Genomic DNA, 55,583 nt, shown 5'->3' with positions numbered 1-55,583 from the left:
TCGGGGATCACGTCCGCCGTGCCTTCGCGCGTGACCATGATCGCCCCGGCGATCATCGCCTGACCGATGGCCTGTTCCATCGGCAGGCCCCGGTCCAGCCCGGCAAGGACATAGCCGGTAAAGGTGTCCCCTGCCCCGGTCGTGTCCACCGGCGTGACCGGCACCGCCGGGAATTCGCGCGTTTCCCCGGTGTCGGTGTTGTGCCAGCACGCGCCGTCCCCGCCCAATGTCACGATGACGTCGCGCACCGGCAACGCCTCGGGCGCCAGGCCGGTCGCCTCTTGCAACTGCCGCGCCTCGACCGCGTTCAGGAACAGAAGGTCCAGAAGCGGCAGAACCGCCTGCACCGCCTTGGCGTCAAAGGGCGCGGCCGCATAGGCCACCCGCATCCCCTTGGCAGAGGCCAGCTCCGCCGCCGCGCGCTGGGCGTTGGTCTCGTTCTGGGTCAGGAAGATGTCAGAGGCCCCTGCCCCGTCCAGTGCCTCTGCCAGGTGATCGGTCGAAATGGCATGGTTGGCGCCGGGATACAGGATGATCGTGTTCTCTCCGGCGTCATCGACGGCGATCAGGGCGTTTCCCGTGTCCTCGGATACAGTCGAAATAAACTGTGTATACACCCCATATTCCATCAGCCGGTCAACTGCCCAGGCGCCATCCGCCCCCACCGCGCCGATGTGTACGCAGCGCGCCGCCGCGCGGGCGGCGGCCACCGACATGTTGGCGCCCTTGCCGCCCAGCCCCCGGGTAAAGGACCGCGCGGCCAGGGTTTCGCCCGGAGCGGGCAGGTGCGGGACGTGATAGAACAGGTCCGCGTTGATAGAGCCGAGATTGAAGATCGTCATCAGGCACCTCCCATGCCGGTCTCTTGCCGGGCGACCGCCCCCTGCCCTGTCTAGCTGATCTTGGCGGCGGCGAGCACCGCCATGTTCAGGATGTCATTCGCGGTCATCGAGGTCGAACAGATCTGGATCGACTTGTCGACACCGGCCAGGATCGGCCCGATCACCGTCGCCCCCGCCATCTCCTGCATCAGCTTGACCGAGATCGAGGCCGAGTGCCGCGCCGGCACCACCAGGATGTTGGCCGGGCCGGTCAGGCGCTGGAACGGGTAATGCTCCTGCGCCTTGACGTTCAGCGCCACGTCCACGGTCATCTCGCCTTCGTATTCGAAACTGACCCCGCGCCGGTCCAGCACGCGCGGCGCCAGGTGCATCTTTTCGGCCCGTTCCGACACCGGGTAACCGAAGGTCGAAAAGCTGACAAAGGCCACACGCGGTTCCAGCCCCAGGTGCCGCGCCACGCCCGCCGCGCGTTCGGCGATGGTGGCCAGGTCTTCCTCGTTGGGCCATTCATGCACCAGGGTATCGGCAATCATCACGATCCGCCCCTTGTGCAAGAGAGCGGTGACACCCGCTGCCCCATGCGCCGCATCGGCGTCGAACACATGGTTGATCAGCTGCATCACATGCGCCGATTTCCGCGTTGCCCCGGTGACCAGCCCATCGCCATGCCCGTGCGCCAGCATCAACGAGGCAAAGACATGCCGGTCGCGCGCCGCAAGCCGGTGGATGTCCTGCCGGTCCATGCCGCGCCGCTGCAGGCGCTCGTAAAGAAAGGTCTTGTAGGTCTCCAGGTGGCGCGTGTTGGCGGCGTTCACCACCTCCAGCTCGCGCACCGCGTCGTGCAGGCCCGCCTCTTCGAGTTTCTGTTTCACGTCCGCGTCGCGCCCGACAACCAGCGCCTTGCCCAGGCCGGACCGCTGGTACATCACCGCCGCGCGCAGCACGCGCGGATCGTCGCCCTCGGCAAAGATCATCCGCGCCTGCGCCGACCGCGCCCGCGCGTTGATCGACCGCAGGATCGAGGCGGTCGGGTCCATGCGCGTCTGCAGCATGTGCTCATAGGCTTCCATGTCGACGATGGGCCGCCGCGCCGCGCCCGTGTCCATGCCCGCCTTGGCCACGGCAGGCGGAATCCGGTGGATCAGGCGGGGGTCGAAGGGCGTGGGAATGATGTAGTCGCGGCCAAAGGTCAGCGTCTTGCCATAGGCCAGCGCCACCTCGTCGGGCACGTCCTCGCGCGCCAGTTCGGCCAGGGCCTGCGCGCAGGCGATCTTCATCTCGTCGTTGATGGCGCGGGCGTGGATGTCCAGCGCGCCCCGGAAGAGATAGGGAAAGCCCAGCACGTTGTTGACCTGGTTGGGGTAGTCGCTGCGCCCGGTGGCAACGATGGCATCCACCCGCACCTCATGCGCGTCCTCCGGCGTGATTTCGGGGTCGGGGTTCGCCATGGCAAAGATCACCGGGTTGTCGGCCATGCTGGCGACCATGTCCTGAGTGACCGCCCCCTTGGCCGACACGCCCAGGAAGACATCGGCGCCTTTCATGGCATCCTCCAGCGAGCGCGCCTCGGTCACGACAGCATGCGCGGATTTCCACTGGTTCATGCCCTCGGTGCGGCCCTGGTAGATCACGCCCTTGGTGTCGCACATGATGCAGTTTTCGTGCCGCGCGCCCATCGACTTGATCAACTCGAGGCAGGCAATCCCCGCCGCCCCGGCACCGTTCAGGACAATTCGGCAATCCTCGATCTTTTTCCCCGACAGGTGCAGAGCATTGATCAGACCCGCCGCGCAGATCACCGCCGTGCCGTGCTGGTCGTCGTGAAAGACGGGAATGTCCATCTCTTCCTTGAGCCGCTGCTCGATGATGAAACATTCCGGCGCCTTGATGTCCTCAAGGTTGATGCCGCCGAACGTCGGCCCCATCAGCTTGACCGCCTTGCAGAATTCGTCCGGATCCTCGGTGTCCAGCTCGATGTCGATGCTGTTCACGTCGGCAAAGCGCTTGAACAGCACCGATTTGCCTTCCATCACCGGCTTCGACCCCAGGGCGCCAAGGTTTCCCAGACCCAGGACCGCCGTCCCGTTCGAGATCACGGCGACGAGGTTGCCCTTGTTGGTATAGTCGTAGGCCAGTTCCGGGTTCGCGGCGATATCCTCGCAAGGCACGGCCACACCGGGCGAATAGGCCAGGCTGAGATCACGCTGCGTGGTCATCGGGACGGTGGCCTGCACCTCCCATTTGCCGGGCGTCGGTTCGAGGTGAAAGGCAAGGGCCTCTTCGCGGGTGAATCTGGCTTTGGACATGTCCCCTCCATCCGGCAGAATTTGCGGTTTTCCCCGCTCTTTACCCGTCTTAATGTCACGCGAAATCGCCGGGGGGAAGCTACGTGAGCGCTAACAACGCGGGAAAGAGTACACCACGGGATACCGCTGTCACGCCGATGATGGCGCAGTACCTCGAGATCAAGGCAAACCATCCCGATGCGCTGCTGTTCTACCGCATGGGGGATTTCTACGAACTGTTCTTCGACGACGCGGTGGCGGCCAGCGCGGCGCTGGACATCGCGCTGACCAAACGCGGCAAACACGCCGGGGACGACATCCCGATGTGCGGCGTTCCGGTGCATGCCGCCGAAGGCTATCTGCTGACCCTGATCCGCAAGGGATTCCGCGTCGCCGTGGGCGAACAGATGGAAACCCCCGAAGAGGCCAAGAAACGCGGCTCGAAATCCGTGGTCAAACGCGACGTGGTGCGGCTGGTCACGCCGGGCACGTTGATCGAAGATTCGCTGCTGGAGGCACGGCGGCACAATTTCCTGGCCGCTCTTGGCCACGTGCGCGGGGAATGGGCGCTGGCCTGGGCGGATATCTCGACCGGCGCGTTTCACGTGATGCCCCTGGGCCGGGCGCGCATCGGCGCCGAACTGGCCCGGCTGGCCCCCTCGGAACTGCTGTGTTCCGACGCGACAGGGGACACCCTGCGCGAGGTGCTGGGCGACCTCGGGATCGACCCCACGGTGCTGGGCGCCGCAAGCTTCGAATCCGGCGCCGCCGAAGGGCGGCTGTGCAAGCTGTTCAAGGTGCAGACGCTGACCGGCTTCGGCAGCTTCGACCGGGCCGAACTGTCCGCGATGGGCGCGCTTGTCGATTACCTGGACATCACCCAGAAAGGCCGCCTGCCGCTGCTGCGACCGCCCCGGCAGGAGCAGGTCAGCCGCATCCTGCAGATCGACGCGGCCACCCGGCGCAACCTGGAACTGACCGAAAGCCTGCAGGGCGGGCGCAAGGGCTCTCTCCTGTCGGTGATCGACATGACCGTGACCTCCGCCGGTGCGCGCCTTCTGGAACGGCGCGTCGCCTCGCCCTCACGCGATCTGGCAGTCATCCACGAGCGGCTGGAGGCGGTGCGCTGGGGCGTCGAGGGACCGATGGCCGACATGCTGCGCGGCGCCTTGAAAGAGGTGCCTGACGTCGACCGGGCGCTGTCGCGGCTGGGGCTGGACCGGGGCGGCCCGCGTGACCTGGCAGCGGTGCGCACCGCGCTGGCGCAAGCCGGGCAGATCGCGGACCGGCTGTCGGGTGTCGACTTGCCGGACCTGGTGGCCCGGTCCAGCGCTGCGCTGACCGGGCAGGAGGCGCTTCTGGACAGGCTGGACGAGGCGCTGGTGGCAGAACCGGGCCTGCGCGTCAGCGACGGCGGCTTTGTCGCGCCGGGGTTCGACGCCGCGCTGGACGAGGCGCGCACGCTGCGCGACGAGGGCAGGGGCGTCATTGCCCGGATGCAGGGGGAATACGCGCAGGAAACCGGCGTCACCTCGCTCAAGATCAAGCACAACAACGTGCTGGGGTATTTCATCGAGACGACGGCGGTACATGCGGACAAGATGTTCGCCCTGTCAGAGCGTTTCATCCACCGCCAGACCACGGCGAACCAGGTCCGGTTCACCACCGTCGAACTGTCGGAACTCGAACGCCGCATCCTGAACGCCGGCAACGAGGCGCTGGAGATCGAGCGCCGCATCTACGAGGACCTGCGGGCCGAGATCATGGACCAGGCGCCCGCGCTGTCCGACCTGGCGCTGGCCCTGGCCGAGATCGACCTGGCGCTGGCCCTGGCGGAGCTGGCCCGGCAGCGGGACTGGTGCCTGCCAAGGGTCGATGACAGCCGCGCCTTTGCCATCGAAGGCGGACGGCACCCGGTGGTCGAGGCAGCGCTGGCCGTGGCCGGCGAACCCTTCATCGCCAATGACTGCAATCTCAGCGCGGACGGGCAGGGGGCGGCCGTCACCCTGCTGACCGGGCCGAACATGGCCGGTAAATCGACCTACCTGCGGCAGAACGCATTGATCGCCCTCCTGGCCCAGATCGGCTCTTACGTCCCGGCGCAATCGGCGCACGTCGGGCTGGTCAGCCAGATCTTCAGCCGCGTTGGCGCCAGCGACGACCTGGCGCGCGGACGATCAACCTTCATGGTCGAAATGGTCGAAACGGCCACGATCCTGAATCAGGCCGATGACTGCGCGCTGGTGATCCTCGACGAGATCGGTCGTGGCACCGCCACCTACGACGGCTTGTCGATCGCCTGGGCGACGCTGGAACACCTGCAGGCGGTCAACCGCGTCCGTGGCCTGTTTGCCACGCATTATCATGAACTTACCGCACTGGCGGGAAAGCTGGACGGGGTCCGGAACGCCACCGTGGCGGTCAAGGAATGGGACGGCGAGGTGATCTTCCTGCACGAGGTCCATGAAGGCGCTGCCGACCGCTCTTACGGCGTGCAGGTCGCTCAACTGGCCGGCCTGCCTGCCGCGGTCATCACCCGCGCCCGCGACGTTCTCGAGGCGCTGGAAAAGGGCGAACGGGAACGCGCCTCGCCCAAGGCGCTGATCGACGACCTGCCGCTCTTCTCTGCCGCCGCCCGCGCATCGGAACCGCCGGTGTCACGGCAAACGTCAAAGATCGAGGAACAGCTGCGCGACATGACGCTGGACGACCTGAGCCCACGCCAGGCCCTGGATGCGCTTTATGATCTCAAGGCACTGCTGGACAAAGGCTGACACCCTGTCCGGCGGCTGCGCTTCTTCTTGGTCGAAATAGCCCCGGGGGGTCTGGGGGGCTGGCCCCCCAGCGCGTGCCACCGGCGCCACGCGGTCTTGATGCGCAGGGCGGGAAAACCCGCCATTCACCGGTTCAGGACGCGGGCATCGAGCTGACGCCGACCTGTGCGGGCCGCAACAGCCGGTCGTACAGCATGAACCCCTCGGCAGAGACCTGGATAATCTCGCCCGCCTTGGTGCCCGGCACCGGGGCCTCGAACATGGCCTCGTGCTGTTGCGGGTCGAAGCGCTCGCCGACCTCGGGGGTGATCCGGGTCACGCCATGACGCTCGAACACCTTCAGCAGCTCTTTCAGCGTCAGTTCGACGCCTTCTACCAGCGCGGTCGAGGCGCCTTCGGATTCCTGCGCCGCGGTCAGCGCCCGGTTGAGGTTGTCATAGACCGGCAGCAGGTCGCGCGCGATGCGAGTGCCGCCATAGGCCTGCGCCTCGCGACGGTCCTTGTCGGCGCGCTTGCGGGCGTTTTCGGCATCCGCCAGCGCCCGCATGAACTTGTCCTTGTAGTCGTCCCGCTCGGCGCGCAGTGCGTCAATTTCCATCGCGATATCGTCGATTTCCTCGTTCAACCCGGCCTGCTCCTCGGCTTCGGCCGCGTCGATATCGTCGAGAAAATCATCCTTTTTCGGGTCTGCCATGCCTTCCACCTCTAACTCCGGTCGGCGATCATCCGCCCGACCAGCTGCGCCGTGTAATCCACGATCGGAACGATCCGGCCATAGTTCAGCCGGGTCGGGCCGATCACGCCCACCGCGCCAATGATCTTTCGGTCCGCGTTCATATATGGAGAGACCACCAGAGAGGAACCCGAAAGTGAGAAAAGTTTGTTCTCGGAGCCGATAAAAATGCGCACCCCTTCGCCTTCGTCGGTCAGTTCGAGGAACTCGGCGATGTCGCGCTTGCGTTCGAGGTCGTCGAACAGGCTGCGGATGCGTTCCAGTTCCTCCTGGGCCGAATCCTCTTCGAGCAGATTCGCCCGTCCGCGCACGATCAGCCGTTCGCTGCTGTCGCCGCTGCCATCCCAGACGGCGATGCCCGCATCGATCAGCGCGGCGGCCAGGCCGTCGATCTCCTGACGGCGCTTGGAAATCTCGGCCTGCATCGCCTTGCGCAACTCGGTCAGGGTGCGGCCCTCGGCCAGGGCGTTGGTGAAATTCGCCGCCTCGCGCATCGCGCTGGGGGTCAGACCCGGCGGCGGGGTGAAAACCCGGTTCTCGACGTGACCATCGGCAAAGACGATCACCACCAGCGCACGGTCCTGCGCCAGGCTGACGAACTCGATATGTTTCAGCGGCGCCTCGTGCTTGGGTGTCAGTACCAGCGAGGCCCCATGCGTCACCCCCGACAGGGCCGATCCCACCGCATCCAGCAGCCCCGAGACATCGCCAGCGTTGCGCCCCAGAGTCGCATCCAGCTTCTCGCGGTCCTGATCGTCGAGGTCGCGCACCTCCAGCAAGCCGTCGACGAACATCCGCAATCCCTGCTGCGTCGGGATTCGTCCGGCAGACACATGTGGGCTGTCCAGCAGGCCCAGGTATTCCAGGTCCTGCATCACGTTGCGGATCGTCGCCGCCGAGACCTTTTCCGACAGGGTACGGGTCAGCGTGCGGGACCCGACGGGTTCGCCGCTGGCCAGGTATCCCTCGACCACGCGCCGGAATACCTCGCGCGAGCGGTCGTTCATCTGGGACAGGAGTTCGCGTGCCTCATTCATCTTCTTGCCCTCTGCGGCGCCATTAAAGAGCCTCTGGCCGGAACGTCAATCGGGGTTGCATCCGTGGGCTGCCGCTGTCTATCCCCTGCGTGACCATCAGGAAGGGATGACAATGCGACCGTCGGGACGAGATTTAAGCGAAATGCGCGCCGTTTCAATCGAAACGGGTGTAACCAAACATGCCGAAGGATCGTGCCTGATCCGCATGGGCGACACCCATGTGCTCTGCACCGCCTCGCTGGAGGAGCGTGTGCCTCCCTTTATCAAGGGCTCGGGGCAGGGCTGGGTGACAGCGGAATACGGCATGCTGCCGCGCTCGACCTCGAGCCGGATGCGGCGCGAGGCACAGGCCGGCAAACAGGGCGGCCGCACCGTGGAAATCCAGCGGCTGATCGGACGCGCGCTGCGTGCGGGTGTTGACCGCAACGCCCTGGGCGAACGCCAGATCACCGTGGACTGCGACGTGATCCAGGCCGATGGTGGCACGCGCTGTGCCTCGATCACCGGCGGTTGGGTGGCCCTGCGGCTGGCAGTCAACAAGCTGATGAAGGCCGGGGACGTGATCACCGATCCGCTGGTGTCCGAAGTGGCCGCCATCAGCTGCGGGATCTACGCCGGGCAGCCGGTGCTGGACCTGGATTACCCCGAAGACAGCGAGGCCGGCACCGACGGCAATTTCATCCTGCGCGGTGACGGGCGCCTGATCGAGGTGCAGATGAGCGCCGAGGGATCGACCTTTTCCCGCGACGAGATGGGCCGCCTGATGGACCTGGCGGAAAAGGGCGTCTCGGAACTGGTGGCAGCCCAGCGGGCCGCCGTGGCATGACCCGACGGTTCGAGGGCGACAAGCTGCTGGTGGCCACGCACAACCAGGGCAAGCTGGACGAGATCGCGCATCTGCTGGACCCCTATGGCGTGACCTGCGTGGGGGCCGCCGAGATGGGCCTGCCGGAGCCCGATGAGACCGGGACGACATTTGTCGAGAACGCACGGATCAAGGCCCACGCCGCAGCCAAGGCCACCGGCCTGCCGGCCCTGGCCGATGACAGCGGTATCGAGATCGACGCCCTGGACAAGGCGCCCGGTGTCTATACCGCCGATTGGGCCGAAACCCCGCATGGCGGCCGCGATTTCATCATGGCGATGGGAAAAACCCATGACCGGCTGCAGGAGAGCGGTATACCGCAACCCTGGACCGCGCGGTTCTGCTGTACGCTGGTGCTGGCCTGGCCGGATGGCGAAGACCTGGTCTTTCCCGGCGTGATGGAGGGCAGGGTGGTCTGGCCCATGCGCGGATCGCAGGGGCATGGCTATGACCCGATCTTTCAGCCGCAAGGCTATGACGTGACCTTTGGCGAGATGGACCGCTGGGAAAAGAACAAGATTTCCCACCGGGCGGATGCTTTCCGCAAATTCGTGGCGGGATGTTTTGACGCGTAAAGCCCCGGAAAACTGGCAGATCGGCGGGTTCGGGCTTTATGTCCACTGGCCGTTCTGCGAGGCGAAATGCCCCTATTGTGACTTCAACAGCCATGTCGTGAAGGGCATCGACCAGGCCCGTTGGGCCAGGGCATTGGCGGAGGAGATCCGCCGGGCGGGAGCCGAGACCCAGGGTCGGGTGCTCAGTTCGATCTTTTTCGGTGGCGGAACGCCTTCGCTGATGGCGCCGGAAACGGTGGCCGCCGTGATTGAGGCGGCGCGCGACTGGTGGACCTTTGCCAATGACATCGAGATCACGCTGGAGGCCAATCCGCGGTCCGTCGAGGCGGGGCGCTTTGAAGGCTACGCCCGCGCCGGGGTGAACCGCGTGTCGCTGGGCGTGCAGTCCCTGCGGGCCGAGGATTTGAAGCGGTTGGGACGTTTGCACGACGTCGACGAAGCGCGCGCGGCCTTTGGCGTCGCGCGGTCGGTCTTTGACCGGGTCAGTTTCGACCTGATCTATGCCCGCCAGAACCAGACGCTTGAGGACTGGCGCGCGGAACTGTCAGAGGCGCTGGAAATGGCCGTCGATCATATGTCGCTGTACCAGTTGACGGTCGAGGAAGGCACCGCCTTCTGGGACCGGGCGCGGGCCGGGGGCCTGCGTGGACTGCCGGAAGAGGACCTGGCGGCGGACATGTTCGAACTGACCCAGGAGCTGTGCCAGGCCGCCGGATACGAGGCCTACGAGGTGTCCAACCATGCCCGGCCCGGGGCGCAGTCGCGGCACAACCTGGTGTATTGGCACTACGGCGACTGGGTGGGTGTCGGGCCCGGCGCACATGGGCGAATCGGCAGCGGTGCCACGCGGCAATCCACTGTGGCCTGGTCCGCGCCGGGCAAATGGCTGGAGCAGGCCGAGGCCGGGAGCGGGCTGGAAAGCCGGGATCTCCTGTCCCTGGAAGATCAGGCTGGAGAATACCTCATGATGGGGTTGCGCCTGACTGAAGGACTAGATGTTGAGAGATTGCGGGCCCTGGACTATGGGATCGCGCCTGATGCCGCGATCCGAGACCTGCAGGGACTGGGTCTTGTCGAGCAGAACGGCCCGATGCTGCGGGCAACGGGGCAGGGGCGGCTTGTGCTCAACTCGGTGATTGCCGCCCTCCTGCCCTGACGCCTAGCGCGAGGTGCTGAGCAAGCCGCAGAGCGCGTCCAGCTGTTCCAGTGTATCGTAGGAGATCGTCAGGCGCCCCGCGTCATCGCCGGGCTTGTGGTCGATCCGCACCTTCATGCCAAGCGCAGCGCTAAGATCCCCCTCGAGGGCGCGCGTGTCGGCATCCTTGTCCACCTGGAACGCCCCCTCGGGCGCCTTCTTGCGCGGCTTGGCCTCCGGGTTCATCTGCTTGGCCAGCTTCTCGGTCTCGCGCACCGACAGGCCCTTGGCCAAGACCGTCTTTGCCAATGCGTCGGGATCGGTCGCCGTGATCAGCGCCCGGGCGTGACCTGCGCTCAGCTGGCCCTCGGAAACCATCTCCTGCACGCCTTCGGGCAGGTTCAAAAGGCGCATCAGGTTGGCGATGTGGCTGCGGCTCTTGCCCAGGGCCTCGGCCAGTTTTTCCTGAGTGTGACCGAACTTGAACATCAGCTGACGATAGCCCGCGGCCTCTTCGATGGCGTTCAGGTCTGCCCGCTGGATGTTCTCGATGATGGCAACTTCGAGCACTTCGGTATCGTCGAAATCCCGCACGAGAACCGGGATTTCATGCCGCTGCGCCATTTGCGAAGCGCGCCAGCGACGTTCACCCGCGACGATTTCGAACTTGCCGTCTTCATGCGGAGAGGGACGCACGATCAGCGGTTGCAACACGCCCTTGGTCCGGATCGAGGCGGCGAGTTCATCCAGCTGGGCCTGGGTAAAGCTGCGCCGGGGCTGGTCCGGGTTGGGGATCAGCGATTCGATCGGCACCATGCGGTCTGCCCGGCGGGGGCTTTCCGCCTGAGTGGTTTCCTGCGCCGGACCCACGTCTGCCATGAGTGCCGAAAGGCCGCGGCCCAGGCCGCGGCGGGTGTCTTTCTTGGGTTTCTCTGCCATGCCCGTCCTCTTTGACCGCCGTTCAGGCCGCCCGTTTGTCGTTTTTCTTCAGCAGTTCCTCGGCCAGGGCGCGATAGGCCTGCGCCCCTTTCGAAGACGTGTCGTAGGCCAGCACCGGCAACGCGTAGGAGGGCGCCTCGGAAACGCGCACATTGCGGGGGATCACTGTCGAGAACACGAGGTCCCCGAGGTTGGCCCGCGCATCCGCCTCGACATGTTGGGAGAGGTTGTTGCGGGCGTCGTACATCGTCAGGACGATGCCCTCGATCCGCAGCGATGGATTGGCGCTTTGGCGGACTTCACGGATCGTCAGCATGAGTTGCGACAGGCCTTCGAGCGCAAAGAACTCACTTTGCAGGGGGACCAGGACGGAATGCGCGGCGACCATCGCATTGACCGTCAGCAGGTTCAGCGAGGGCGGACAATCCACCAGGATCACGTCGAATCCAAAGTCATCCAGTGCGGGTTGACGCAGCGCGTCATGCAGCAGAAAGCTGCGTTTTTCGTTGGAATACAGCTCGATATCTGCCGAGCTGAGGTCCACCGTGGCGGGGATGAGGGAAAGGTTATCGGTCGAGGTCTTGAGGATCACGTCCGCCGGGGAAACATCGCCCAGAAGCAGATCGTAGGTCGTCAACTCTCGGTCTTCGGGCTCGATCCCCAGTCCGGTCGAGGCGTTCCCCTGTGGATCGAGATCCACCACGAGAACCTTGTGCCCTTGTTCGCACAGCGCGGCCCCGAGGTTGATCGTCGTCGTGGTCTTGCCCACGCCGCCTTTCTGGTTGGCGATGGCGATGATTTTCGGACCCGGGGGGCGAGTCGGATCAGACATGGACGAGGTCTCCGATTTCCAGGACAACTGCGTTGGGGTTGGTTCTACTTGTATGCGGGGTGCAGGAGAATTGCCATTGGCTGCGTGCGTCTTCGAGCTCTTTTCCCCAGCTTTCGCCCTTCATGAACAATGCAATCCCCCCCGGGGCAAGGTGGCGTGCCGCAAATTCCATCAGCTTCGGCAAAGGGGCGAGGGCACGTGCCGAAAGGACTGTCGCCTCTTGGGGTGCACAGGCCTCTATCCTCTGCGCGTGGACTTTGGCCGAAAGACCGGTTTCACGGATGACACTGCGCAGGAAGGTCGCCTTGCGGGTGTCCGATTCGATCAGGCTGACGGACATATCCGGCGCGCGTTCCGCCAGCAGGGTTGCAACAACAAGCCCGGGAAAACCACCGCCGCTGCCGATATCGACCCAATGGCCCAAAGGCCGGGGGAGGACCATCACCAATTGGGCGGAATCCGCGAAATGCCGGTCGACAGCCTCTGCCAGCGTGGCCCGCGCGACCAGGTTGATGCGCGGATTCCACTTGTTCAGTAGTGCCAAGTAGTGATTCAGGCGCTCCAGTGTTTCACGTGAAACATCGAAGCCAAGCGTTTCAGACGTGATCATACCGCGTCTTTACGCAAATGCTGACGCAACTTGGCAAGAATCAAGGTCAAGGCCGCCGGTGTCATCCCGTCGATTCGACCCGCCTGGGCAATCGTTTCAGGCCGTGTCCGCGTCAGCTTCATCTTCAACTCGTTGGACAGACCCTGCAGGGATTCAAAATCGAATCCCAGGGGGATTTCAACAGCTTCATCCTTCTTGAGAACTTCCACGTCCCGCGCCTGGCGTTCCAGGTAATTCGCGTACAACGCCTCCCGCTCCAGCTGCGCGGCTGTTTCCGAATCCAGAACCCCCAGACCCTCGTCCAGCTGCACAAGGGTCTGCAGGGAAACATCCTTAAACGACAGCATCTGGAACCCGCTTCTGCCCACGCCATCTTGGTTGACGTTGATCCCGATGGATCTCAACTGGTTAGGGCTGAACGACAGCGCATCCAGTTTCTCCCGACCCGCCGCAAGACGCTCCATCTTATCATCATAGGCACTCCGCCGCCCGGCGGCCACGGTGCCAAGTGCAATTGCCTTGGGCGTCAGGCGCTGATCCGCGTTATCCGCACGCAAGGATAAACGGAATTCCGCCCGGCTGGTGAACATGCGGTAGGGTTCGCTGACGCCCCGCGTGGTCAGGTCATCCAGCATCACCCCGATATAGCTTTCCGTCCGCGAGAACTTGATCGCCTCTCGGCCTTGCGCTTGAGCCGCCGCGTTCAGACCGGCGACAAGACCCTGGGCGGCTGCTTCCTCATAACCCGTTGTTCCGTTGATCTGCCCGGCCAGGTACAGCCCCTCGACGTCACGCAAGCGCAATGTCGCCGCCAGCGCGCGGGGATCGACATAGTCATATTCGATGGCATAGCCGGGCTGCATGATCTCGACCCGTTCAAGACCGGGAATGCTCCGGACATAGGCCTCCTGGATATCCTGGGGCAGGGAGGTCGAAATCCCGTTCGGATAGATCGTCGGAACATCCAGACCTTCCGGCTCCAGGAAAACCTGGTGAGAGGTCTTGTCCGCGAACCGCACCACCTTGTCCTCGATCGAGGGGCAATAGCGCGGGCCAACCCCTTCGATATGCCCGCCGTACATTGCAGAGCGGGACAGGTTGTCCCGGATGATTTCATGAGTGCGTTCCGTGGTATGCGTGATGCCACAGGAAATCTGCCGCGCCTGCGGGGCAGGGGAGAGGAAGGAGAACATCACCGGGTCATCGTCGCCCGGCTGCATGTCGAGGCCGCTCCAGTCAATGGTGCGCCCGTCGAGACGCGGGGGCGTCCCCGTCTTCAACCGGCCAATCGGCAGGTCCATCTCTTTGATACGATCGGCAAGACGGACCGACGGGCGATCACCCATCCGGCCACCCGGCTTCTGAACATCGCCGATATGAATGATTCCGCGCAGAAAGGTGCCACTTGTCAGCACCGTCGACACCGCCCGGATCTCAGAGCCATCCGCCAGCGCTACGCCCTCGACGCGGCCACCGGACATCAGGAAGTCGACGACTTCACCCTCGATGACCTGCAGGTTTTCCGTACCCGCGATCTCGGCCTGCATTGCCTCGGCATATAACCGGCGATCCGCCTGGGCACGGGGGCCTTGCACCGCCGGCCCCTTGCGTCGGTTCAACAGGCGAAACTGGATTCCCGCTGCATCGGCAATCCGCCCCATGATCCCGTCCATCGCGTCGATTTCGCGGACAAGATGCCCCTTGCCCAAACCACCAATCGCCGGGTTGCAGGACATGACCCCAAGATCTTGGAGGCGCAGGGTCACAAGCGCCGTGCGTGCACCCATCCGGGCCGAGGCCGCGGAAGCCTCGGTTCCAGCATGGCCGCCACCGACGACGACAACATCAAAGGCCTCATGTTTCACGTGAAACACTCCTCACTTGCCAATGCAGAAGCTGGAAAAGATCTGGTCAAGAACCTGTTCGACATCCACGTGACCCACCAGCTGTTCCAAAGCCCGCAAGGCGATACGGACTTCCTCGCTGGTCACATCGTACACGTCGAGACCATCATTCAAAAGCACCTGCGCCTGTTCCAGATGGGTCAGACCCTCGGCCAGCGCAACCCTGTGCCGTTCGCGCGAGGCCAGCCCGGCGCCTTGCACCTTTTCGACCAGACGCGCTTCGATCCGCGACAAAAGCTCGGGTACGCCAAGACCCGTCAGTCCGGACACACCCTGGCCAGCCTTGTCCCCCTTTGCGGTGACGACGATGTCGCCCTCGGCAACCGCCAGCATGGGGGTGTCCCCCTCGGGCACAAGGTGAACCCTCAGGTCGGCCGCACCGGCCCGTTCCCGGGCCCGCGCCACGCCAATCTGTTCGACACTGTCATCCGAGTCGCGCAGACCGGCCGTGTCCAGCAGGGTCACGGCCAGGCCTCCAATATCCATACGCACCTCGATCACGTCCCGCGTGGTGCCCGCGACGTCAGAGGTGATCGCCGCATCACGACCGGCGAGGTAATTCAACAGCGTCGACTTGCCCGCATTCGGCGGACCAACAATCGCCACCTCGAACCCCAGCCGCACCCGCTCTGCCGATTCCAATCCGCGCAGCTCACGCCGGATATCTTCGCTGACAAATTGCAGGAGATCCCGAACTTCGTCCGAGACATCCACCGGCACCTCTTCATCGACAAAGTCGATCGTCACTTCCAACAAAGACACGGCGCGCAGGATCTTCTCGCGCCATTCTCCCACGCGGGTCCCCAGCGCCCCGGTCAGCATCCTCAAGGCCTGCCGTCTCTGCTGCTCGGTCTCCGAGTCGATCAGGTCCGCCAATGCCTCGACCTGACTCAGGTCCAGACGCTCGTTTTCCAAGGCTCGCCGGGTGAATTCCCCCGGTTCCGCCCCGCGCAGACCCGGCATTTCGCCTAGCTCCCGCAACAGCGCCTGAACCACGGCCACACTGCCATGCACTTGGAACTCGGCCACGCGTTCCCCGGTAAAGCTCGCCCCGTCCTCGAAGATCAGGATCAGAGCCTCATCCAGGAAATCCCCGCCCGCCGAAATCAACCGCCGGACAGAGGCCATGCGCGGGCGGGGCAGGGGTCCACCCAGCCGTTCCACTGCCGCCCAGGCAAGGGGTCCGGACACGCGCACAACCGAAACGCCCGCTTTCCCGACCGCGCTCGCCAGGGCAAAGATCGTGTCCATGACAGGATCAGCTGTTCATCGAATCGAAGAACTCGGTGTTGGTCTTGGTCTGTTTCAGCTTGGAAATCAGGAACTCGATGGCATCGGTCGTGCCCATCGGGTTCAGGATGCGCCGCAGGACAAAGGTCTTCTGCAGGTCGATCTTGTCAACCAACAGGTCCTCTTTCCGCGTACCGGACTTGAGAATATCCAGCGCCGGGAAGACCCGCTTGTCCGCCACCTTGCGGTCCAGCACGATCTCGCTGTTGCCGGTGCCCTTGAATTCCTCAAAGATCACCTCGTCCATCCGGCTGCCGGTATCCACCAGGGCCGTCGCGATGATCGTCAGTGATCCACCTTCCTCGATGTTCCGCGCCGCACCAAAGAACCGCTTGGGCCGCTGCAGCGCATTCGCATCGACACCACCGGTCAGAACTTTGCCCGACGACGGCACCACGGTGTTGAAGGCCCTACCAAGTCTGGTGATCGAGTCCAAAAGGATCACAACATCTCGTTTATGCTCGACCAGGCGCTTGGCCTTTTCGATGACCATCTCGGACACGGCCACGTGTCGCGTTGCCGGTTCGTCGAAGGTCGAGGAAATCACCTCACCCTTCACAGACCGCTGCATGTCCGTCACCTCTTCGGGACGTTCGTCGATCAGCAGGACGATCAGGTAACACTCCGGGTGGTTCCGCTCGATGCTCGTCGCGATGTTCTGCAGCAGCACCGTCTTACCCGTCCGCGGCGGCGCCACGATCAGGCTCCGCTGGCCCTTGCCGATCGGGGCCACCAGGTCGATGATCCGCGCCGAACGATCCTTGATGGTCGGATCCTCGATCTCCATCTTCAGGCGCTCGTCGGGGTACAGCGGCGTCAAGTTGTCAAAGGCGATCTTGTGCCGCGCGCGTTCCGGCTCTTCAAAGTTGATCTCCGACACCGTCACCAGCGCAAAGTACCGCTCTTCCCCGTCCGGTGCCTTCATCTCACCCTGGATCGAATCCCCGGTCCGCAGCGAGTATTTGCGGATCATATCCGGCGAGACATAGATGTCGTCCGGACCGGGCAGGTAGTTCGCCTCGGGCGATCGCAGAAAGCCGAACCCGTCCTGCAGCACTTCCAGGACCCCGTCCCCGTAGATGACCCATCCCTCATCCGCGCGCTCACGCAGGATCTGGAACATCATCTCGCCCTTCCGCATGGTCGAGGCGTTTTCGATTTCCAGTTCCTCGGCCATCGCCAGAAGATCCTTGGGGCTCTTCGCCTTCAGGTCGGACAGGTTAAGCTTTTCTTCGCTCATGGCACATAACGTGGTGCCCGGAGGCCCACACATCCTTTGTCTAACGGGAAAGATCGCCTTCGGACGAAGGCTGACGGTGCGTATCGCATTGCAGGGCTTCCCGTCAATGAAGATCGCGGAACACCCTTTCTTTAATAAATAGATAAAAGAAAAGGTTTATGAAGTGTTAGGGGCTCCCCGATCTGTGGATTATCGGTTTGTCCCCAGCCTTCCAAACAGGGAAAGACCTCGGGAAAACTCGCGGGATAGCACCGTGACGGTTTCGAACATCTTTCGATAGTGTACCTGTTTTCAGATGGTTAGCTCGCAACTTCCATAAACTCCCCGTTCGGGATAACTCTTCTGACAAACCATTCTCTGGCCATCTTCGCACCGGGCACCTCTTGTTCTTTCTCACAGCCTGATGAGTGCTGCACTGCGGGGGAAGACCGCCTGGTTCGCCCCCAGCCTTGCATGTGCCGCGCTTTTTCCTCAGAAACATCGACAAGCCTGCACACCGAATTTTCCCCGGTTTCATCCCCATGCCTGCCGATCTTCTTCTCGCCTCCAGCTCCGCGATCCGGGCCGACATGCTCCGCGCCGCCGGACTCGTGATCGAAACCGAATCGCCGCGCGTGGATGAGGACAGCCTCAAGGCTGCCCTCACCCTCGAAGAGGCCAGCCCGCGCGACATTGCCGACACCCTGGCAGAGGCCAAGGCGCGCAAGCTGGGGCAGCGCTACCCGGAAAAACTGGTGCTTGGCTGTGACCAGGTGCTCGACGCCAAGGGCACCACCCTGTCCAAGCCGCAAAGCCGCGAGGAGGCGCGGGACCAGCTCTGTCGGTTGCGCGGGGAAACCCACCGTCTTCTCTCCGCCGCCGTCCTCTATCACGAGGCCCAGCCTGTCTGGCGCCACGTCGGCACAGCCCGGTTGACCATGCGGCCTTTCTCGGACAGCTACCTCGACGACTACCTCGACCGGAACTGGCCGGATGTCGGTACTTCGGTTGGGGGCTACAAACTCGAATCCGAAGGTGTCCGCCTCTTTGCCCGGGTCGAGGGCAACCATTTCAACATTCTGGGTCTGCCGTTGCTGGAACTGCTGGCCTACCTGACGAACAGAGGAACCATCGCCGCATGAGCCTCGCACGCATTCCGCTTGCCGCCGTCATCGGGTCCCCAGTGGCCCATTCCCGCTCTCCGCGCCTGTTCTCACATTGGCTGCAGGCGCACGGTCTGCCCGGGCATTACGTGCCCATCGACGTGCCCGAAGACAAGCTGGCGGACACCCTGCGACTCCTGCCGCAGCTTGGCTTTGTCGGCCTCAATGTCACCGTGCCCTACAAGGAAAAGGTGTTGCAGATCGCCGACAGCGTCTCCGACCGCGCCCGGCTGATCGGGGCCGCGAACACGCTGATCTTCCGCGAGGACGGGCGCATCCACGCCGACAACACCGATGGCTACGGCTTCATGCAGAACCTGCAGCAAAACGCGCCGGACTGGGATCCGGCCTCGGGGCCGGCCACGGTCTTCGGGGCAGGGGGCGCGGCCCGCGCCGTGATCGCCTCCCTGCTTGATGTGGGTGTGCCGGAGATCCGGCTGACCAACCGCACCCGCCCTCGGGCCGAAACGCTGCGCGAGGATTTCGGCGACAAGCTCCAGGTCTTCGACTGGGTGCAGGCCGGGAACATCGTCGAGGACTGTGCCACCGTTGTGAACACCACCTCGCTGGGCATGACCGGCAAACCCCGGTTCCGCGTGCCGCTGGACGCGCTGACGCCCGATATGTTGGTGACGGACCTCGTCTATGCGCCGCTGGAAACCCGCCTGCTGGCAGAGGCGCGCGCGCAGGGCTGTACTGTCGTCGATGGGCTGGGGATGCTCCTGCACCAGGCGGTGCCCGGTTTCGAACGCTGGTTCGGCGCCCGCCCCGAGGTTGACGAGGCGACGCGCCAGATCGTCCTGGCATGAGGTTCAAGCTTGGCCTGACCGGCTCCATCGGCATGGGCAAATCGACCACCGCACAGATGTTCGCGGATGCGGGATGCGCCGTCTGGGACGCGGATGCGGCCGTGCACCGGCTTTATGGACCAAAGGGTGCCGCGGTTGCACCCATCGGGAAAATCTTTCCCCAAGCCATTGAAAACGATCAGGTTTCCCGCGACGCGCTGCGCAGGATCATCGCTGATGATGCCACTGCGCTGAAACGGATCGAAGAGATCGTGCATCCGCTTGTGCAAGAGGACCGGGAGGCTTTCATCGCTGCCCATCCGCAGGCCATCGGCGTTTTCGACATCCCCTTGTTGTTCGAAACCGGCGGCGATGCGCAAATGGACGCCACCGCCTGCGTGAATGTTTCCCGTGAAACGCAAGAGGGGCGCGTGCTTGCCCGGGGCACCATGAGTGCCGAGGACCTGGCCCGCATCCTCGCCCGCCAGATGCCCAACGCGGAAAAATGCGCTCGCGCCACCTATGTCATCGAAACCGACACGCTTGAGCATGCCCGCGCCCAGGTGCAGGATGTGCTGAAGGACATCGAACAAAGGTTGCAACATGCGTGAGATTGTTCTCGATACGGAAACCACCGGGTTCGAGCCGGAACAGGGCGACCGCATCGTCGAAATCGGGGCGCTGGAACTGTACAACCACGTGCCCACCGGGCGCACTTATCACCAGTACATCAACCCCGAACGCGGGATGCCGGACGAGGCCTTTGGCGTGCATGGCATCGGGCCCGACCTGCTGGAACCGCCGCGCCCGGCCAAGCCGGGCGAAATCACCCTGCGCGACAAGCCGGTCTTCGCCAAGATCGTGGACGAATTCCGCGCCTTCATCGGTGAGGATGCCAAGCTGGTCATCCACAACGCCAGCTTCGACGTGAAGTTCCTGAATGCCGAATTGCGCTGGGCCAACCGCCCGCCCCTGGCCAAGGATTGCGCCATCGACACGCTGGACATGGCACGGCGCCGCTTTCCCGGCTCACCTGCCTCGCTCGACGCGCTCTGCCGCCGGTTCAGCATCGACAACTCCTCGCGGACGTTGCACGGGGCGCTTCTCGACTCCGAAATCCTGGCCGAGGTCTACCTTGAACTGATCGGGGGAAAGCAGCCGGACTTCGGCCTGTCGTCCCAAGGATCGGGCGGTGGCGGAGCCGGGGCCGAACCGCTCTGGCGTCCGCGTCCGCGCAGCAATCCGCTGCCCAGCCGACTGACGGAAAAGGAAAAGGCGGCTCACGCCGCCTTTGTCGAAACGCTTGGGGAAGAGGCGCTCTGGCTGAAAAGCTGAGCGCCGGAAACCCTCAGGCCGGGGCCTGGTCGCCCTGTGCCGCCTGGCGACGCGCGATCTCGTTGCGGTACAGTGCCAGGAAGTCGATCGTTTCCAGGTTCAGCGGCGGGAAACCACCGTCGCGCGACACGTCCGAAACGATCCGGCGCACGAAGGGGAACAGCATCCGCGGGCACTCGATCAGCAGGAAGGGGTGCAGCTGGTCCTCGGGGACGTTCTCGATCGAGAAGACACCGGCATAGTCCAGTTCCAGCAGGAACAGCATGTCGCCGGTCGATTTGGCCTTCGACTCGATCTTCAGCTTCATCACCACTTCGTACTGGTTGTCGGCCGTGCGCTTCTTGGCGTCCAGGTTGACCTGCACCTGCACATCGGGCTGCACCTCGCCGCTGACACCTTTCTGGGAAAGGATGTTCTCAAAGGACAGGTCGCGAATGAATTGGGCCAGAATGCTCATCTTGGGCGGCTGAGGCGCCTGCCCGTTGCCGTTGGTATCTGCCATGTCGGGTCTCCCGTGAAAATCTCAGCGCGAGGCATAGCAGCGCCCGCGCAAAGCCTCAATGCCTCGTCCAGCCCGAACCGGGGTGATTGGGGGCCTTCTCCTTGGGAACCTCGGTGAACTCGCCGTCGATCACGTCGCCCTGGCCGGATCCGGCACGGGGATCGGGATAAACCGGGCCGCGCGGGTCCGGTCCCATCTGGAACCGGGTCACATGCACCCGTCGACGCAGCCAGGCAAAGACCGCCGTACGCACCGGCGGCGCCAGCAGGGCAAAGCCCACCGCATCGGTAAAGAACCCCGGCGTCAGCAGCAGCGCACCCGATACAAGGATCATCGCCCCATGCGCCAGCGGCTCGCTGGGATCGTCCAGGTCGGAAAAGCTGCGGCGCAGGTTGTCCATCGCCAGCCGCCCCTGCGCCTTGACCAGCCAGGTCCCGATCACCGCCGTCAGGACGACCACCGCCAGCGTCGGCCACAGGCCGATCAACCCGCCCACCTGGATGAACAGGGCGATTTCGATCAGCGGGACCATGAGAAAGGCCAGGAACAGCCACATGGGAAGATCCTCCATATCAGGGCGGGGCAGGTAGACTCACCCCAACGCCTCACCTACATAAGGATGCAAGCAAGATCTTTAAACGCTGCCTGCAAAGAGGTGCCGATGAACTCTCCCATCCTCCAGCTTCTGGTCCTGGCCGGAATCGCCATTTTTCTCGTTCTGCGCCTGCGGAGCGTGCTGGGCACCCGGGAGGGGTTCGAAAAGCCGCCAGCACCGGCGCCAAACGACGATCGCCGCCGTTCCGCACGCGACTTCGAGGTGATCGAGGGCGGCCCGGACCATGACATCATCGACCACGTCGCCGAGGACAGCGACGCCGCCAAGGCCCTCGCCGCGATGAAACGGATCGAACCGCATTTCTCGGTGTCCGAGTTCCTTTCGGGGGCCCGCGGGGCCTATGAAATGATCCTCATGGGCTTTGAACGCGGCAATATCGAAGACCTGCGGCCATTTCTCGCGGATGACGTCTATCAAACCTTTGCCGAGGTCGTGGAACAGCGTGAACAGCAGGGCCTGACCATCGAGGCCGAATTCATCGGTGTCCGTGAACTGACGCTCGCCGATGCCACCTTTGACGAAGGTTCGCGACTGGCCGAGATTTCCGTGCGCTATGTCGGCGAGCTGACCTCGGTCGTCAAAGATGCGACGGGCGAGGTGATCGAAGGATCGCCCACCGCGGTCAAGCGTCAGAAAGACGTCTGGACCTATGCCCGCAACATGGGCAGCGATGACCCCAACTGGCAGCTTGTCGCCACGGACGAATGACGCGCCTTCTCCTTGCGATCACATTTGCGATATCCCTCATGACCGGCCCCGCCTCCGCAGAGACGGGGCCGCGTTATGACATCCTGGATTTTGCCGATCTGCAGGGATGGGCCGAGGATGACCATGCCGCGGCCCTTGCCGCCTTTCTGGAAACCTGCGGCGATCTCGACGATCCGGACTGGTCCGCGCTGTGCGGCCTGGCCCGCGAAACCGACGATGCGCGCGGATTCTTCGAACTGCTGTTCCGCCCGGTCCTGATCCGGGATGAGGCGGAAATGCTGTTCACCGGCTATTTCGAACCGGAACTGAACGGCGCGCCCTACCGCAGCAGCACCTACCGATACCCGGTCTACAAGATGCCGCCCGAGGCGCGCGCGAGCCGTCCCTGGCTCACCCGGCGCCAGTTGCTCACCTCCGGGGTGATGGAGGGCAGGGGCCTTGAAATCGCCTGGGTCGATGATCCGGTCGAGCTGTTTTTCCTGCAAATCCAGGGTTCTGGCCGTATCCGCTTTCCGGACGGGCGGATGATCCGCGTGGGCTACGGCGGCGCCAATGGCCACCCTTATCGGTCCGTCGGCCGGGAACTGGTGCGGCGCGGTGTCTATACCGCGCACCAGGTCTCGATGCAGGTCATCGCCAACTGGGTGCGGCGCAACCCGGTCGCGGGGCGCGAACTGCTCTATCACAACGCGGCTTATGTCTTTTTCCGAGAGGTCAGCGAGGTGCCGCCGGAAAAAGGACCGCTGGGCGCGATGAACCGCTCGATCACGCCGCTGCGCTCGATCGCCGTCGATCCCCGCTATACGCCGCTGGGTGCGCCGGTCTGGATCGAAAAGGCGGGCGCCGACCCGATGAACCGGCTGATGATCGCCCAGGACACCGGCTCTGCCATCAAGGGGGCGCAGCGGGCCGATATTTTCTATGGAACGGGTGACGAGGCCGGCCGCATCGCCGGGCGCACCAAGGACGGCGGGCGCATGATCGTTCTCATGCCGATCCAGCGTGCCTATGCGCTCTTGCCCGAACCGGTGCAATGACCCGGCGGCGCAAGCTACGGCCCGAAGAGCAGGAGCTCTGGCAACAGGTCGCCCGAACCGCAGATCCGCTGCACAAGCGGCCCGCCCGCAAGACGGAAGAGGCCAAACCCGCGCCAAAACCGCTGTCCTCCGGAAAGGAGACGCCGCGCGATCCGCTGTCGCCCTTTACGATGGGGGACAAATCCGCGCCGCGGACCCAGACCCATGTCTTTCCGAAAACCACCGCCGACCATTTGCACGAGGCGCCGGTGCGTATGGACGCCAAGGCCTTTACCCGGCTCAAGCGTGGCAAGCTGGTGCCCGAGGCCCGCATCGACCTGCACGGGATGACCGTGGACCGCGCGCATGGCGCCCTGGCGCAGTTCATCCTGAATGCCCATGCCCGGGGATTTCGGCTGGTGCTGGTCATCACGGGCAAGGGCCAGCGTGAAGACCCCTATGACCCCATGCCCCGCCGCCGCGGTGTCCTGAAGACGCAGGTGCCGATGTGGTTGCAGATGCCGCCCTTGGCGGGGGCTGTCCTACAGGTCTCGCAATCGCACCGCAAACACGGCGGCGAGGGCGCCTATTACGTCTATCTCAAGCGCCGCCGCTGAGCTTGTTCCGGGCCCTGCGTGGATGCCGGGTTAACGATGTCTTGCCGCTTTGTACGAAATGCCGGAAACGACGTACAAAACGTACGTTTTGTACAAACTTCGGGGCCGCGTCACAGCATCTTCCGTGCCCGCGAAACCCCCACCCACATCATCGCCGTGGCAAAGAGGAAATAGAGCGCGACGCCGATATACTGCGTCTCGATCCCCACGCCGAAGTCGATCAGGTAGCCGGTGATCCCCGGCCCGATGGCAGAGCCGAAGACCATCACCGCCGCCGCCATCGCCTTGATCGCGCCCAGGCTGCGGGTGCCGTAGAACTCTGCCCAGAAGGCATTGGGCAGGGTATGTGTCGCCCCCGTGGTCATCGCCACGAACAACAGCCCGACCAGGGTCCAGCCTAGGCTATCACCCAGGGCGAAACAGAAAAACCCAACGAACATGGGCAGTTGCGACCAGGGGATCAGCCGCCCGGTGCCCAGCCGGTCCAGCAGCCCGCCCGCCATGACCATCGCGCCGACCGCCGCCGCCGTGTAGATCGGGAACAGGGCGGTCAGCTCCAGGTGGGACCATCCCTTGACCTCTGCGAAGTGCACCTGCTGAAAGAAAAATGCGGTGTTGAAGGCCGGCGGCCCCAGCAAGGCCGGCACCATGAACCAGAACAGCCAGTGTTTCAGCACCTCGGGCCGGGCCCAGTGCCTTTGGTCCATGCCCACGGAATGATCGGTTTCCGCATGGCTCTGCGGCGTCCGTTCTTTCCTCAGTAGCAACAGCAGGACCGGGACCGCCGCCAAGCTGACACAGGCCACCGCCACCCAAAGCCAGCGCCAGTCCATCACCAGCATGAGCGAGACGAAACTGACCGGCAGCAGCGCCTCACCCAGGGCGAAGCCGAGGCCAGCGACCGAAAGCGCCTTGCCCCGCGTCGCAACGAACCAGCGCGACATCGAGACGACGGCGGTGTGGCTGGCCATGCCCTGGCCGCAGAACCGCAGCGCGAAGATCACCAGGGGCAGCAGCGCCGCCCAGGCGTTCAAGGCCATGAAAAGGCAGGAACTTGCCAGCAAGATCAATACGATAGACCCGATCACGCGGGTGCGGAACCGATCCGTCAGCGCGCCTGCCCAGACCATGACCACCGCCGAGGCGCTGGTCCCAATCGTGTAGATCCCACCCCATTGCCCGTGGCTGAGGTCGAATCCTTCGCGGATTTCACCTGCAAAGATCGAAATAAAGAAGGTCTGGCCGAAGCTCGACAGAAACGTGAGCAGCGCGCCGGCGGACAGCCAGCGCGCGTTTTCGGCGAGAAAGCGAATGAGACCCATGTCCCGCCCTTGTCCCGCGATGTGTGAAAATGCGGACGCTGAACGCGTCCGCCAGAGGTCAGTTCGAAATGGCGTTCGCCTGGGCTGACACGCCCAGCACCGCCCCGACCATGCCAAAGATTGTCTGCGCCGAGGTGATCGGGCTTTCCGTGGCAAGCACGGTGTCATCGGGCTGGATCTGGAACTTGCGCGCGGCAAAGAGACCGTCGGCGGTGGTCAGGTCCAGCGTGAATACGACTTGCTGCATCCTGGGGCCATGCCCCGTGGGACTGATGGCCTTGGCGGGATACTCCCGCAGAACCAGGACACCCTTGGGATCTGCACGGGTATCGGACAGGCCGCCCATCAGCGAAACGGCCTCAAGCGCGGTGACGTAATCCTTGGGGAAATAGATCAGGTTCTCGATCCCGCTGGCGCCAAGGGCGGTAAAGCTGCGGTCATCCTGTTCGATGACAACCGTGTCTCGGGGCAGGAGAAGCGCGTTCTTGGAACCGTCCGACAGCAGTTGCGACACCGAGATCTCGTAGGTCTTGGAGCCGCGCAGCAGGCGGATTCGGGGGTTGCGCAGATCCGGCATCACGCCGCCGGAATCCGCCAACAAGTTGAGAACCTTGTAATTTCTCGACGGAAGGGGGTAGGCACCGGGTTTGCCGACGCCGCCGACCACGTCAACCGTGTGATCACGGCCCTGCTGCAGGTTAAGCTGAACCTGTGCCGACGGCAGGATCGGTGCAAGCCGTTCCTGGATCTTGGCACGGGCGCCGGTCGCGGTCAGGCCGCGCACGCCAACCTTGTTGACGTAGGGCAGAAAGATCGATCCCTGCGAGTCGACCTCGACACCCTTGATCTCGGCAAAGCGTTCGCCGGGGCTGGTCAGCAGGGAGTTATCCTGGCTGTCCCAGATGATGATGTCGATGCGGTCGCCGGTTCGGATGACCGAGGAACTGCTGCCGTGGCTGGTATTCGGCCAATGGTAGTGCCCGTGCCAGCCGCTGGCGGACCATGTGGCAAGACCGGGAACATTTTCACGGGTGACTTCGATCACCTGGAAAGTCGGTTTTTCCGCGTCCTTCTGGTTGAGTACCTCGGACTGGATCGCCGCGCCGCGCGGCAGGCTGCACGCCGCCAAGGCAAGAACGGCGGCCAACAGGGTGATAAGTCTCAGTTTTGCAGACACTCCAGTCCCCCAACCGGTGTTTGACACTTTCTAGCGGTTCAATCCGCTGATAGACAGTCTGACGGTCGATTGAAAGCGAATTGAGGGTCAAACCGTGGCAGGAACACAGCAATCCCGCAAGGTCCTGCTGATGGGTGCCAGTGGAAAACTTGGCCGAATGCTGTGCTCTTTATGGCAATTCAACAGGTTTTCTCTGGTTCCGGTCTACCGTTCGGAAGGGCATGGGGGCCTTGTCTGGCAGGTCGGCGGACCTCTGCCGATGATCGAAGACGTGGCTGCAGTGATTGCCTTTTGGGGTGTGACACCGCGGCCTGGATGCAACTTAGACGATAATTCCCGACTTGCCTTGGCGGCCTTGGACCTGGGTAAGTCAATGGGCGCAGGGGTGGTGGTGCATTGCTCGAGTGCCGCGGTTTATAGGCCGGGGACAAGCCCGGTTTCGGAAGCTGACCCGGCCTGTCCCGGTTCGGACTATGGCCGTGCCAAGCTGGCGATGGAAAAGGCCATCGAGGACAGCGCCAGTGGCGAGGGGCCGCGCAATATCATCCTGCGGATCGGGAACGTCGCGGGGGCTGACAGTCTCTTTGCCAATCTGCGCCCCGGAGGGCGGATCACGCTGGATCGCTTTCCTGACGGGTCAAGCCCGGCGCGCAGTTATATCGCCCCGCCCGACCTTGTGCGCGTGATCGAGGCGCTGGTCGAAGACGTTACCGCCGAGGGCACGTACAATGTTGCCGCGCCCCTGCCGACGGAAATGGGGGAAATTGCCCGCGCCGCCGGCTGCACCATCGACTGGCGCGTCGCCCCCGAGACGGCGGTGCCGAAGGTCTGGCTGGACACGTCCCGGCTGTCTCGGATCCTTGCTCTGCCATCTGGGGCGGCTGCAGCGGATCACTTGGTCAAGGGCGCCCAAGCGGGGGGCACCTGGCCATGAGGACGCGGCGGCCCCTGCTGCATACGCTTGATTTCCTTTATGCAATCGGGATGACGGTGCTGCTCTCACCACTCATTCTTTACGTGGCGGTCGTGGTCTGGCGCAACGATGGCTGGCCAATCATCTATCGCTCCGAACGGATGAAAAGCCCGACGCGGTCCTTCTTGCTGTGGAAGTTCCGGACGATGAAGAATGACCCGGCCGATGCCGGCGTCACCGGTCCGTCCAAGTCCGGCCGCATCACGCCGACAGGTGCCTGGTTGCGGCGCAAACGGCTGGATGAACTCCCGCAGCTCTGGAATATCCTGAGAGGAGACATGGGCTTTGTCGGCCCCCGCGCGCCGCTGCGCCGTTACGTCGAGAAATACCCCGAGATCTATGCAGAGGTGCTGAAGGAACGGCCCGGGATCACGGGGATGGCGTCGATGGCCTATCACAAGACAGAGGAGCGTCTTCTGGCGCGGACCGAGAGTGCGGAAGAAACCGAAGAGGTCTATTGTCGCCGCTGCATCCCGCGCAAGGCGCGCCTGGATCGCCTGTACGCGGCGCGGCGTAATCCCTGCACGGATCAACGGCTGATGTGGGCGACGGTGTTCCGGCGGGTGTCCATGCACCGGCGCCGCTGAGGATCAGCGGCGCAGAACCTGCGAGTTCACATAGCCGATATAGCTGCCCAGCCAGTGCTTGCCGCTGTAGATGTAACCATCAGAACCGACAACGTAGGCATTGGTGAAATCGCGCGACATGCCGTCGGCGGCGGTACACTTGGCGGTCACAAGCTGCCCGCTGGCGCGGACGAGCCCGGCTGCCACGGGCACGGTGCCACCTGTCGTCAGGTAGCAGGTGTAGCGATGTACCTCGGTCACGTCCTCGGGCGTGAGGAAACGCTGGTCATAGCTGACCCGGCCTTCACGGCGTGCCTTGACGTAGGAAAGCAACTGGTCCTCTTCCGAGGACATCAGGTCGCCGCCCAGGCCACGGGTCGAGGTGATCATGCCATCGCGCAGGACGATCACCTGGCGGGCCGGGTTGCCGTAGGTCTGGTAGGGACCATTGCGCTGGATGTTCTGCAGAAGAACCTGAACCTTGTCACGGCTTTCCAGTTCGAACAGGTAGACGGAATCCGTTGTGGCCCCCAGTGCCTTGGCGATCTGCTGCGGTGTCAGCGGCTTCGGCGCTTCCTTCTTTGAAAAGATCGCCTTGGGCAACTGCTTGAGAATAGCTGCCGTGTCCTTGTTCGCGTTGCCGCAGGAAACCAGGGCCAGGGCCGCCGTCAGGGCCAGGCCGATGCGTGTAATGCTGCGCCGGGTCATCGCCAGAACCTTCCCCAAGAATTGACAGCGTCCGGTTTGTGGTAGTCGCGGACCTGTTCGTAGAGACGCCCGTTGACGTTCAGACGCGCGCCACCGTCCCGCGACAGCGACTGGATCAGGACATCGTTCCGGCGCCGCGACGGTTGGCCGAAGAAGGTGGCCAGCGGCATGGTGAAACGGATGCCTTTGTCGAACGAACCTTCGCCGAAGTCCTCGAAGGAGGCATCGGTAAAGGTGGCATAGGCACCCACGCGCCAGCCATTCGCGAACTCGCGGTCCAGAGCGACCGTCGCGCCATAGTCGCCTGCCAGGTAACGGCCCACGTCAAGCTGTCCGTGGAACCCGTTGCCGAAGGCATAGTAGGCCGAGACATGGCCGTTGACGTTGGGGATCTCGCGCTTGACGCCTGTCACCGGGTCCGTCGTCGTCATGGACTGCAGGCCAAAGAGCTGGTCGAAGTCACGGCGCTGGATGTAGTTCAGCTCTGCCCCCAGTGCGAGACGGCTGTTGACCGGTTTCCACAACAGTTCGGCCGAGGCACCGGCGTACATCTGTTCAAGGTAGCCCAGCGTCACGCGGGAATAGACATTCTTGGCCGGGCGTCCGTAGTGCGCCAGCTGCAGGTACTCGATCGCCGGATCGCCTTCTTCCGAGTAGCGGGCGTGGTCGGTGCGCACGCGCGGCAGGTTCGACTTGTCGAGGCGTTTCACCTTGTCGAGGTTGCCGGTGAGCTTCTTGGTGATCGACCCGCTGGCAATCAGGTTCGGCGTGATTTCGTATTCCGCCGAGGCGCGCAGACCCGCGTCGAAGCGCACAGGGTTGTCCGGGTCAAAGACCGAGAGCTGCACGAACGGTGAAATGGCCCAGGTGAATTTCGGGTAGATGCCGTCATCCGGCGGTGGCGCCTTGCCAAAGCCGTCGCCGAAGTTGGTCCGGGCCAGCATCTCGTTGGCGGCATCATGTTCCAGCCGCTCGAGGTCGGACCGGCGGAAGGTGACGGCGGACATCGCCATGCCGTTGACCACGGGCACGATCTCGAACACCTCGACCGAGGCCGGCATGACTCGGGTCATGACCCGGGCCAGTCTGCCAAAGGCCTGTGACGGGGCGCCGTATTTGGGATTCACCAGACGAACGGTGACACGGTTGCTTTGCAGGTCGATGCCCTCGACCTCCAACCCTTCCTTGGCGGCGAGGTTCTTGAGCGAAGCCGTGACGGAAGCCGAGCGCTGGGAGTCCAGCGTCCAGCCAAGGTCCGCAGCCGATCCGGGCGCGCGGGGCGCGACCGGAAGGCCCGATGGCTCTGTCCCGCCGGGCACGCCCAGGGTCTTGGGGTTGGTGACAAAGGTGAACTGCGCGCCGATTTCCGTGCCCAGGACGTGGTATAGCGAAAGCTGCCCACCATTCTTGAACCGGTAGTCGACACCGAAGTTCCAGGGGCTGGATTTCTTCGATGTGCCGCGCTGAACCTCGTCGACATAGTCGTCAGAGGAGTATTCCACCTTGAAGGTGTAGCGGTCGTTGGGCGAGTAGGAGACCCCGCCAAAGGCGGCCACGTCGCCACGGAAAAAACGGTCGATCTCGGGCAGGCCACCCTGGTTGGTGATCTTGCCCGGCCGCGTGCCCATGTTGCCAAAGGGCTGGTAGGACCCGTAGCGCCCCCAGCCAAGACCGCCGGTCAGCGTCAAGCCGGGATACACCGTTTTCGACGCGACCAGGTATTCGCCCGAGTAGATGCCCGTCCCGATGAAGTCCTGGATGCCGACGACCACCGAGGGGCGGCGTTCGGTTTCGGTCAGGAGCTGGTAGCGGAGGTCAAAGCTGCGGTCGAAGAGCGTGCCATTATTGGCGGTGAAGTTCTCGATCGCGGAATAGCGGAAGGTGCCGGACAACCGCGGGAGGATCTGGAAATAGAGCGTGGTCCGCGATGTGCCGCCGAAATGCGCATAGGTCCCGGCAAGGGTCGCGTCTGGCGGCACCTGTGCGGTGGGCATGTCAACCAGGCCGGGAGAGCCGTACAGGTTGAACGGAAGGCTGTTCACACCCTCCTCTGCCCGGACGGCGCCGCCGAGCGCGGACAGAATGGTGCCCGCAAGCGCGACGCGCCGTACGAGGCCCGATTTTCCGTTGTGAAAACCCGGCATGGTCCCCCACCTCGTTGCCAACACTGTTTCCCGACCCTTGCTAATGTGTTCGTCTGGCCCTGTCTATTCGAAGGCGGCGGCCAGGGCCATATTGTGGGAAAATCGGCACGCCCTTGCCGTCTTGTCCACAAGATGTGCGTGCGCTGCGCTTTAACGGTACATTTTGAAACGTTAATCGAGTGGTAAGCCGCCCGCCTCTAAACCTGTACCCAGGTGAGAGAAAGGTGGGAATGATGAGTGGCGACAGCAATGTCGCGCCAGTCATCATCAAACGCAAAAAGGTGATTGCGGGCGAAGGGCATCATGGCGGTGCCTGGAAGGTGGCCTATGCCGACTTCGTGACCGCGATGATGGCCTTTTTCATGTTGATGTGGCTGTTGAACGCGACAACGGAAAAACAACGCAAGGGGATCGCGGACTATTTCAGTCCGACGATCGCGGTGGCCCGGGTTTCGGGTGGCGGCAGCGGCGCATTGGGCGGAGAGTCCGTCTTTGCGGAAAACACGTTGCCTAGGGTCGGAACCGGGGCCACGAGCCTGCGACCGCAAGCCGAGAGCAGCCGTGACCCGGGTCTGGACAGCAAGGTGTCCGAAGGACCGGAAACCGCCGAATTCAAGAAGGTCGAAGAGCTGTTGATCGGCCGCGGCGGCGAAAGCATGGTTGCCGACGAGCTGCTGGAACACATCGTCACCGAGGTGACGGACGAAGGCCTGGTGATCGAGTTCTTCGAGACCGCGCAGGCCCGGCTTTTCGATGACGAGGCGCGGCCGACACAGCTGCTGAAGGATCTGGCGTTGGTCCTGGCCCGGGCATCCGATGTCGTGTCCAACCCGGTTGCGATCGAGACGCATACGACCAGCTACCCGGTTGTCCTGGCCGAGAACCCGGCCTGGCAGATATCGCGCGACCGGGCAGAAGTCTTTCGCGAACTGGTCATAGCCCGTGGGCTGGAGGAAGCGCGGGTGCAGCGCCTGACGGCCTATGCGGACCGGGAACCCAGCACCTCCAACCTGCTGGACCCGCGCAACAGCCGGATCGAGGTTGTCTTTCTGCGCAGGAACTGACTCAGTTTTCGTGGGATTTTACCTGTTAGGCCCGCGTTAAACCCACGCCTTTATCTGTTGTCGTGAATTCGGAGCGACAGCAGAAAGGCTAGTCCATGACAATCTCCTCTTCCCTCAATGCAGGTGTTGCGGGTCTCGCGGCCAATGCGACGCGGCTGGGAACCATTTCCGACAACATCGCGAACTCCGCGACCAAGGGGTACAAACGGGTCGAGACGGATTTCTCCTCGATGGTGATCGCGTCGAACGGGTCCGGCTATACCGCCGGCGGCGTGCGCACCACCACCACGCGGATCATCGACCAGAGCGGCGCGTTGGTGGGCACGAGCAACGCAACCGATATCGCCGTGCGCGGCAACGGGTTCATCCCCGTCGCCGAGGCGACGGAATTCGCGGCAACCGGCGATCCGCAGATGTTCCTGACCACCACGGGGTCCTTCCGGGTCGACGCGGATGGCTACCTGCGGACTGAATCGGGACTGCTGCTGATGGGCTGGCCGGCCAATTCCGATGGGTCGTTGGCCTCCTACGCACGCGACACGGCGGAAAGCCTGGAACCCGTGCGGATCAACCGCAATCAGGTCACCTCGGAACCGACGACGGCCATCACGCTCGGCGCGAACCTGGCGGCATCGGCGACCGATTTCGATGCCACCGGCGCACCCGAAGTCCTGCCGATCGAATACATCGACAACCTGGGCCGGTCCGAAACCCTGACGGTGACATTCACGCCGACGATCCCTGCCACGGGTTCGTCGAACGAATGGACGATGACCATCGTCGATTCTGCCACCTCTGCAGGCGGCAACCCGGTTGGCGAATATACCGTGACCTTCAACACCGGCGCGGCAGACGGCGGCACGCTGTCCACGGTGACAACCACGACGGGCGGCACCTACAATGCCACCGATGGCACGATCATCGTCACCACCAATGGTGGCCCGGTCGAAATCACCATCGGCGCGCCCGGCACCAGCGGCGGGCTGACCCAGGTCGGCGACAGTTTCAAGGCGCTCAACATCTCCAAGGACGGGTCCGCCGCCGGGTCCATGACCACGGTCGAGATCGACGAGAACGGTTTTGTCCACGCGCTGTTCGATACCGGCGCCTCGCGCGTGATCTACCAGGTGCCCCTGGTCGACGTGCCGAACCCCAACGGGCTGATCTCGATGGACAAGCAGATCTACATGCCCTCGCCGGAAAGCGGCAGTTTCTTCCTCTGGGATGCAGGAGACGGGCCGGTCGGTGACGTCGTGCCCTTCGCGCGCGAGGAAAGCTCGACCGACGTGGCCAACGAACTGACGGCGATGATCCAGACCCAGCGGGCCTATTCGTCGAACGCCAAGGTCATCCAGACCGTCGACGAGATGCTGCAGGAAACCACCAACATCAAGCGCTGACGGTTCATCCGTCAGCTTTTCAGGGGGTCGCTAGATGTCTCTTTCCGGTGCGCTGTACAATGCCTTCAGCGGGCTCAAGGCCAATTCCCGGGCCGCGGGCCTGGTGTCGACGAATATCTCAAACGCCACCACCGAGGGGTACGGCCGGCGGACACTGGGCCTTGCACCCGGCGCCGTCGGCACCACCGGCGGCGTACGTATCACCGGAACGGTGCGTCATTCCGATCCGGTCCTCACCGGGGACCGGATGATGTCGGACGCAACCCTCGCCCATGCGACGGCCGGGTTCGAATTCGCCAGCCGGATCGAGGACCTGGTGGGCGATTCCGGCACGCCGGGATCGCTGACCGACCGCGTGAACGCCTTCGAGAACGCGTTGCTGACAGCCTCGTCCAACCCGGCCTCGACACAACGGCTGGAACTGGTGGCAAACACGGCGGATTCGCTGGCGCGGGCGCTGAACGGCCTCAGCGATGAGGTCCAGTCCGCCCGGCAGACAGCCGATGACCGGATCGCGGCACAGGTCGAAACCCTGAATTCCGCTCTCTCGCGGCTGGATTCACTGAACGACAACATTGTCCGGGCCGGCTCGACCGGGACCGACCCGACGAGTTTCTATGACGAACGGCAAAGGGTGCTCGACAGCATCGCCGAAATCGTGCCCTTGCGGGTGGTTGAAAGGGAAAAAGGTGACATCGCGGTCTTTACCCGGGGTGGCGCCGTCCTGCTGGATGGGCGCCCGTTCGAGGTGGGGTTCGAACCGAACCATGCCATCGGACCGGGCATGACCTTCGCCAACGGCGACTTGTCGGGCCTGACGCTGAACGGCGTTCCCGTCGATACCCAGGGCATGAGCATGTTCGCCGGTGGCAGCCTTGCCGCCCAGTTCGAGATCCGCGACGTGGACGCGGTCGAACGCCAAGCGCAACTGGACGGGATCGCCCGCGACCTGATCGAACGGCTTGGTCCCGGCGGGCCGGACACGACGCTGGCGGCGACCGATCCGGGACTGTTCACCGATGGTGGCAGTGCCTTCGTGGCCGCGGATGAAACCGGTATTGCCGGCCGGATCGAGATCAACGCCCTCGTCGCACCCGACAGCGGTGGGGCATGGCGCCTGCGGGACGGGCTTGGCGCAGCCACGCAGGGCGACGTGGGCGATGCCCACCTGCTGCAGGAGGTTTCGGAGGCTCTGAGCGCCTCGACTGTCCCGGCCTCCGGCGGTCTGACTGCCATCGCGCGCAGCTTTGCGGACCACATCTCGGAATTTGCCTCCTCCGCAGTGGGAGAGCGGGTGCGGGCGGAAAACGCCCGGACCTTCGTGTCGATCCAGAACACGGCCCTGTCCGAGATGGAACTGTCCAAGGGAGTGGATACGGACCAGGAACTGCAGCGGTTGATGCAGATCGAACAACACTACTCCGCCAACGCAAAGGTCATGTCGACGGTCGACAGCCTGCTTGAGCGGTTGATGTCCATTTAAGGAGGGCCCGACATGGAAGTTATCGGGGATATGGCGCGCGCGCTGGTGCTGCGTGCCAACCAGGTACGTCTGCGCCAAGAAATGGATCAACTGGCAGTCGAGGTCGCCACCGGGTTCTTCAAGGACGCGGGACAGCATCTGCACGGCGACCTGACCGGCCTGCAATCCATCGACCGGTCCCTGGCGCGGTTGGACACATACAGGGTCAATACGACAGAGGCGACCTTTCTGTCCGGAACGATGCAAACGGCCCTGGACGAGATTCAGGATCGCAGCGAGACCCTGTCGCAATCGCTGATCGCCGCCGAGCTGACGCCGAACTCGGCCCTGTTGAACACGATGTCGGACGATGCGGAAAACGCATTGGGACAGGTTCTGAACGGGTTGAACCGCTCGGTTGCCGGGCGGTTCCTGTTTTCCGGAACGGCGACCGACCGCGAGGCGGTGCAAGGCGTCGATGACGTGCTGAACGCTGCGCGCACGGCGCTTGCAGGTCAGACCGACATGGCCGGGATCGAGGCAGCGCTGGACAGTTTCTTTGGCGCCGGCGGCACCTATGAATCCACCATCTACCAGGGGTCGAACACCGGCCTCGCCCCGCTGAAGCTGAGCGAGACGGAGAGTGCGAACCTCGATATCCGGGCCACCGATCCCGTGTTCCGCGAAGTCCTGAAACCGATGATCATGGCGGCCCTGGCCACCGATGGCACGCTGGGCCTGTCACAGGACGTGCAGATCGAGATGCTGACAACCGCCGGACAGGACCTGCTGGCCGCGCAGCAGGATGTGGTCGAACTGCGTGCCGGACTCGGCGCGCTCGAGGCGCGCGTCGAAGAGACCACGGCGCGCAACTCTGCAGAGCATACGGCCACCAATATTGCGCGCCTCGATCTGGTCGGGACTGACCAGTACTACACCGCGTCGCGCTACGAGAACATTCGGACTCAACTTGAAAGCCTTTACACGATCACCGCGCGGTCACAGCGACTGTCGCTTGCGGAGTTCCTCTGATGTTGACACGTTTCCTTACCGCTCTTGTGCTTGCTGTTTCATGTGCCCTTCCGGCGGCGTCCCAATCGGTCCGGATAAAGGACCTAGTCGAGGTCGACGGCGTACGATCGAACGATCTGGTCGGCTATGGTCTGGTCGTGGGCCTGAACGGCACGGGCGACGGGCTGCGCAACTCGCCCTTTACCGAAGAGATCATGTCCAACATCCTGGAAAGGCTGGGCGTGAACGTGACGGGCGAGCAGTTCCGTCCGCGCAACGTTGCGGCGGTTCTAGTGACGGGCAAGCTGCCGCCTTTCGCACGGATCGGCAGCCAGATCGACATCACGGTTTCCGCGATTGGCGATGCCAAAAGCCTGTTGGGCGGGACGCTGATCATGACCCCGCTGAACGCGGCGGACGGTCAGATCTATGCCGTGGCCCAAGGCACGATCATCGCCGGCGGTGTCGAGGCCGAAGGCGAGGCGGCCCGCGTTGTGCAGGGTGTGCCGACGGCGGGTGTCATTCCCTCCGGCGCGCGTGTCGAGCGCGAAGTGCCCTTTGATTTCACGCAATTGTCGACACTTCGCCTTGCCCTGCGCGAGCCGGATTTCACCACCGCCGCGCGGATCGAGGACGTGATCAACCGGGCGGTCGGTCGCCGGGCGGCAACCATGCTGGACGCCGGCACGGTCCAGGTCGACCTTCAACGCAGCGGCGCCCGGTCTCCGGCGCGGGCCGTTGTCGCCATCGAGAACCTGGCGGTCGAGCCACAGCGTCGTGCGCGTGTCGTTGTCGATCAACGTTCGGGCACCATCGTGATGGGTGCGGATGTGCGGATTTCCCGAGTGGCGGTATCGCAGGGCAACCTGACCCTTCGGATCGAGGAAGCGCCGCTTGCGATCCAGCCCAACCCCTTCAGCGACGGTGATACCGTTGTGGTGCCGCGCACCGGCGCCCTGATCGAGGAAGACCCCGGCATCGGCCTCGCCGAAGTGCCGACCGGGACCAACCTGTCGGAGGTCATCGCCGGCCTCAACGCCCTGGGTGTCAGCCCGCGGGACATGATCGACATCCTGAAAAGCATCAAGGCCGCCGGTGCCCTGCATGCGGATTTCGTGGTGATGTGAAGAGCCGCTGAGGCTTTCTTAACGGCTGGCTGTCAGGTTGGCGGCGGCACAGGAGCGGGAGAGCGCAGATGCTCGGAATCATTGGTATCGTTGTGATCTTTGCGATGGTCTTCGGCGGCTATCTCGCGGCTGGCGGCAAGCTGGCGATCATCATCAAGGCGCTGCCGTTCGAATTCATGATGATCGGAGGCGCGGCAACCGGTGCCTTCCTGATCAGCAATGACGGGGCGACGGTCAAGCACACGATCAAGGATGTCGCCAAGGTCTTCAAGGGTGCCAAGTGGAAGCCCGACGACTACCGCGATCTTCTGTGCCTGCTGTTCGAGCTGATCCGGCTTGCGCGGCAGAACCCGGTTGCCATCGAGGAACACGTGGAATCGCCCTCTGAGTCGAATATCTTTGCCAAGTATCCCAAGATCCTGGCCGACAGTCACGCGATCGAACTGATCTGCGACACGATGCGGTCGGTCTCGATGAACTACGACGATCCCCACCAGGTCGAAGAGGTGCTGGACAAGCGTCTGGACGCGATGCAGCACCACGCCCTGATGCCCAGCCACGCCCTGCAGAGCATGGCTGACGCGCTGCCTGCGCTGGGCATCGTCGCCGCGGTTCTGGGGGTGATCAAGACGATGGCCTCGATCGATCAGCCGCCCGAAGTGCTGGGCAAGCTCATTGGCGGCGCCCTGGTCGGCACCTTCCTGGGCGTGTTCCTGGCCTATGGCCTGGTCGGTCCGTTCGCGGCCAAGGTCAAGACCGTTGCCGAAGAGGACCTGCATTTCTATCACCTGATCCGCGAAGTGCTGGTCGCGAACCTGCATAACCACGCAACCAACATCTGCATCGAGGTCGGACGCCAGAACACGCCGGATCACTACCGGCCCAGCTTCGAGGATCTCGAGGATGCGCTGAAATCCGTCAAACAGGAGGCGGCATGATCCGTATCGCGCTACTGATCCTTCTTTCGGTTTGGCCCCTGCTTCTGTCAGCACAGACCGTGACAGTGCGCAGCGGCGAACACGGAGAATTCACACGGCTGGTGCTGACGGTGCCTGACGGCACGACATGGGCGCTGTCCCCGGATGCAGAACGCAACCAACTGGGGCTGGAAATCGACGGTGGTCCCTATGAATTCGACACTTCGTCGGTCTTTGACCGGATCGGGACCGGTCGTATCCGTGACCTCGTTGTGGCAGAGGGCGGGCGACGGCTGGACATTGCGCTTGCCTGTCAGTGCGCGGCCGAGGCCTTTGTGCTGCGGAATACCATGTTGGTCGTCGATATCTCCGCTTCCGAGGTGCCGCTTGCACAGGCGGTCCGAACTGGGCCCAAACCTGCGGAGCCTCGGGGCGTTGGACCGTCGCCGGTCGTGCTGGATCTTTCCCGCGTCCGCGTTGCCGATGTTCCCCGGATCGGTCCGGAGCCGGTGCACGATCCTGGTCTTCCCTACCTTGCCCAGCGCCTCGACGTGGACCCAACAACTGCCGGACTTGATCATGCAGCGCGCGATCCATCAGTTGCGCGTGACTTGGGCAACCAGATCGCGGCTGATCTGGCGATTGCGGCCACCCAGGGTCTGCTGGACCCGGCGCTGACACCATCCCCGGCGCCTGCTCCGACACCTGCCGAGCCGGCGCTCAAGTCCCCCAGCCTATCGCCCGCGATTGATCCCGACCAACCAGCGCGCCGGTTGGCTGCCGGCATGTCGGGACTGGATCATATGGACCTTCAGAATGGCCGTATCTCCATCGGTGGCGACACCTGTGTGGCGGCCGGCAGCCTTGCCATCGCGGCCTGGGGAAAGCCCGGTGACGATCCAAACCTCGCGCTGGCCAAACGCCGCAGCGCAGTCTTCGGCGAGTTTGATCGCATCGGGGAAGAGGCCCTGGTGAGCTATGCCAAGGCATTGATCTACTACGGGTTCGGCGCCGAGGCGCGCAGCGTCCTGTCGCTGCAGTCAGAGGTGGACGCGCCTGTCGTGATGGCTCTGTCGCATCTTGTGGATGGCGACGGAGATCCCCTGTCACTTTTCTCCCAGCAGGCGCACTGCGAGGGACCAGCAGCGCTCTGGTCCGTTCTCGCGCTTGCTCCGCCAAGTGGTTCTCCCCAAATCGCGGATTCGGCGATTCTCCGCAGCTTCGAGGCATTGCCGAAACACCTCAGGACCCACCTGGGACCGATCCTCGTCGAGCATCTTGCCACCGCGGGTTATCCCGATACCGCACGCGATGTCCTGCGTCGGATGCAACGCATGGAGGGATATGAGACGGACAGCATCGCGCTGGGCAAGGCGCAGCTTGCGCTGCGCGATGGCGATCCTGCGGAAGCGGGCAAAAGGTTGCAGGAGCTTTCCATTGCCGGCGGACCCGAGGCCGCAAAGGCAGTAGCCGCGGCGATTGACCTTGCGGAGGCAACGGATGCTCCGGTTCCGACACGGATCGTCGAACTTTCGGATGCTTTCGCCACCGAACTGCGAAACAGTGAGGATGGGCCGAAACTCTGGCAGGCCCATGTGCGTTCGCTACTGATCAATGAGCATTTCGATACCGCGTTCGATGAATTGGACTCGCCGCACGGCATGCCAGAAGAGATTGCCGATACGATGCGGCAGACGGCGATGCGGTTCCTTGTCGACAAGGGTGAGGATGTCACCTTCCTGAAATTCGCGACGCGTGCACTCGCCGACGGGGATGACCCCGGGCAGGACGCCCTGGGGATTGCGATTGCCGAGAGATTTCTCAACCTGGGTCTGGCCGAGTCTGCCCTGCAGCAACTCGATAGCCTGTCAGAGCCAACAAGCGCACCGGAGGCGCGAATCGCCCGAGCCCGTGCCCTATTGGCGCTGGGCCGGCCCGAGGAGGCCGAAATCATCCTGATCGGCCAGCGCGGCGACGAGGTGGGGCGCTTGCGGGCCGAGGCACGCAGCCAGATGGGGGACCATGTCTTTGCAAAATCCATCTTCTCGGATGCGGGCAGGACCAGCGAGGCGGTGACCTCGGCCTGGCTCTCCGGCGATTGGCAGGACGTCGCCGAAAGCGACACCGTTCTGGCACCGGCAGCCGATCTGATGCAGCAGGAGCCACCGGTCTTCGATCCGGCCCAGGTCAGTCTTGCCGGTGTCGACGCTGTCTTTGATGCCAGTACCCGTTCGCGTGAGACCCTGCGCGCCCTTCTCGATGCAACCGCCGTCCCGTCCAACCCGTAAAATTCGTTACGGTTTCTAAATTCTTCTGCCTTAGCCAGTTAGCAGGGCAGACGGATTGGAGAGGCCGGAAGATGGCGCGTTCTTGGAAGCTGGCAGAATACCGAACCGACACGGACGTTGAACGCGGCACCGGCGCAAGGCCGGTGCCTTGCGTTTGTGCCTCGTCGCAACAGGGGGGTCATTGATCATGTCGGTCTCGACCCTGTTCAAACCGACGATCCTCATGGCCGTGGCGCTCATGGCGGTGATCGTCATGATGATCCTGCCGATGCCATCCTGGGTTCTGGACGTGGGCCTGGCGGCCTCGTTCGGGCTGGCGATCCTGATCTTCACGGTCACGCTCTTCATCGAGCGGCCGCTGGATTTCTCCGCCTTTCCAACGATCCTGCTGACCTCGCTGATGCTGCGGCTCTCTCTCAACGTCAGCTCGACCAAGCTGATCATCGGCCAGGGGCATACCGGAACTAACGCGGCGGGTGAGGTGATCGAGGGATTCGCCAACTTCGTCATGGGTGGCAGTGTCTTCCTGGGCCTTGTCGTCTTCGGCGTTCTGATGATCGTCAATTTCGCGGTCATCACCAAGGGGTCGGCCCGGATGGCCGAAGTGTCCGCCCGGTTTGCACTGGACGGCATGCCGGGCAAGCAGCTTGCCATCGACGCTGACATGTCCGCAGGTGCGATCGACCATGCCGAGGCCAAGCGCCGCCGCGAAGTCGAACAGCAGGAAACCACCTTTTTCGGGTCGCTCGACGGTGCGTCGAAATTCGTCAAGGGCGACGCGGTGGCGGGTTTGCTGATTACGCTCCTGAACCTCGTGATGGGGATCATCATGGGCGTCGTCGTGCATGACATGCAGTTGGCCAACGCGCTGGAGACTTATGCCATCCTGACAGTTGGCGACGGTCTGGTGTCGCAGATCCCGGCGGTCATCATCTCGATTGCCGCAGGCCTGCTGCTTGCCCGTGGCGGTGCGACTGGCGCGACCGACGTGGCGCTGGCGGCCCAGCTGGGGCGCCATCCGTCCGCCCTTTTGGCGGTTGCGGTGCTCATGGTCCTGTTCGCGCTGGTGCCGGGCCTGCCGTTCGTTCCCTTCATACTCGGCGCGGCTGTTCTCGGGGCGACGGCATGGTGGCTGGCCAAACGCCCGTCAGAACCTGAAAAAACGGATGACGAGGATGAGGAAGACAGGGCCATGCCGGTTCAGCACATGGGAGATGTCCTCGACCTCGACGACATCCATGTCGAATTTGCACCGGACCTGGTCAACATGGTGCTGGACCCAGGAACCGGCCTGGACGTCCGCATTGCAAACATGCGCCGGCACATCGCCGCGCATTTCGGGCTGATCCTGCCCGAGATCCGGCTGACCGATGCGGCGTCCCTGCCAACCGGAACCTATGTCGTCCGCATCCACGGGGTCGAGATGACGCGCGGTGAACTAAACCCGGATTTCGTGCTGGCCCTTGTGCCCGAGAACAATGGCGCGCTGCCAAACGGCAAGGATGTGACCGAACCGGTCTACGGGGCGCCGGCGCGCTGGATTCGTCCCGAGGATCAGGACAAGGCGGCCATCACCGGCGCCACGATTGTCGCCCCGACGGAAGTGCTGGCAACGCATCTGCTAGAGGTCATCAGGCGCAACTTCGGTCGGTTGTTGACGCTCAAGGCCCTGCGTCGCCTGCTGGACGAGATGGTATCCCTCAGCAATCAGAGCCGGGCAGAAGCGAACAAGAAATTGCTGGACGAGCTCATCCCCGACAAGGTGCAGATCGACACGCTGTTGCAGGTTTTGCGGCTTTTGCTGGATGAACAGGTGTCGATCCGCAACCTGCCGCTGATCCTGGAAACCATCGCCGAGATGCGCGGCCAGCAGACCCAGCCCGAGGTGGTCTGCGAACACGTGCGCCAGCGACTGGGGTTCCAGCTGGTGGCCGGGATGCGGCGCGACGACGGCACCATCCCTCTGGTGCAACTGGCACCCGAATGGGAAGAGACGTTCATTTCTTACCAGGTGGAAAACAGCCAGGGCGCGCTGGATGTTGCCCTGCCGCCGGAAAAGTTCGAGGCGCTGACCAGCGGCCTGGCCGACACCATCGGCGAGGCCGGGCAGCGTGGGGTGTCGCCCGCGGTCGTGACTTCGGCCCGCCGTCGCCGCTTCTTGCGCACGGTCATGGTGGCCAAAGGGCTGAGCAATCCGGTCATGTCCTACGAGGAAATCGGGCTGGAGGCGCGCCCGGCGCTGGTTGGCGTGGTGGCCGCATGATCGCGGTTCAGCCCCTGCTGGATCTCCTGGGTGGCACGCTCTGGACTGCGCTCGTGGTTTTCCTGCGGGTCGGCGCGGCCCTGGCGGCCCTTCCCGGACTGGGCGAACAGGTGATTTCTGTCCGGGTCCGGCTGATCCTGGCGCTGATGCTGACGGCCGTCGTCGTGCCTGCCGTGGGCCCCGGGCTGGATCTGCCGCCCCCTGGGCTGGGCAGTTTCCTGCGTGCCCTGGCCACAGAAACCCTGTCGGGTCTGTTTCTGGGCATCATGCTGCGCCTGTTCATCCTTGCGATCCAGACTGCCGGGGCCATCGCCGCGCAATCGACGTCACTGTCGCAACTCATGGGGCAGTCCGGCCTCGATCCGCTTCCGGCGATAGGTCATATCCTGACCACCGCAGCCCTGGCGCTGATGATGGCGACCGGGTTTCACGTCAAGGCTGCCGCTTTCCTGGTGCTGTCCTACGACCTATTGCCGGTGATGCAGTTTCCCAACCCGGCCGATGTCGCCGAGGCCGGCCGCCACCGCGTCGGGCAGAGCTTCGCGCTGGCCTTCAGCCTGGCGGCGCCCTTTGTCCTGATGTCGGTGATCTACAACCTGACGCTGGGCGTCATCAACAAGGCCATGCCACAGCTCATGGTGGCGTTTGTCGGCGCCCCGGTCATCACATTTGGCGCCATCGCCTTGCTGCTGGTTTCGGCGCCACTGCTGCTTTCGGTCTGGTTGCAGGCCTTCGAGGCCTTCCTGGCCGCACCTTTCCGGTAGGCGCGCGATGGCAGAGCAGGACGAATCCTCTGAAAAGAGCCACGAACCATCCCAGCGCAAGCTCGACGAGGCGCGCAAGAAAGGTGAAATCGCCCGCGCCCCGGACCTGCTCACCGCGATGGCCTACCTGGGGATGCTGGTCTGCATGACCGCGGCGGGCGGGTACAGCCTGGCCAGTTTCGCCGAGGCGCTCCTGCCGCTCATCGAACAGCCCGACCGCCTTGAATCCCTGTTCTTCCGCGATGGTGCACCGTCGATCGCCGGCTCCCTGATCTCGGAGAGCCTTGGCCCGGCGTTGCCCTTTCTCTTTGCGCCGGGGGTCCTGGTCTTGCTGGCACTCTTTGCCACGCGGGGCATCGTCTTTACCGGCTCGAAACTGGCGCCCAAGATCTCTCGCATCAATCCGATCGAGAATGCCAAGAACAAGTTCGGGCGCCGGGGGCTGTTCGAGTTCTTCAAGAGTTTCGTCAAGCTGAGCGTCTATTCCGTCCTGCTTGCGGTCTTTCTTGGGGGTCAGCTGGACCTGATCGTCGGCACGGCGATGGCCACCCCCGGTGAGGCGGTACTGCGCATGACCGACCTGATGAAGCATTTTCTGCTGATTGTCGTGCTGATCGCCGCCGTGATCGGCGGGATCGACCTGTTCTGGCAGCGCGCAGAGCATATCCGCAAGAACCGCATGACCCAGAAGGAACTTCGCGACGAGATGAAGGAATCCGAGGGTGATCCGCATCTCAAGCAACACCGCCGGATGCGGGCGCAGGAAATGGCGCTGAGCCAGATGATGGGCGATGTGCCGACGGCGGATGTCGTGATCGTCAACCCGACCCATTATGCCATCGCCCTCAGTTGGAGCCGTCTGCCCGGCTCTGCCCCGGTCTGCGTTGCCAAGGGCACCGACGAGGTGGCGGCGCGCATTCGCGAAACCGCGAAAGAGGCGGGTGTCCCGATCCATTCGGATCCGCCCACCGCCCGCGCGCTATTTGCCACGACCAAGATCGGCGAGGAAATCGCGCCGGATCACTACCGCCCTGTCGCTGCGGCCATCCGCTTTGCGGACAGCATGCGGCGCAAAGCAAAGGAGAAAGGCTGGTGACCAGCAAATTCGACGACTTGATCGCTGCAACGGATCTCTTGCTGGAACGCGAGCTGGAGGCGCATCGCCGGAACATGTCCGAAAGCGCCCGGGTTGCTGGGGAGCTGGCCCAGATCGACGCCATGCGCCGTGCCGCCCAGGCCGACCAGGGGGCCGTGGGCGCGCGCCAGTTGCTGGGGGCGGATACGCTCTGGCAGGGGTGGCTGGTGGGCAAGCGGGCCGAGGCCCTGCGCCAGAGCGCGATTGCCCGCGCCCGCGAGGGCGAGAGCCTTGCCCGCGCGCGCACGGCCTTTTCCCGTGCGCAGGCGGCAGAGGCGCTTGCCCACGACGAAAAGGAAGCCCGAAAAAGACGCAGGCTCAAGGCCGAGGCTGAGGCTATCGATGCCCTGGGTGTGCTGCGCGAGGCAAAGGCGCGCGGTCTGGACTGACCGGAGGCACGACAAGACCCGCCCGGTTCCGGGCGGGTCTTCGACGATCAGCGTAACTGTGCCTGGTGTCAGGCGGCGTCCTGGCGGGCGATCTCTGTGATCAGCACGTCTTTTACGTCGGTCCCCAGAACCGAACGCGCCGCGTCCAGAAGGGCGGACCGGAGGATATCCATGCGCTCCCCGGCGGTGAAGGCTCCCTCGAACCCGCCGATATTGGCATGGTCGAACATCACTTGCAGAAAGACGTCGCGCAGCTTGGGTTCCCTTTCGTAGACCGCCTGTGATCCGCCGCTCGAGACCTCGATGCTCAAAGAGGCGACGACCAGCGCCTCGACGCGCTCGGTGCTCATGATCGGGATGACGAACTGGTTGTTCATCTTGACGTATTCGTTGCCGCTACCACCGTGGCCATTGTCCTTGTGACTGTCCGCCGGCGGGGGGTCTGCATGGTCCTTGTCGGCATGTTCGTCGTCATGGGCATCCGCGGCGACGTGTTTGGGATCCTCGTCCGTGGGCGCCAGGAACAGCCCCGCGCCCACGCCGGCGCCGGTTCCCACCAGCGCCAGGATCAGGGGAAAGAGTTTCTTGAGCATGAACCGGCCTCAGAAGGGCAGGATCGCATCCAGCACCTGCTGGCCGATCCTGGGTTGTTGCACGTCGGTGATCTGCCCGCGGCCGCCATAGGAAATCCGGGCCGAGGCGATCTTGTCATAGGTGATTTCATTCTGGCGCGAGATGTCCTCGGGGCGGACGTAGCCCGTCACCAGCAGCTCGCGCAGTTCGAAATTCACCCGCACCTCCTGGCTGCCTTCGATGGCCAGCACGCCGTTCGGCAGGACGTCGATCACGGTGGCGGCTACGCGCAGGGTCAGGCTCTCGCTGCGGCGCACCGATCCATCGCCGCTGGCATCGCTGGAGGACTTGATCGACACCGCGTCGTCCAGGCTGGCCCCATCGGTGATGCCCTGGTTGATCCGTTGCGGCACCCCGAAGAGATGCGGAATGCCAAGGCTTTCCGAGCCCGAGCGCGACCGCGAGGTCTTGTTCTTGATCTCTGCCTTTTCGTCGATCTCGATCACCACGGTCATGATATCGCCGCGTTTCATTGCGCGCCGGTCGCCCAGCAAAGAGGTCTGACCCCCGCTCCACAGAGAGGCACGGTCGGCGCCAAGGCGGGGCGCGCCGTCCTGCGGCAGGCCGGAGGCAATCATTGCCACCCGTTCCGGGCTGCTCTTGTCCGGGGTGAAATCGGGGGTCTTGCCGATGTGGTTCACCCGCGCGCAGGCGCCAAGGGTCAGGGCCAGCCCGATCAGGCCGATGTATCGCAGCATGTCTGTCCTCATTTGTTCACCAGGATGGAACCATCGGGCGCGATGGTGCCGAAAAGCGTGGTGCGGGAATCCACGTTCATCACGCGGATCCGTTCGCCTGCCGCGCCGCGGCCGAGAGCGCGGCCCTCGGCCCTGATCCGCAACCCGCCCTGGGCATAGACCAGTTCAACCGCCTGGTTGCGGTCGACAAGGGCCGGCTGTCCGACCGCGCCGCGCATGACGGCGCGACCGGGATAGATGGCGGTCCGGGCCTCTTGCCCGACAACCGCGTCGAGCGTCGCATAGGCGCCCTGGACCTCTGCCGGGTCCAGCCGCACCGCGTCGGCGGTTATGATCTGTTGCGGGCGGATCGTCTGGGTGGCGACCACCGTGTCTGCGGCCGCCGCTCCGGGTAGAAGCGCAAGGAGGACCAGCCAGCGCATCAGCGCACCTGCGCCGTGGCGCCCATCATCTGGTCGGCGGCCGAGATCACCTTGGAGTTGAGCTCGTAGCCGCGCTGGGCCTCGATCAGGTCGGTAATCTCCTTCACGGCATCGACGGAACTGTCCTCAAGGTATCCTTGCCTCACCGTACCAAGGCCGTCCTGGCCCGGCGTCGACTGGATCGCGGGTCCCGAGGCCTCTGTCTCGACAAAGAGGTTCGAACCGATCGCCTCCAGTCCCTTGGGGTTGGAAAAGCCGGCCATCGTGAACTGGCCCAGCAACTGGCCCTCGGGCTGGTCGGGGAAATAGGCATAGACCTCGCCGTCGGCGTTGATCGAGATGCTGCGCGCATCCGCCGGGATCACGATCTCGGGCGAGACGGGATAACCTTCGGAGGTGACGATCAGCCCCTCGCCGCTGCGTTTCAGACCGCCGTCCCGGGTATAGCCCAACTGGCCGGAGGGCAGGACCACCTCGAGGTAGCCGTTCCCCTCGATGGCCAGGTCAAGATCGCCACCGGTGGCCGACAGCGCCCCCTGTTGAAGCTGCATCGAGACGGCGGCGGGCCGGACGCCAAGGCCCAGCTGGATGCCGGTGGGCAGCACGGTGCCGTCCGAGGCACTGACAGATCCCGCGCGGGCAAGCTGTTGATAGTGCAGGTCCGCGAACTCGGCCCGGCGGGCGTTGTAGCCCGTGGTGCTCATGTTCGAGAGGTTGTTCGAGATGACCTCGACCCGCATCTGCTGGGCGGTCATGCCTGTGGCGGCGATCTTGAGGGCGCGCATGTGACGGCTCCTATTTGATGACGTTTTTCAGGACGCTGCGGATGCGCTCATCTTCGCGTTCCATAAAGCTCTGGCCCAATTCGTAAGCGCGCTGCACCTCGACCATGCGGGCCACCTGCAGGATCGGATCCACGTTCGATGCCTCGACGAATCCCTGCATGACGCGGGGCGCCTCGACCGGTTCGAAACCGTCATCGCTGCGGAACATCTGCCCGCCCTCGCGGATCATCGACTTGGGGTCCAACGGTTGCACGACACCGACCTGCCCGATCGGGCGGCCTTCGGTGCTGATTGTCCCGTCACGGGCAATAGACAGCTCAATGGCCTGCGGTGGAACAAAGATCGGCGCCCCGCCCGCGTCGAGCACGGGATAGCCATCCGGCGTTACCAGCGTACCTTCGGCGCTGGGCGAAAAGGCCCCGGCACGCGTCAGCCGGGGACCATCGGGCGAGTCCACCAGGAAGAAGCCGTCCCCCTCGATGGCCATGTCGTACATGCCGCCGGTCTGTTCCAGCGTGCCCTGTTTGAGCGACGTAGTGCCGATCCGGCCGGCGCCCATCGCGACGGCGGCCATGCCGTCGCCTTCGGCCACGTATTCGGAAAAGATCACGCCTTCCTGCCGGTATCCGGTGGTGTTGGCGTTGGCGATATTGTTGGCGATGACCTGCATTTCGCGCATCAGGCTTGTCTGGCGCGACAGGGCGGCGTAGCCGGCGGTTTCCATGTCAGCCTCCGGTGATGAGGGGAATGATCTGCCCCTGGAAGAATTCCACGAGCGTTCGGGTCATGAAGCTCATCGACATCCAGAAGACGGCGACGATGGCCAAGAGTTTCGGCACGAAGGTCAGCGTCATTTCCTGAATCGAGGTGAGCGCCTGGAAGAGGCCCACGCCGACCCCGGCAACCAGGGCCGCCGTCAGGATCGGGACCGCGGTGATCGTGGCGATCCACAGGCCCATGCGCAGGGTGTCGAAGAAGATGACCTCTGTCAGCATGGCGTCAGACCGGCATCCGCAGGATTTCCTGGTAGGCCTCGACCACCTTGTTGCGCACCGCGACGACCGTCTCGACAGCGAGTTCCGACTGGGCCAGCGCCTCGACCAGGGCATGCGGGTCCGCATCGCTGGTCATCGCGGCCTTGGCGGTATCCTCGGCGGCCTTGAGCTGTTGGGTGAATTCCTCCGTGACCCGGGCGAACTCCTTTTCCACGGGCGCTTGCGCGGTCTCCGGTTCGGGTTGCATGGCGGGACGGGAGGCCGCGTATTTCTGTGCGGCATAAAGCGAACGGACGTCCATTCTGGATTCCTTTCAGGTTTTAATTCAGGGGATTAGCGACGCAGAAGATCCATCAGGCTGGTCGACATCTGGCGCGTCTGGTCGAACATCTTGAGGTTGGCTTCGTAAGAGCGCTGCGCCTCACGCGCGTCGGCGATCTCGATGATCAGGTCGACGTTGGAGCCGAGGTAGTTGCCCGTCGCATCGGCCAGCGGGTGCGAGGGATCGTGGATCACCTCCAGTTCACTGCGGTCCAGCCGCACATCGCCGGGTTTGACGCCGGTGACATCTGAACGGGTCGGCTCCATCTCGAATGACACGGTCTTGCGCCGGTATCCGGGCGTATCGACGTTGGCAATGTTCTCGGACAGGATCCGCAGGCGTGCGGCCTGGGCCTGTAGGCCGGTGGTGGTGACCTTCAGGGCGTTTGAAAAATCGCTCATCTCTCTCTCCGGTTATCCGCGGCCCAGGCTGGCGCGGAGGATGCTGAGGTTGCTGCGGTAGATGGCCAGGGCGCGGTCGTGCTGCCGTTTCGCGCCAGCGGCGTTCACCATTTCCTCTTCCAGGGAAACGGAATTGCCGTTCGGATCCAGCATGTCGCGCCGTTCGCGAATATCGACATCGCGGCCGTTGCTGCCGTTGAGGTGCTTTTCCCGCGTGGCGCGCTGGCCCATCATCGAGTCACGCAGGGTGTCCTGGAACTCGGGCAGCGCGCGGGCCCGGTAACCGGGTGTATCCGCATTCGCGATATTCTGGGCACTGTAGGCCTGTTGCGTGCCGGCGTGACGCGCCATTGCCATCGCCGTTCTGAAGACGTCCAAATTCTGGAACATCGGGGCTTCTCCCTCGATTGCTTCAATCAAGGCTTAACGCTGATTCCTTTAGATATGGTTTGCGAGGAATGAACGGAGCGTACGATGGACGAAGACATCAGCGGCCTCAGGGCCAGGATCGCGCAGATGCAGCCGGTGCGCGCGGTCGGCCGTGTGCAATCGGTGGATGGTACGATCATCTGGGTGCGCGGCCTGGCCGAGGATGCCTGTATCGGCGACCGGCTGCGGCTGATGCACTCCGGGAACGTGCTGGGCGGAGAGGTCCTGCGCATTCGCGATGATCTCGTGGCGATGTTGCCGGACGAGGCGGCCGAGGGCGTGTCGCGCGGCGACCGGGTTGCCGTACTTGGTCCGCCGACACTCGCGCCCTGCGATAGCTGGATCGGTCGGGTGATCGACGCCTATGGCCGCCCGCTGGACGGTGCGCCCATTGGCCCGGGCGCCCAGCGTCGTCCGTTCCGGGCCAGCCCACCACCGGCGGCGGCGCGGCGGCGCCTGGGTGAGAGGTTGCGGACCGGCCTGTCCGTTTTCGATACCCTTCTGCCCATCGTGACCGGCCAGCGCGTTGGTCTCTTCGCCGGCTCTGGGGTGGGCAAATCCAGTCTTCTGGCGCAGCTGGCACAGGGGATGGAGGCGGATGTCGTCGTTCTAGCCCTTGTCGGTGAACGCGGGCGCGAGGTCCTGGATTTCGTGACTTCCGTACTGGGGCCGGAGGGCATGGCGCGCAGCGTCGTGGTTGCGGCGACCTCCGATCGTTCGCCGCTGGAGCGGCGGCGCTGTCCACTGGCGGCCATGACCATCGCCGAGCATTTTCGCGACCAGGGCAAACACGTGCTCTACCTTGCCGATTCGATCACACGTTTTGCAGAGGCGCACCGCGAAGTGGCGATTGCCTCTGGCGAGCTTCCGGCCCTGCGCGGGCATCCGCCCTCGGTGGCCCATCAGATCATGCGCCTGGCGGAACGGGCCGGGCCCGGGTTGCAGGGCACGGGCGACATCACGGCGGTGTTCAGCGTCCTCGTGGCGGGGTCGGACATGGATGAACCGGTGGCGGATATCCTGCGCGGGGTGCTGGATGGACACGTTGTCCTGGACCGGCAAATCGCCGAACGGGGCCGCTTTCCGGCGATCGATCTTTTGCGGTCCGTTTCGCGCAGCCTGCCCGAGGCGGCAAACGACCATGAAAACGCACTTATCCAAAGAGTTCGGGGCCTGTTGGGCGCCTACGCGAAATCAGAAACGATGGTGCGGGCAGGTTTGTACCGGGAAGGTGAGGATCCGCTGCTGGACCAGGCGATGAAGGTCTGGGCGGACCTGGACGGTTTCCTGGCCGAGAAATCGCCGGACGGGCCGGAAGGTGCGTTTCAAAAATTGGAACTGATTCTGCGTCGCGCTCAGGCTGGCGTCCCGCAGGGTCGCCCGGCGCCGGGGCGTGGCGGACAGATGCCCGCGGCGCGCAAGATGTGAGACATTGGCGCGGCGTTCATGGCCGCGCTTTTCAACCGAAGAGGGATTGGCGCGGAATGGACGAAAGCAACGTCAGCGCAATCTGGTTCGATCCGGCATTTGCTGTCTGGTTTATCTGGTTCTGCAGCAGGTAGGTGTTGATGACCCGGTTCATGATGTCCGGTTCAGCCAGTTCCGAGAAGGATTTGACGCCATAACGGCTGCTGACCTTGTCCTTCAGCACCTCGACCTGCTTGTCGACGTCGATCTGACTGAAACTCGAGGGCAGGCCCAGCGCCGCCTGGAAGACGTTGCGTAGCGAAGTTGTTCCAAGGACCGAGAACCACTTGGTGTTGTCCGAGGATTCGCGCCCTGCCAATTCAGGGATGGCACGTTCGAAATTCAGCGCTGTGCGCAGGCTTTCATCCACGTCGCCAACCGCGACTTCGAATTCGTGGAGATAAAAGTCGGACACGATTTCATCCGCGAACCCATCTCTTTGGGTTGCGGAGACCGGGTCACGGTCAAATTCAAAGGCTTTGGCCAGTTCGACATAGCGGCTGTCGCCCAGGACATTGGCCAGGTCACGCGCATCGTCGGCGCCCTGTTCCAGCACCCTTTGCATCAGCTTTGGGCTGCCGGCCTTTTCGCCGAGATCGAAAGCGACCAAGGCATAGGTAAACAGGCGCGGGTTCTTGATCATCCCCTCAGCCGAGGTGACAGCGCCGATGTTGTCGCGAAAGAACTGGGTTTCGGTTTCGATGTTCAGAAGGACCTGCTGCCGCACCGATTCGCCGTAGGGCGTGTCCGTGTCGCCGGTTTCGGCCAACCCGGCCTCCATGTTGGCCAGCACGGTTTCGCGGTAGCGATCCGCGATCGGGTCGGCAAAACTCGGTTCCCGGGTCTTGGGTTCGAGAACCTTTTCGAAGCTGAACGCATTGGCCAGGGCGACGAAACGACCATCCGACAGGCGGTTGGCGAGAGCATCGTCATTCTCCGTTCCCTCTTCCAGAACCTTCTGGATCAGGAACTTGCTGTCGATCTTGTCTTCAAGTCCGAAGGCCGACAGGGCGACGCGCATGATCCGGCGATCGGATACAAATTCGTCCGCGCTCGTAATTTCGCCGATACGGGACGCGAAATACTCGGCATCGCGTGCAAGCGTCGGCGACTTGTCGAAATTCGCACGTTGAGTCTCTTGCGTGGCCTTCAGGAACTGCCAGGCGGTAAGACCGGAGCCGACGACAATGGGTTGAAAGCTCATTGGGACCTCGTGGCCAGCAACCTGTCCTCGCGTGGGATCAATGCTCGAAGCGCCTTGAGGCACTGGTAGAACTGTTCACCCAACAGTGCCTCGGTCGCTTGGCCCAGCAGGCGGCGGCTATCCGGATCGGTGAGGATCTGGCTCAGTTCCTCGATCCGCGGAAGGAGTTTCAGACGTGCCTCCTCGGCGTCGGCATCCCCGGTCAGGATCAGCTGTGCATGGTAGCAAAGCCTGCGAACGGGCGTCTTCGCCTCTTCTGGATGGATCGCGTCGCGCAGGCGAAGTACATTGGCGTTCGGTGTCACGATTGACAGGCGGCTGCGGCGATCACCGTTCTCGATGACGGCGCCATTGATCAGCACGCGCTCTCGCGGGCCGAGTTTGAGGACAAGTCCACTCATTTCCGTGTGCTCCTGCCGCTCAATCCTTTGAGGATCGCGGCGTTGATTTCCAGAAGCGGTCTGACGCGCGCTTTCTTCGTCAGCACCTGTGAGGTGTGCTGTTGCACGAACTCCGCCAGGTAGAAGATCCGCGCCCGCAACTCGGCCGGTAGGCCATTGTCGCTGTCGGCGACATCGACGGCCAGGGCGGTCCAAAGACGTTGGTTGTCGGAAAGTGCCTCGACCAACCGTGGATAGGCACGCGGACCAGCCTCGGCGGCAGCCTTGATGCGATGCGTGACCTTTGCGATCAGCTCGTATTCGGTGCCGCGGGGGGTCTGGGTCGAGCGGGCGTTTTGGGCATAGGCCCGTTGCGCGAGAGAATGGGCGTTCACTTCAGAACCTTCTGGTTATGAGGATCAAGGGGGATGACCCGAAGGGCCGGTTGCCCGGCCCCCCGGAGTGTCTTGGGTTAGCGGAACAACGACAGCAGCGACTGCGGCGCCTGGTTGGCGATCGACAGTGCCTGGACACCCAGCTGCTGCTGGACCTGGAGCGCTTGCAGGCGGGCCGAGGTCTCTTCCATATCCGCATCGACCAGCGTGCCGATGCCGGACTTCAGGGCGTCGGTCAGGCTGCTGACGAAATTCGCCTGGGTTTCGATGCGGCCCTGGGCCGAACCAAAGGCCGAGGCCGAGTCGATTGCGGTCTGGATCAGGCCCTCGATCGATTCCAGTGCGGCGTCCGCGCCGGCCTGGGTGGTCACGTCGATGTCCGACAGGTTCTCGAGGCGGCCACCAATGGTGGAGTCGCCGACATCGTAGCTGCGAACCTGGACCGAGAAGTTGTCGCCGGTGTTGTTGGCACCGGTAAAGTCGATCTGGTTCGCGTTGGTGCCGTTGACTGCCGCACCGATGCCAAGGCCGTCGGTGATGTCCGAGTTGTCGGCCACGTATTTGTTGAACGCGTCGGCAAGACCGGCGGCCACATCGGCCTGTGTGTCACCGTCGCGGGCAACGTAAGTGATTTCCTGTGCGCCGGCCGTGGCGGTGGTGTTGAAGGTTGCCAGACCTGCCGCACCCGCTGTGATCTCGATCGAGAAGCCGGTGCCTGCCGCCACAGTTGCGGTTCCAGCACCCGCGGTCTGACCGACGACGGCTGCCGTGGTCGGCTGTGTCGCGTTGCCGGTCAGGGCAACGGCAGCGGTGTTGGCTGCGCCCGACAATTCGTCCGAGGCCGCGGCGGTGGCGGATGCCGATGCCACGTCGATCGACGAGACCGATGTGCCGAGGTCCTGCTTGGCCACCGTGATGTCCGATGCGGTCACACCGGTGCCGGAACGGTCTAGCGAAGCCAGCACGTTGATGCTGCCCGAACCGGCCGCAGTATCGGTATTCGACAGCAGGTTCAGACCGTTGAACTGCGCGGCACCGACGACGGCACTGATCTGGTTGCGCAGCGCATCGATGTCCGTCTGGATCTTGCCGCGGTCGACGTTCTCTTCCTGGGCGGCAACGATCTTGCCTTTGATCTCGGTCAGCAGTTCGGTCGTGGTTTCCGCGGCCTGGCGGGCCACGGCGACGGTGGACTGGCCGAGGTTGAGGCTGTCGGAGATGCCCTTGAAGCCCTTGACGTCCGCCTCCATCACCTTGGAGATGGCCCAGACTGCGGAGTTGTCCTTGGCGTTGGCAACGCTCTTGCCGGTGGAGATCTGCGACTGCGTGTCCGCCATGCTGGAGTTGATGGACTTGAGGGTCTGCAGCGCGACCATCGCGCCATTGTTCGTCAGGATGCTAGACATAGGTTGTCCTTGCTTTCAAAAGGCGCTTTTGCGCCGGTTTGCATTTGCCGCGAACGGCATCTCTGACGCCTTCTGACGTATGCAGTCCGACCCCTTTGTCGGCCTGCGCCACCCGTCTTGGTGCGCGGCCAACTTGGCCTTTCGAGTCCTAACGTTGCCCTAATCCCTCCACTGCCGTTTCGGCGGATTTGTCACAAATGCTCAGGCACGTCTTTCCAGGCGTTTCGAGGCCGGTGCATCAATGGTCTGGCGACGCCCCTTGGCATCATAAGTATCGGTCGCCTTGCGCACGCGGTTGAGATCGCCAATTCGCGCGGCAACATTGCGCAGCCCGGCCAGGGCCTGGTCGAACAGTTCCTGATTGCGGCGCAGTCCGTCCTTGATGGGCGCGACCTCCTCGGCCCGTAGCGGCGCATTCTCCAGGTCTTCGGCAAGGCCCTGTTTTTCAGCCATTAGCTCGGCCAGGCGATCGAAATCACCTTCAAGCAAGGCCTTCCGCTCGGCCTCGAGCAGGGATTTCAGGCGGTTCGTCAGCGTCTGGTCAGTCATCGATTCTCTCCTTCAGGGCATGGAACAGCGATTCGGCCAGTCCGATTCCGCCGCCTTCGGTCATTTGCCGGGCCTGTTCCAGGCGCATGAAAGAGGCGAACTGGTTTTCACCTGCGCCCCCGCCGAACGCCTCCGGCGCCTCGCCCAGTTTTGCGGATTTCAGCATTTCGGCCAGGAAGTTCACCTCCAGCTCTTTGGCGGCTTCGCGCAGGGCGCGATCCTGCGGTGTTGCAGTGGTTGCGGCTGTTATGGGAATTTCCATCTGGTTTGTCTCCAATTCGACTCGCTCTTCGTGATTTGGCCAGATCGCGGTAAAGAAGTGGTAAGGAGCTTCGCCCTAGTGTGCCCCCGTGGAAGAATTCCCGGAGCACTCATGCTGAGCCAATTGACTAGCCTGCTGGGCATTGCCCCGACGAAATCCGTTCCGGAGGCCCGCAAGGATGCGCAGCCCGACGCCGATTTCGCCAGCATTTTCGCCGATGCAGAGGATGACGCGCAGAGCTATCAGCCAGATCCTGGGTCTCTCCCGGATGCGGACGAGGTTGCTCCTGCTGATCCCCTGAACGATCCGGATGCTATCGCTGCGCCGATCGGTGATCCGGACGAAGGAACGGATTTGGTCGATGATCTCGATCTTTTGCACGGCGGTTCGGACGAACCGAGGGAGATGGCTCCTGCGGACCGACGGTTTGACCCGGATCCGGGAGAAAAGCCGGATGAGGTGACTGATCCCAAGGGAGCCGCCTTCGCCGATCATCAATCGGCCGAACCCTCGAAACAATGGGATGGTTGGCTGCAACGCCTAGAGGACTCGCGACCGAAACGCGACCATCCCGACGGCCAGCCCATGGTCGACCGCGACGCCGATCAGGTGACTGGCCCCGGGTCCCTTGCGCCAAGGGACTGGCGCAAGACCGATAGCTGGATCAACGGGATTGACTCGAAGAACCATCCTTCTGCGGCTGAGGCTACGTTTGCAGAGAACATGTCTTCCGTCGCTGT

57 protein-coding genes (2 of these 57 cut by a window edge) are annotated in these 55,583 nt (G+C 63.7%); 26 read left to right on the top strand and 31 right to left on the bottom strand.

Going from position 1 to position 55,583, the window contains the following annotated elements:
• Both BLQ71_RS16850 and BLQ71_RS16845 read right to left on the bottom strand, forming a co-directional pair.
• Window positions 1–842 carry the 5' portion of a ribokinase gene (locus tag BLQ71_RS16850; protein ID WP_074622533.1) on the bottom strand. Its footprint begins 31 nt before the window's first position, so only the first 842 of its 873 coding nucleotides appear in the window; it begins with the start codon at window positions 840–842; its stop codon lies beyond the left edge, outside the window.
• A 50-nt stretch (window positions 843–892) separates the two neighbouring features.
• Window positions 893–3,148 (bottom strand): NADP-dependent malic enzyme, encoded by a 2,256-nt coding sequence (locus tag BLQ71_RS16845; RefSeq protein WP_043142818.1) that lies wholly within the window; start codon window positions 3,146–3,148, stop codon window positions 893–895.
• A gap of 137 nt (window positions 3,149–3,285) precedes the next feature.
• Between BLQ71_RS16845 and mutS the strand changes: the two genes are divergently transcribed.
• Window positions 3,286–5,901, top strand: coding sequence for a DNA mismatch repair protein MutS (mutS, locus tag BLQ71_RS16840; RefSeq protein WP_074622532.1), 2,616 nt, complete (start codon window positions 3,286–3,288; stop codon window positions 5,899–5,901).
• Window positions 5,902–6,034: 133 nt separating this feature from the next.
• Here the strand turns inward: mutS and BLQ71_RS16835 are convergent, their stop codons facing one another.
• Both BLQ71_RS16835 and hrcA read right to left on the bottom strand, forming a co-directional pair.
• Complete coding sequence (locus tag BLQ71_RS16835) at window positions 6,035–6,595, bottom strand: nucleotide exchange factor GrpE (RefSeq protein ID WP_043143115.1); 561 nt, start codon at window positions 6,593–6,595, stop codon at window positions 6,035–6,037.
• Between the two features lie 11 nt (window positions 6,596–6,606).
• On the bottom strand, window positions 6,607–7,671 hold the full coding sequence (gene hrcA, locus BLQ71_RS16830; protein WP_043142824.1) for a heat-inducible transcriptional repressor HrcA: 1,065 nt from the start codon (window positions 7,669–7,671) through the stop codon (window positions 6,607–6,609).
• A gap of 112 nt (window positions 7,672–7,783) precedes the next feature.
• Here hrcA and rph point away from each other — a divergent pair, with 112 nt between their 5' ends.
• Genes rph through hemW form a run of 3 tightly spaced genes read left to right on the top strand, consistent with a single transcriptional unit; the run spans window position 7,784 to window position 10,267 of the window.
• Window positions 7,784–8,497, top strand: coding sequence for a ribonuclease PH (rph, locus tag BLQ71_RS16825; protein WP_043143117.1), 714 nt, complete (start codon window positions 7,784–7,786; stop codon window positions 8,495–8,497).
• A complete protein-coding gene (gene rdgB, locus BLQ71_RS16820; protein WP_074622531.1) occupies window positions 8,494–9,111 on the top strand; it encodes an RdgB/HAM1 family non-canonical purine NTP pyrophosphatase in 618 nt (205 codons plus the stop codon). The genes rph and rdgB overlap by 4 nt, the downstream gene beginning before the upstream one ends.
• Complete coding sequence (hemW, locus tag BLQ71_RS16815; protein ID WP_229754881.1) at window positions 9,101–10,267, top strand: radical SAM family heme chaperone HemW; 1,167 nt, start codon at window positions 9,101–9,103, stop codon at window positions 10,265–10,267. Before rdgB ends, hemW begins: the two co-directional genes overlap by 11 nt.
• A 3-nt stretch (window positions 10,268–10,270) precedes the next feature.
• Here hemW and BLQ71_RS16810 read toward each other — a convergent pair whose 3' ends face one another.
• Genes BLQ71_RS16810 through rho form a run of 6 tightly spaced genes read right to left on the bottom strand, consistent with a single transcriptional unit; the run spans window position 10,271 to window position 17,061 of the window.
• Window positions 10,271–11,185 carry a ParB/RepB/Spo0J family partition protein gene (locus BLQ71_RS16810; protein WP_069211167.1) on the bottom strand — a complete coding sequence of 305 codons (915 nt, stop codon included), beginning with the start codon at window positions 11,183–11,185 and terminating at the stop codon, window positions 10,271–10,273.
• Between the two features lie 22 nt (window positions 11,186–11,207).
• Complete coding sequence (locus BLQ71_RS16805; RefSeq protein ID WP_069211168.1) at window positions 11,208–12,017, bottom strand: ParA family protein; 810 nt, start codon at window positions 12,015–12,017, stop codon at window positions 11,208–11,210.
• The gene (gene rsmG / locus BLQ71_RS16800; protein ID WP_088702353.1) at window positions 12,010–12,627 is read right to left on the bottom strand and encodes a 16S rRNA (guanine(527)-N(7))-methyltransferase RsmG; all 618 of its coding nucleotides are present in this window, start codon (window positions 12,625–12,627) and stop codon (window positions 12,010–12,012) included. Before rsmG ends, BLQ71_RS16805 begins: the two co-directional genes overlap by 8 nt.
• A complete protein-coding gene (gene mnmG / locus BLQ71_RS16795) occupies window positions 12,624–14,501 on the bottom strand; it encodes a tRNA uridine-5-carboxymethylaminomethyl(34) synthesis enzyme MnmG (protein ID WP_074622529.1) in 1,878 nt (625 codons plus the stop codon). The genes rsmG and mnmG overlap by 4 nt, the downstream gene beginning before the upstream one ends.
• A 3-nt stretch (window positions 14,502–14,504) precedes the next feature.
• A complete protein-coding gene (mnmE, locus tag BLQ71_RS16790) occupies window positions 14,505–15,782 on the bottom strand; it encodes a tRNA uridine-5-carboxymethylaminomethyl(34) synthesis GTPase MnmE (RefSeq protein ID WP_074622528.1) in 1,278 nt (425 codons plus the stop codon).
• Between the two features lie 7 nt (window positions 15,783–15,789).
• Window positions 15,790–17,061 (bottom strand): transcription termination factor Rho, encoded by a 1,272-nt coding sequence (gene rho / locus BLQ71_RS16785; protein ID WP_043142844.1) that lies wholly within the window; start codon window positions 17,059–17,061, stop codon window positions 15,790–15,792.
• A gap of 521 nt (window positions 17,062–17,582) precedes the next feature.
• On the opposite strand from rho, the gene BLQ71_RS16780 reads away from it, so the two are divergent.
• Genes BLQ71_RS16780 through dnaQ form a run of 4 tightly spaced genes read left to right on the top strand, consistent with a single transcriptional unit; the run spans window position 17,583 to window position 20,326 of the window.
• Window positions 17,583–18,182, top strand: coding sequence for a Maf family protein (locus BLQ71_RS16780; RefSeq protein ID WP_074622576.1), 600 nt, complete (start codon window positions 17,583–17,585; stop codon window positions 18,180–18,182).
• Window positions 18,179–19,012, top strand: a complete 834-nt coding sequence (locus tag BLQ71_RS16775) for a shikimate dehydrogenase (protein WP_074622527.1) — start codon at window positions 18,179–18,181, stop codon at window positions 19,010–19,012. Before BLQ71_RS16780 ends, BLQ71_RS16775 begins: the two co-directional genes overlap by 4 nt.
• On the top strand, window positions 19,009–19,602 hold the full coding sequence (coaE, locus tag BLQ71_RS16770) for a dephospho-CoA kinase (protein ID WP_074622526.1): 594 nt from the start codon (window positions 19,009–19,011) through the stop codon (window positions 19,600–19,602). The genes BLQ71_RS16775 and coaE overlap by 4 nt, the downstream gene beginning before the upstream one ends.
• Entirely contained in the window at window positions 19,595–20,326 is a 732-nt protein-coding gene (gene dnaQ, locus BLQ71_RS16765) for a DNA polymerase III subunit epsilon (RefSeq protein ID WP_043142853.1), read from the top strand. The genes coaE and dnaQ overlap by 8 nt, the downstream gene beginning before the upstream one ends.
• A gap of 13 nt (window positions 20,327–20,339) precedes the next feature.
• Here the strand turns inward: dnaQ and secB are convergent, their stop codons facing one another.
• Entirely contained in the window at window positions 20,340–20,828 is a 489-nt protein-coding gene (gene secB / locus BLQ71_RS16760; RefSeq protein WP_043142856.1) for a protein-export chaperone SecB, read from the bottom strand.
• A gap of 55 nt (window positions 20,829–20,883) precedes the next feature.
• Window positions 20,884–21,384, bottom strand: coding sequence for an FxsA family protein (locus BLQ71_RS16755; RefSeq protein ID WP_043142859.1), 501 nt, complete (start codon window positions 21,382–21,384; stop codon window positions 20,884–20,886).
• Between the two features lie 105 nt (window positions 21,385–21,489).
• On the opposite strand from BLQ71_RS16755, the gene BLQ71_RS16750 reads away from it, so the two are divergent.
• Genes BLQ71_RS16750 through BLQ71_RS16740 form a run of 3 tightly spaced genes read left to right on the top strand, consistent with a single transcriptional unit; the run spans window position 21,490 to window position 23,785 of the window.
• A complete protein-coding gene (locus BLQ71_RS16750) occupies window positions 21,490–22,152 on the top strand; it encodes a Tim44/TimA family putative adaptor protein (protein ID WP_069211174.1) in 663 nt (220 codons plus the stop codon).
• Entirely contained in the window at window positions 22,149–23,189 is a 1,041-nt protein-coding gene (gene mltA / locus BLQ71_RS16745; RefSeq protein ID WP_083342282.1) for a murein transglycosylase A, read from the top strand. The genes BLQ71_RS16750 and mltA overlap by 4 nt, the downstream gene beginning before the upstream one ends.
• Window positions 23,186–23,785: a Smr/MutS family protein gene (locus BLQ71_RS16740; protein WP_074622525.1), complete on the top strand. Its 600-nt coding sequence runs from the start codon at window positions 23,186–23,188 to the stop codon at window positions 23,783–23,785. Before mltA ends, BLQ71_RS16740 begins: the two co-directional genes overlap by 4 nt.
• A gap of 110 nt (window positions 23,786–23,895) precedes the next feature.
• Here the strand turns inward: BLQ71_RS16740 and BLQ71_RS16735 are convergent, their stop codons facing one another.
• Window positions 23,896–25,107 carry an MFS transporter gene (locus BLQ71_RS16735; protein ID WP_074622524.1) on the bottom strand — a complete coding sequence of 404 codons (1,212 nt, stop codon included), beginning with the start codon at window positions 25,105–25,107 and terminating at the stop codon, window positions 23,896–23,898.
• A gap of 58 nt (window positions 25,108–25,165) precedes the next feature.
• Window positions 25,166–26,284 carry a polysaccharide biosynthesis/export family protein gene (locus BLQ71_RS16730; protein WP_223306218.1) on the bottom strand — a complete coding sequence of 373 codons (1,119 nt, stop codon included), beginning with the start codon at window positions 26,282–26,284 and terminating at the stop codon, window positions 25,166–25,168.
• Between the two features lie 130 nt (window positions 26,285–26,414).
• Here BLQ71_RS16730 and BLQ71_RS16725 point away from each other — a divergent pair, with 130 nt between their 5' ends.
• Window positions 26,415–27,218 (top strand): NAD-dependent epimerase/dehydratase family protein, encoded by an 804-nt coding sequence (locus BLQ71_RS16725; protein ID WP_083342281.1) that lies wholly within the window; start codon window positions 26,415–26,417, stop codon window positions 27,216–27,218.
• Complete coding sequence (locus BLQ71_RS16720) at window positions 27,215–27,844, top strand: sugar transferase (protein WP_069211178.1); 630 nt, start codon at window positions 27,215–27,217, stop codon at window positions 27,842–27,844. Before BLQ71_RS16725 ends, BLQ71_RS16720 begins: the two co-directional genes overlap by 4 nt.
• Window positions 27,845–27,847: 3 nt before the next feature.
• On the opposite strand, the gene BLQ71_RS16715 is transcribed toward BLQ71_RS16720, so the two are convergent.
• Window positions 27,848–28,531: a YjbF family lipoprotein gene (locus BLQ71_RS16715; RefSeq protein WP_069211179.1), complete on the bottom strand. Its 684-nt coding sequence runs from the start codon at window positions 28,529–28,531 to the stop codon at window positions 27,848–27,850.
• Window positions 28,528–30,675: a YjbH domain-containing protein gene (locus tag BLQ71_RS16710; RefSeq protein WP_082024660.1), complete on the bottom strand. Its 2,148-nt coding sequence runs from the start codon at window positions 30,673–30,675 to the stop codon at window positions 28,528–28,530. The genes BLQ71_RS16715 and BLQ71_RS16710 overlap by 4 nt, the downstream gene beginning before the upstream one ends.
• A 233-nt stretch (window positions 30,676–30,908) precedes the next feature.
• Between BLQ71_RS16710 and BLQ71_RS16705 the strand changes: the two genes are divergently transcribed.
• From BLQ71_RS16705 to BLQ71_RS16655, 11 genes are all read left to right on the top strand, one after another.
• A complete protein-coding gene (locus tag BLQ71_RS16705) occupies window positions 30,909–31,739 on the top strand; it encodes a flagellar motor protein MotB (protein WP_074622522.1) in 831 nt (276 codons plus the stop codon).
• A 95-nt stretch (window positions 31,740–31,834) separates the two neighbouring features.
• A complete protein-coding gene (locus BLQ71_RS16700) occupies window positions 31,835–33,139 on the top strand; it encodes a flagellar hook protein FlgE (protein WP_043142880.1) in 1,305 nt (434 codons plus the stop codon).
• A 34-nt stretch (window positions 33,140–33,173) separates the two neighbouring features.
• Window positions 33,174–34,622, top strand: coding sequence for a flagellar hook-associated protein FlgK (flgK, locus tag BLQ71_RS16695; protein ID WP_074622521.1), 1,449 nt, complete (start codon window positions 33,174–33,176; stop codon window positions 34,620–34,622).
• Between the two features lie 12 nt (window positions 34,623–34,634).
• The gene (locus tag BLQ71_RS16690) at window positions 34,635–35,633 is read left to right on the top strand and encodes a flagellin (RefSeq protein WP_074622520.1); all 999 of its coding nucleotides are present in this window, start codon (window positions 34,635–34,637) and stop codon (window positions 35,631–35,633) included.
• A complete protein-coding gene (locus BLQ71_RS16685; protein WP_074622519.1) occupies window positions 35,633–36,739 on the top strand; it encodes a flagellar basal body P-ring protein FlgI in 1,107 nt (368 codons plus the stop codon). The genes BLQ71_RS16690 and BLQ71_RS16685 overlap by 1 nt, the downstream gene beginning before the upstream one ends.
• Before the next feature lie 68 nt (window positions 36,740–36,807).
• Window positions 36,808–37,677 carry a flagellar motor stator protein MotA gene (gene motA, locus BLQ71_RS16680; protein WP_074622518.1) on the top strand — a complete coding sequence of 290 codons (870 nt, stop codon included), beginning with the start codon at window positions 36,808–36,810 and terminating at the stop codon, window positions 37,675–37,677.
• Window positions 37,674–39,944 (top strand): hypothetical protein, encoded by a 2,271-nt coding sequence (locus BLQ71_RS26450; protein WP_074622517.1) that lies wholly within the window; start codon window positions 37,674–37,676, stop codon window positions 39,942–39,944. The genes motA and BLQ71_RS26450 overlap by 4 nt, the downstream gene beginning before the upstream one ends.
• 187 nt (window positions 39,945–40,131) lie before the next feature.
• Window positions 40,132–42,207 (top strand): flagellar biosynthesis protein FlhA, encoded by a 2,076-nt coding sequence (gene flhA / locus BLQ71_RS16670; RefSeq protein WP_074622574.1) that lies wholly within the window; start codon window positions 40,132–40,134, stop codon window positions 42,205–42,207.
• Window positions 42,204–42,971, top strand: a complete 768-nt coding sequence (locus BLQ71_RS16665; RefSeq protein WP_069211181.1) for a flagellar biosynthetic protein FliR — start codon at window positions 42,204–42,206, stop codon at window positions 42,969–42,971. Before flhA ends, BLQ71_RS16665 begins: the two co-directional genes overlap by 4 nt.
• A 7-nt stretch (window positions 42,972–42,978) precedes the next feature.
• Entirely contained in the window at window positions 42,979–44,067 is a 1,089-nt protein-coding gene (locus BLQ71_RS16660; protein ID WP_074622516.1) for an EscU/YscU/HrcU family type III secretion system export apparatus switch protein, read from the top strand.
• On the top strand, window positions 44,064–44,495 hold the full coding sequence (locus BLQ71_RS16655; protein ID WP_074622515.1) for a hypothetical protein: 432 nt from the start codon (window positions 44,064–44,066) through the stop codon (window positions 44,493–44,495). Before BLQ71_RS16660 ends, BLQ71_RS16655 begins: the two co-directional genes overlap by 4 nt.
• Before the next feature lie 68 nt (window positions 44,496–44,563).
• On the opposite strand, the gene BLQ71_RS16650 is transcribed toward BLQ71_RS16655, so the two are convergent.
• From BLQ71_RS16650 to BLQ71_RS16610, 9 genes are read right to left on the bottom strand one after another with little or no spacing between them, the layout of a single operon-like run.
• Window positions 44,564–45,088, bottom strand: a complete 525-nt coding sequence (locus BLQ71_RS16650; RefSeq protein ID WP_074622514.1) for a flagellar basal body-associated FliL family protein — start codon at window positions 45,086–45,088, stop codon at window positions 44,564–44,566.
• Window positions 45,089–45,097: 9 nt separating this feature from the next.
• Entirely contained in the window at window positions 45,098–45,826 is a 729-nt protein-coding gene (gene flgH, locus BLQ71_RS16645; protein ID WP_167645267.1) for a flagellar basal body L-ring protein FlgH, read from the bottom strand.
• A gap of 8 nt (window positions 45,827–45,834) precedes the next feature.
• On the bottom strand, window positions 45,835–46,248 hold the full coding sequence (gene flgA, locus BLQ71_RS16640; protein WP_074622513.1) for a flagellar basal body P-ring formation chaperone FlgA: 414 nt from the start codon (window positions 46,246–46,248) through the stop codon (window positions 45,835–45,837).
• Window positions 46,248–47,033, bottom strand: coding sequence for a flagellar basal-body rod protein FlgG (gene flgG, locus BLQ71_RS16635; RefSeq protein ID WP_043142914.1), 786 nt, complete (start codon window positions 47,031–47,033; stop codon window positions 46,248–46,250). The genes flgA and flgG overlap by 1 nt, the downstream gene beginning before the upstream one ends.
• 10 nt (window positions 47,034–47,043) lie before the next feature.
• Window positions 47,044–47,757, bottom strand: coding sequence for a flagellar hook-basal body complex protein (locus BLQ71_RS16630; protein ID WP_074622512.1), 714 nt, complete (start codon window positions 47,755–47,757; stop codon window positions 47,044–47,046).
• A gap of 1 nt (window position 47,758) precedes the next feature.
• Entirely contained in the window at window positions 47,759–48,028 is a 270-nt protein-coding gene (locus BLQ71_RS16625; protein WP_043142920.1) for a flagellar biosynthetic protein FliQ, read from the bottom strand.
• A gap of 4 nt (window positions 48,029–48,032) precedes the next feature.
• Window positions 48,033–48,329, bottom strand: coding sequence for a flagellar hook-basal body complex protein FliE (fliE, locus tag BLQ71_RS16620; RefSeq protein WP_043142922.1), 297 nt, complete (start codon window positions 48,327–48,329; stop codon window positions 48,033–48,035).
• 32 nt (window positions 48,330–48,361) lie between these two features.
• Window positions 48,362–48,751, bottom strand: a complete 390-nt coding sequence (gene flgC, locus BLQ71_RS16615; protein ID WP_043142924.1) for a flagellar basal body rod protein FlgC — start codon at window positions 48,749–48,751, stop codon at window positions 48,362–48,364.
• A gap of 12 nt (window positions 48,752–48,763) precedes the next feature.
• A complete protein-coding gene (locus BLQ71_RS16610) occupies window positions 48,764–49,141 on the bottom strand; it encodes a FlgB family protein (protein WP_172431337.1) in 378 nt (125 codons plus the stop codon).
• Between the two features lie 84 nt (window positions 49,142–49,225).
• On the opposite strand from BLQ71_RS16610, the gene BLQ71_RS16605 reads away from it, so the two are divergent.
• Window positions 49,226–50,608, top strand: coding sequence for a FliI/YscN family ATPase (locus BLQ71_RS16605; RefSeq protein WP_074622511.1), 1,383 nt, complete (start codon window positions 49,226–49,228; stop codon window positions 50,606–50,608).
• 31 nt (window positions 50,609–50,639) lie between these two features.
• On the opposite strand, the gene BLQ71_RS16600 is transcribed toward BLQ71_RS16605, so the two are convergent.
• The 6 genes from BLQ71_RS16600 to BLQ71_RS16575 all read right to left on the bottom strand — a co-directional run bounded on the left by BLQ71_RS16600 (window position 50,640) and on the right by BLQ71_RS16575 (window position 54,843).
• On the bottom strand, window positions 50,640–51,851 hold the full coding sequence (locus BLQ71_RS16600; protein ID WP_074622510.1) for a DUF1217 domain-containing protein: 1,212 nt from the start codon (window positions 51,849–51,851) through the stop codon (window positions 50,640–50,642).
• Window positions 51,848–52,252 (bottom strand): flagellar biosynthesis repressor FlbT, encoded by a 405-nt coding sequence (flbT, locus tag BLQ71_RS16595; protein WP_043142932.1) that lies wholly within the window; start codon window positions 52,250–52,252, stop codon window positions 51,848–51,850. Before flbT ends, BLQ71_RS16600 begins: the two co-directional genes overlap by 4 nt.
• Window positions 52,249–52,626 carry a flagellar biosynthesis regulator FlaF gene (gene flaF / locus BLQ71_RS16590; protein ID WP_074622509.1) on the bottom strand — a complete coding sequence of 126 codons (378 nt, stop codon included), beginning with the start codon at window positions 52,624–52,626 and terminating at the stop codon, window positions 52,249–52,251. Before flaF ends, flbT begins: the two co-directional genes overlap by 4 nt.
• A 77-nt stretch (window positions 52,627–52,703) precedes the next feature.
• Window positions 52,704–54,032: a flagellin N-terminal helical domain-containing protein gene (locus tag BLQ71_RS16585; protein ID WP_069211190.1), complete on the bottom strand. Its 1,329-nt coding sequence runs from the start codon at window positions 54,030–54,032 to the stop codon at window positions 52,704–52,706.
• A gap of 201 nt (window positions 54,033–54,233) precedes the next feature.
• Window positions 54,234–54,581 (bottom strand): flagellar protein FlgN, encoded by a 348-nt coding sequence (locus tag BLQ71_RS16580; RefSeq protein WP_043142942.1) that lies wholly within the window; start codon window positions 54,579–54,581, stop codon window positions 54,234–54,236.
• Window positions 54,574–54,843, bottom strand: coding sequence for a rod-binding protein (locus BLQ71_RS16575; RefSeq protein ID WP_069211287.1), 270 nt, complete (start codon window positions 54,841–54,843; stop codon window positions 54,574–54,576). The genes BLQ71_RS16580 and BLQ71_RS16575 overlap by 8 nt, the downstream gene beginning before the upstream one ends.
• A gap of 111 nt (window positions 54,844–54,954) precedes the next feature.
• On the opposite strand from BLQ71_RS16575, the gene BLQ71_RS25800 reads away from it, so the two are divergent.
• Window positions 54,955–55,583: the 5' portion of a flagellar hook-length control protein FliK gene (locus BLQ71_RS25800; protein ID WP_083342280.1), read on the top strand. The gene runs 1,720 nt beyond the window's last position; only the first 629 of its 2,349 coding nucleotides appear in the window; its start codon is at window positions 54,955–54,957; its stop codon lies off the right edge, out of view.

It is taken from the genome of Antarctobacter albus (assembly GCF_900101505.1).
GTDB lineage: Bacteria > Pseudomonadota > Alphaproteobacteria > Rhodobacterales > Rhodobacteraceae > Antarctobacter > Antarctobacter albus.
The sequence above is the reverse complement of the archived record's forward strand: the minus strand, read 5'-3'. Positions and strand labels throughout refer to the sequence as shown.

Bases quoted from the DNA above. Each gene is read 5' to 3' on its own strand.
- dnaQ (WP_043142853.1), top strand. From the start codon at position 19,595: ATGCGTGAGATTGTTCTCGATACGGAAACCACCGGGTTCGAGCCGGAA.
- BLQ71_RS16705 (WP_074622522.1), top strand. From the start codon at position 30,909: ATGAGTGGCGACAGCAATGTCGCGCCAGTCATCATCAAACGCAAAAAG.
- BLQ71_RS16805 (WP_069211168.1), bottom strand. From the start codon at position 12,017: ATGTCTGATCCGACTCGCCCCCCGGGTCCGAAAATCATCGCCATCGCC.
- BLQ71_RS16710 (WP_082024660.1), bottom strand. From the start codon at position 30,675: ATGCCGGGTTTTCACAACGGAAAATCGGGCCTCGTACGGCGCGTCGCG.
- rph (WP_043143117.1), top strand. From the start codon at position 7,784: ATGCGACCGTCGGGACGAGATTTAAGCGAAATGCGCGCCGTTTCAATC.
- BLQ71_RS16630 (WP_074622512.1), bottom strand. From the start codon at position 47,757: ATGGAAACCGCCGGCTACGCCGCCCTGTCGCGCCAGACAAGCCTGATG.
- BLQ71_RS16605 (WP_074622511.1), top strand. From the start codon at position 49,226: ATGGACGAAGACATCAGCGGCCTCAGGGCCAGGATCGCGCAGATGCAG.
- BLQ71_RS16685 (WP_074622519.1), top strand. From the start codon at position 35,633: ATGTTGACACGTTTCCTTACCGCTCTTGTGCTTGCTGTTTCATGTGCC.
- BLQ71_RS16580 (WP_043142942.1), bottom strand. From the start codon at position 54,581: ATGACTGACCAGACGCTGACGAACCGCCTGAAATCCCTGCTCGAGGCC.
- flgH (WP_167645267.1), bottom strand. From the start codon at position 45,826: ATGCTGCGATACATCGGCCTGATCGGGCTGGCCCTGACCCTTGGCGCC.
- coaE (WP_074622526.1), top strand. From the start codon at position 19,009: ATGAGGTTCAAGCTTGGCCTGACCGGCTCCATCGGCATGGGCAAATCG.
- rsmG (WP_088702353.1), bottom strand. From the start codon at position 12,627: ATGATCACGTCTGAAACGCTTGGCTTCGATGTTTCACGTGAAACACTG.
- BLQ71_RS16725 (WP_083342281.1), top strand. From the start codon at position 26,415: ATGGGTGCCAGTGGAAAACTTGGCCGAATGCTGTGCTCTTTATGGCAA.
- motA (WP_074622518.1), top strand. From the start codon at position 36,808: ATGCTCGGAATCATTGGTATCGTTGTGATCTTTGCGATGGTCTTCGGC.
- BLQ71_RS16650 (WP_074622514.1), bottom strand. From the start codon at position 45,088: ATGCTCAAGAAACTCTTTCCCCTGATCCTGGCGCTGGTGGGAACCGGC.
- hrcA (WP_043142824.1), bottom strand. From the start codon at position 7,671: ATGAATGAGGCACGCGAACTCCTGTCCCAGATGAACGACCGCTCGCGC.
- BLQ71_RS16575 (WP_069211287.1), bottom strand. From the start codon at position 54,843: ATGGAAATTCCCATAACAGCCGCAACCACTGCAACACCGCAGGATCGC.
- BLQ71_RS16735 (WP_074622524.1), bottom strand. From the start codon at position 25,107: ATGGGTCTCATTCGCTTTCTCGCCGAAAACGCGCGCTGGCTGTCCGCC.
- BLQ71_RS16755 (WP_043142859.1), bottom strand. From the start codon at position 21,384: ATGTGGCTGTTCCTGGCCTTTCTCATGGTCCCGCTGATCGAAATCGCC.
- BLQ71_RS16625 (WP_043142920.1), bottom strand. From the start codon at position 48,028: ATGCTGACAGAGGTCATCTTCTTCGACACCCTGCGCATGGGCCTGTGG.
- BLQ71_RS16835 (WP_043143115.1), bottom strand. From the start codon at position 6,595: ATGGCAGACCCGAAAAAGGATGATTTTCTCGACGATATCGACGCGGCC.
- flhA (WP_074622574.1), top strand. From the start codon at position 40,132: ATGTCGGTCTCGACCCTGTTCAAACCGACGATCCTCATGGCCGTGGCG.
- rho (WP_043142844.1), bottom strand. From the start codon at position 17,061: ATGAGCGAAGAAAAGCTTAACCTGTCCGACCTGAAGGCGAAGAGCCCC.
- mltA (WP_083342282.1), top strand. From the start codon at position 22,149: ATGACGCGCCTTCTCCTTGCGATCACATTTGCGATATCCCTCATGACC.
- BLQ71_RS16810 (WP_069211167.1), bottom strand. From the start codon at position 11,185: ATGGCAGAGAAACCCAAGAAAGACACCCGCCGCGGCCTGGGCCGCGGC.
- BLQ71_RS16780 (WP_074622576.1), top strand. From the start codon at position 17,583: ATGCCTGCCGATCTTCTTCTCGCCTCCAGCTCCGCGATCCGGGCCGAC.
- BLQ71_RS16660 (WP_074622516.1), top strand. From the start codon at position 42,979: ATGGCAGAGCAGGACGAATCCTCTGAAAAGAGCCACGAACCATCCCAG.
- flgK (WP_074622521.1), top strand. From the start codon at position 33,174: ATGTCTCTTTCCGGTGCGCTGTACAATGCCTTCAGCGGGCTCAAGGCC.
- BLQ71_RS16740 (WP_074622525.1), top strand. From the start codon at position 23,186: ATGACCCGGCGGCGCAAGCTACGGCCCGAAGAGCAGGAGCTCTGGCAA.
- BLQ71_RS16775 (WP_074622527.1), top strand. From the start codon at position 18,179: ATGAGCCTCGCACGCATTCCGCTTGCCGCCGTCATCGGGTCCCCAGTG.
- BLQ71_RS16665 (WP_069211181.1), top strand. From the start codon at position 42,204: ATGATCGCGGTTCAGCCCCTGCTGGATCTCCTGGGTGGCACGCTCTGG.
- rdgB (WP_074622531.1), top strand. From the start codon at position 8,494: ATGACCCGACGGTTCGAGGGCGACAAGCTGCTGGTGGCCACGCACAAC.
- BLQ71_RS16750 (WP_069211174.1), top strand. From the start codon at position 21,490: ATGAACTCTCCCATCCTCCAGCTTCTGGTCCTGGCCGGAATCGCCATT.
- secB (WP_043142856.1), bottom strand. From the start codon at position 20,828: ATGGCAGATACCAACGGCAACGGGCAGGCGCCTCAGCCGCCCAAGATG.
- BLQ71_RS16690 (WP_074622520.1), top strand. From the start codon at position 34,635: ATGGAAGTTATCGGGGATATGGCGCGCGCGCTGGTGCTGCGTGCCAAC.
- flgA (WP_074622513.1), bottom strand. From the start codon at position 46,248: ATGCGCTGGCTGGTCCTCCTTGCGCTTCTACCCGGAGCGGCGGCCGCA.
- fliE (WP_043142922.1), bottom strand. From the start codon at position 48,329: ATGGACGTCCGTTCGCTTTATGCCGCACAGAAATACGCGGCCTCCCGT.
- BLQ71_RS16845 (WP_043142818.1), bottom strand. From the start codon at position 3,148: ATGTCCAAAGCCAGATTCACCCGCGAAGAGGCCCTTGCCTTTCACCTC.
- flgC (WP_043142924.1), bottom strand. From the start codon at position 48,751: ATGAGCGATTTTTCAAACGCCCTGAAGGTCACCACCACCGGCCTACAG.
- BLQ71_RS26450 (WP_074622517.1), top strand. From the start codon at position 37,674: ATGATCCGTATCGCGCTACTGATCCTTCTTTCGGTTTGGCCCCTGCTT.
- BLQ71_RS16600 (WP_074622510.1), bottom strand. From the start codon at position 51,851: ATGAGCTTTCAACCCATTGTCGTCGGCTCCGGTCTTACCGCCTGGCAG.
- flgG (WP_043142914.1), bottom strand. From the start codon at position 47,033: ATGCGCGCCCTCAAGATCGCCGCCACAGGCATGACCGCCCAGCAGATG.
- mutS (WP_074622532.1), top strand. From the start codon at position 3,286: ATGATGGCGCAGTACCTCGAGATCAAGGCAAACCATCCCGATGCGCTG.
- BLQ71_RS16715 (WP_069211179.1), bottom strand. From the start codon at position 28,531: ATGACCCGGCGCAGCATTACACGCATCGGCCTGGCCCTGACGGCGGCC.
- flbT (WP_043142932.1), bottom strand. From the start codon at position 52,252: ATGAGTGGACTTGTCCTCAAACTCGGCCCGCGAGAGCGCGTGCTGATC.
- BLQ71_RS16720 (WP_069211178.1), top strand. From the start codon at position 27,215: ATGAGGACGCGGCGGCCCCTGCTGCATACGCTTGATTTCCTTTATGCA.
- mnmE (WP_074622528.1), bottom strand. From the start codon at position 15,782: ATGGACACGATCTTTGCCCTGGCGAGCGCGGTCGGGAAAGCGGGCGTT.
- BLQ71_RS16610 (WP_172431337.1), bottom strand. From the start codon at position 49,141: ATGTTCCAGAATTTGGACGTCTTCAGAACGGCGATGGCAATGGCGCGT.
- BLQ71_RS16700 (WP_043142880.1), top strand. From the start codon at position 31,835: ATGACAATCTCCTCTTCCCTCAATGCAGGTGTTGCGGGTCTCGCGGCC.
- BLQ71_RS16585 (WP_069211190.1), bottom strand. From the start codon at position 54,032: ATGTCTAGCATCCTGACGAACAATGGCGCGATGGTCGCGCTGCAGACC.